At 69.0% G+C, this 55616-nt stretch carries 60 protein-coding genes and 1 pseudogene (1 of these 61 running past the window's edge); 38 read left to right on the top strand and 23 right to left on the bottom strand.

Going from position 1 to position 55616, the window contains the following annotated elements:
- Nucleotides 1-2311, bottom strand: the 5' portion of a protein-coding gene (locus tag ABZ806_RS04445) for a tetratricopeptide repeat protein (protein WP_500215289.1). Its footprint begins 170 nt before the window's first position; the window shows 2311 of its 2481 coding nt (coding positions 1-2311); it begins with the start codon at nt 2309-2311; the stop codon falls past the left edge of the window.
- Nucleotides 2312-2493: 182 nt separating this feature from the next.
- Here ABZ806_RS04445 and ABZ806_RS04440 point away from each other — a divergent pair, with 182 nt between their 5' ends.
- The 5 genes from ABZ806_RS04440 to ABZ806_RS04420 all read left to right on the top strand — a co-directional run bounded on the left by ABZ806_RS04440 (nt 2494) and on the right by ABZ806_RS04420 (nt 5414).
- Nucleotides 2494-2949, top strand: a complete 456-nt coding sequence (locus ABZ806_RS04440; protein ID WP_500215287.1) for a carboxymuconolactone decarboxylase family protein — start codon at nt 2494-2496, stop codon at nt 2947-2949.
- 176 nt (nt 2950-3125) lie between these two features.
- Entirely contained in the window at nt 3126-3512 is a 387-nt protein-coding gene (locus tag ABZ806_RS04435; RefSeq protein WP_500215500.1) for an iron chaperone, read from the top strand.
- 234 nt (nt 3513-3746) lie between these two features.
- Nucleotides 3747-4136 carry a YbaB/EbfC family nucleoid-associated protein gene (locus ABZ806_RS04430; protein WP_500215286.1) on the top strand — a complete coding sequence of 130 codons (390 nt, stop codon included), beginning with the start codon at nt 3747-3749 and terminating at the stop codon, nt 4134-4136.
- Between the two features lie 134 nt (nt 4137-4270).
- Nucleotides 4271-4870: a recombination mediator RecR gene (gene recR, locus ABZ806_RS04425; RefSeq protein ID WP_067628314.1), complete on the top strand. Its 600-nt coding sequence runs from the start codon at nt 4271-4273 to the stop codon at nt 4868-4870.
- Complete coding sequence (locus ABZ806_RS04420; RefSeq protein ID WP_500215284.1) at nt 4863-5414, top strand: DUF5063 domain-containing protein; 552 nt, start codon at nt 4863-4865, stop codon at nt 5412-5414. Before recR ends, ABZ806_RS04420 begins: the two co-directional genes overlap by 8 nt.
- A 38-nt stretch (nt 5415-5452) precedes the next feature.
- Here ABZ806_RS04420 and ABZ806_RS04415 read toward each other — a convergent pair whose 3' ends face one another.
- Both ABZ806_RS04415 and ABZ806_RS04410 read right to left on the bottom strand, forming a co-directional pair.
- Nucleotides 5453-5803, bottom strand: coding sequence for a hypothetical protein (locus ABZ806_RS04415; RefSeq protein ID WP_500215282.1), 351 nt, complete (start codon nt 5801-5803; stop codon nt 5453-5455).
- A 148-nt stretch (nt 5804-5951) separates the two neighbouring features.
- On the bottom strand, nt 5952-6314 hold the full coding sequence (locus tag ABZ806_RS04410; protein ID WP_500215280.1) for a hypothetical protein: 363 nt from the start codon (nt 6312-6314) through the stop codon (nt 5952-5954).
- A 222-nt stretch (nt 6315-6536) separates the two neighbouring features.
- On the opposite strand from ABZ806_RS04410, the gene ABZ806_RS04405 reads away from it, so the two are divergent.
- From ABZ806_RS04405 to ABZ806_RS04395, 3 genes are all read left to right on the top strand, one after another.
- On the top strand, nt 6537-7811 hold the full coding sequence (locus ABZ806_RS04405; protein WP_500215278.1) for an aspartate kinase: 1275 nt from the start codon (nt 6537-6539) through the stop codon (nt 7809-7811).
- 220 nt (nt 7812-8031) lie between these two features.
- The gene (locus ABZ806_RS04400) at nt 8032-9090 is read left to right on the top strand and encodes an aspartate-semialdehyde dehydrogenase (protein ID WP_500215498.1); all 1059 of its coding nucleotides are present in this window, start codon (nt 8032-8034) and stop codon (nt 9088-9090) included.
- Between the two features lie 61 nt (nt 9091-9151).
- Nucleotides 9152-9820, top strand: a complete 669-nt coding sequence (locus ABZ806_RS04395) for a TetR/AcrR family transcriptional regulator (RefSeq protein ID WP_500215277.1) — start codon at nt 9152-9154, stop codon at nt 9818-9820.
- A gap of 31 nt (nt 9821-9851) precedes the next feature.
- On the opposite strand, the gene ABZ806_RS04390 is transcribed toward ABZ806_RS04395, so the two are convergent.
- The 3 genes from ABZ806_RS04390 to ABZ806_RS04380 form a co-directional block, all read right to left on the bottom strand.
- Complete coding sequence (locus tag ABZ806_RS04390) at nt 9852-10664, bottom strand: hypothetical protein (protein ID WP_500215275.1); 813 nt, start codon at nt 10662-10664, stop codon at nt 9852-9854.
- Between the two features lie 138 nt (nt 10665-10802).
- A complete protein-coding gene (locus tag ABZ806_RS04385) occupies nt 10803-12572 on the bottom strand; it encodes a S9 family peptidase (RefSeq protein WP_500215273.1) in 1770 nt (589 codons plus the stop codon).
- Nucleotides 12573-12664: 92 nt separating this feature from the next.
- Nucleotides 12665-13417 carry a MerR family transcriptional regulator gene (locus ABZ806_RS04380; protein WP_500215272.1) on the bottom strand — a complete coding sequence of 251 codons (753 nt, stop codon included), beginning with the start codon at nt 13415-13417 and terminating at the stop codon, nt 12665-12667.
- A gap of 135 nt (nt 13418-13552) precedes the next feature.
- On the opposite strand from ABZ806_RS04380, the gene ABZ806_RS04375 reads away from it, so the two are divergent.
- On the top strand, nt 13553-13783 hold the full coding sequence (locus ABZ806_RS04375) for a hypothetical protein (RefSeq protein WP_500215270.1): 231 nt from the start codon (nt 13553-13555) through the stop codon (nt 13781-13783).
- Between the two features lie 56 nt (nt 13784-13839).
- Here the strand turns inward: ABZ806_RS04375 and ABZ806_RS04370 are convergent, their stop codons facing one another.
- The 3 genes from ABZ806_RS04370 to ABZ806_RS04360 form a co-directional block, all read right to left on the bottom strand.
- Nucleotides 13840-14004 (bottom strand): hypothetical protein, encoded by a 165-nt coding sequence (locus tag ABZ806_RS04370; protein ID WP_500215268.1) that lies wholly within the window; start codon nt 14002-14004, stop codon nt 13840-13842.
- Between the two features lie 37 nt (nt 14005-14041).
- Entirely contained in the window at nt 14042-14314 is a 273-nt protein-coding gene (locus tag ABZ806_RS04365; protein WP_500215267.1) for a hypothetical protein, read from the bottom strand.
- Nucleotides 14315-14406: 92 nt separating this feature from the next.
- Complete coding sequence (locus tag ABZ806_RS04360; protein ID WP_500215266.1) at nt 14407-15330, bottom strand: LysR substrate-binding domain-containing protein; 924 nt, start codon at nt 15328-15330, stop codon at nt 14407-14409.
- Between the two features lie 92 nt (nt 15331-15422).
- Here ABZ806_RS04360 and ABZ806_RS04355 point away from each other — a divergent pair, with 92 nt between their 5' ends.
- From ABZ806_RS04355 to ABZ806_RS04340, 4 genes are all read left to right on the top strand, one after another.
- Nucleotides 15423-16547 carry a diaminopropionate ammonia-lyase gene (locus ABZ806_RS04355; RefSeq protein WP_500215264.1) on the top strand — a complete coding sequence of 375 codons (1125 nt, stop codon included), beginning with the start codon at nt 15423-15425 and terminating at the stop codon, nt 16545-16547.
- A gap of 207 nt (nt 16548-16754) precedes the next feature.
- Nucleotides 16755-17498: a MerR family transcriptional regulator gene (locus ABZ806_RS04350; protein WP_500215262.1), complete on the top strand. Its 744-nt coding sequence runs from the start codon at nt 16755-16757 to the stop codon at nt 17496-17498.
- Nucleotides 17499-17611: 113 nt separating this feature from the next.
- Nucleotides 17612-18466: an SDR family oxidoreductase gene (locus ABZ806_RS04345; RefSeq protein ID WP_500215261.1), complete on the top strand. Its 855-nt coding sequence runs from the start codon at nt 17612-17614 to the stop codon at nt 18464-18466.
- Nucleotides 18463-18915 carry a PucR-like N-terminal domain-containing protein gene (locus tag ABZ806_RS04340; RefSeq protein WP_500215259.1) on the top strand — a complete coding sequence of 151 codons (453 nt, stop codon included), beginning with the start codon at nt 18463-18465 and terminating at the stop codon, nt 18913-18915. Before ABZ806_RS04345 ends, ABZ806_RS04340 begins: the two co-directional genes overlap by 4 nt.
- An 88-nt stretch (nt 18916-19003) precedes the next feature.
- Here the strand turns inward: ABZ806_RS04340 and ABZ806_RS04335 are convergent, their stop codons facing one another.
- Nucleotides 19004-20662: a catalase gene (locus tag ABZ806_RS04335; protein WP_500215258.1), complete on the bottom strand. Its 1659-nt coding sequence runs from the start codon at nt 20660-20662 to the stop codon at nt 19004-19006.
- A gap of 193 nt (nt 20663-20855) precedes the next feature.
- Here ABZ806_RS04335 and ABZ806_RS04330 point away from each other — a divergent pair, with 193 nt between their 5' ends.
- Entirely contained in the window at nt 20856-21125 is a 270-nt protein-coding gene (locus ABZ806_RS04330) for a hypothetical protein (protein WP_500215256.1), read from the top strand.
- Nucleotides 21126-21146: 21 nt separating this feature from the next.
- Here the strand turns inward: ABZ806_RS04330 and ABZ806_RS04325 are convergent, their stop codons facing one another.
- A complete protein-coding gene (locus tag ABZ806_RS04325) occupies nt 21147-23081 on the bottom strand; it encodes an AfsR/SARP family transcriptional regulator (protein WP_500215254.1) in 1935 nt (644 codons plus the stop codon).
- A 60-nt stretch (nt 23082-23141) separates the two neighbouring features.
- Here ABZ806_RS04325 and ABZ806_RS04320 point away from each other — a divergent pair, with 60 nt between their 5' ends.
- Nucleotides 23142-24005 carry an alpha/beta fold hydrolase gene (locus ABZ806_RS04320; protein ID WP_500215253.1) on the top strand — a complete coding sequence of 288 codons (864 nt, stop codon included), beginning with the start codon at nt 23142-23144 and terminating at the stop codon, nt 24003-24005.
- A gap of 108 nt (nt 24006-24113) precedes the next feature.
- Here the strand turns inward: ABZ806_RS04320 and ABZ806_RS04315 are convergent, their stop codons facing one another.
- From ABZ806_RS04315 to ABZ806_RS04305, 3 genes are all read right to left on the bottom strand, one after another.
- The gene (locus ABZ806_RS04315) at nt 24114-24317 is read right to left on the bottom strand and encodes an SAM-dependent methyltransferase (RefSeq protein WP_500215251.1); all 204 of its coding nucleotides are present in this window, start codon (nt 24315-24317) and stop codon (nt 24114-24116) included.
- A gap of 244 nt (nt 24318-24561) precedes the next feature.
- On the bottom strand, nt 24562-25368 hold the full coding sequence (locus ABZ806_RS04310) for an N-acetylmuramoyl-L-alanine amidase (protein ID WP_500215250.1): 807 nt from the start codon (nt 25366-25368) through the stop codon (nt 24562-24564).
- A 145-nt stretch (nt 25369-25513) separates the two neighbouring features.
- A complete protein-coding gene (locus ABZ806_RS04305; protein WP_500215248.1) occupies nt 25514-26188 on the bottom strand; it encodes an esterase/lipase family protein in 675 nt (224 codons plus the stop codon).
- Between the two features lie 220 nt (nt 26189-26408).
- Here ABZ806_RS04305 and ABZ806_RS04300 point away from each other — a divergent pair, with 220 nt between their 5' ends.
- From ABZ806_RS04300 to ABZ806_RS04270, 7 genes are read left to right on the top strand one after another with little or no spacing between them, the layout of a single operon-like run.
- Nucleotides 26409-26897 carry a hypothetical protein gene (locus tag ABZ806_RS04300; RefSeq protein ID WP_500215246.1) on the top strand — a complete coding sequence of 163 codons (489 nt, stop codon included), beginning with the start codon at nt 26409-26411 and terminating at the stop codon, nt 26895-26897.
- Complete coding sequence (locus ABZ806_RS04295; protein ID WP_500215245.1) at nt 26894-27151, top strand: monovalent cation/H+ antiporter complex subunit F; 258 nt, start codon at nt 26894-26896, stop codon at nt 27149-27151. Before ABZ806_RS04300 ends, ABZ806_RS04295 begins: the two co-directional genes overlap by 4 nt.
- Entirely contained in the window at nt 27148-27477 is a 330-nt protein-coding gene (locus ABZ806_RS04290; RefSeq protein WP_500215244.1) for a monovalent cation/H(+) antiporter subunit G, read from the top strand. Before ABZ806_RS04295 ends, ABZ806_RS04290 begins: the two co-directional genes overlap by 4 nt.
- A complete protein-coding gene (locus tag ABZ806_RS04285; RefSeq protein ID WP_500215242.1) occupies nt 27474-27734 on the top strand; it encodes a Na(+)/H(+) antiporter subunit B in 261 nt (86 codons plus the stop codon). The genes ABZ806_RS04290 and ABZ806_RS04285 overlap by 4 nt, the downstream gene beginning before the upstream one ends.
- Entirely contained in the window at nt 27731-28477 is a 747-nt protein-coding gene (locus tag ABZ806_RS04280; RefSeq protein WP_500215241.1) for an MnhB domain-containing protein, read from the top strand. The genes ABZ806_RS04285 and ABZ806_RS04280 overlap by 4 nt, the downstream gene beginning before the upstream one ends.
- The gene (locus ABZ806_RS04275) at nt 28474-28818 is read left to right on the top strand and encodes a sodium:proton antiporter (protein ID WP_131935996.1); all 345 of its coding nucleotides are present in this window, start codon (nt 28474-28476) and stop codon (nt 28816-28818) included. Before ABZ806_RS04280 ends, ABZ806_RS04275 begins: the two co-directional genes overlap by 4 nt.
- A gap of 16 nt (nt 28819-28834) precedes the next feature.
- Entirely contained in the window at nt 28835-30646 is a 1812-nt protein-coding gene (locus ABZ806_RS04270) for a complex I subunit 5 family protein (protein ID WP_500215239.1), read from the top strand.
- 111 nt (nt 30647-30757) lie between these two features.
- Here ABZ806_RS04270 and ABZ806_RS04265 read toward each other — a convergent pair whose 3' ends face one another.
- Both ABZ806_RS04265 and ABZ806_RS04260 read right to left on the bottom strand, forming a co-directional pair.
- Nucleotides 30758-31126: a nuclear transport factor 2 family protein gene (locus ABZ806_RS04265; RefSeq protein ID WP_500215238.1), complete on the bottom strand. Its 369-nt coding sequence runs from the start codon at nt 31124-31126 to the stop codon at nt 30758-30760.
- Nucleotides 31127-31260: 134 nt separating this feature from the next.
- The gene (locus ABZ806_RS04260; RefSeq protein WP_500215237.1) at nt 31261-31839 is read right to left on the bottom strand and encodes a CGNR zinc finger domain-containing protein; all 579 of its coding nucleotides are present in this window, start codon (nt 31837-31839) and stop codon (nt 31261-31263) included.
- A gap of 130 nt (nt 31840-31969) precedes the next feature.
- On the opposite strand from ABZ806_RS04260, the gene ABZ806_RS04255 reads away from it, so the two are divergent.
- The 3 genes from ABZ806_RS04255 to ABZ806_RS04245 all read left to right on the top strand — a co-directional run bounded on the left by ABZ806_RS04255 (nt 31970) and on the right by ABZ806_RS04245 (nt 34604).
- The gene (locus tag ABZ806_RS04255) at nt 31970-32431 is read left to right on the top strand and encodes a VOC family protein (RefSeq protein WP_500215235.1); all 462 of its coding nucleotides are present in this window, start codon (nt 31970-31972) and stop codon (nt 32429-32431) included.
- 22 nt (nt 32432-32453) lie between these two features.
- Nucleotides 32454-33371, top strand: a complete 918-nt coding sequence (locus ABZ806_RS04250) for a pyridoxamine 5'-phosphate oxidase family protein (RefSeq protein ID WP_500215234.1) — start codon at nt 32454-32456, stop codon at nt 33369-33371.
- 630 nt (nt 33372-34001) lie between these two features.
- A complete protein-coding gene (locus ABZ806_RS04245; protein WP_500215233.1) occupies nt 34002-34604 on the top strand; it encodes a hypothetical protein in 603 nt (200 codons plus the stop codon).
- On the opposite strand, the gene ABZ806_RS04240 is transcribed toward ABZ806_RS04245, so the two are convergent.
- Nucleotides 34545-35594 (bottom strand): hypothetical protein, encoded by a 1050-nt coding sequence (locus ABZ806_RS04240; RefSeq protein ID WP_500215232.1) that lies wholly within the window; start codon nt 35592-35594, stop codon nt 34545-34547. The two genes, ABZ806_RS04245 and ABZ806_RS04240, sit on opposite strands and share 60 nt — an antisense overlap.
- 493 nt (nt 35595-36087) lie before the next feature.
- On the opposite strand from ABZ806_RS04240, the gene ABZ806_RS04235 reads away from it, so the two are divergent.
- Nucleotides 36088-36765 carry a hypothetical protein gene (locus ABZ806_RS04235; RefSeq protein WP_500215231.1) on the top strand — a complete coding sequence of 226 codons (678 nt, stop codon included), beginning with the start codon at nt 36088-36090 and terminating at the stop codon, nt 36763-36765.
- 6 nt (nt 36766-36771) lie between these two features.
- On the opposite strand, the gene ABZ806_RS04230 is transcribed toward ABZ806_RS04235, so the two are convergent.
- Both ABZ806_RS04230 and ABZ806_RS04225 read right to left on the bottom strand, forming a co-directional pair.
- Entirely contained in the window at nt 36772-37296 is a 525-nt protein-coding gene (locus ABZ806_RS04230; RefSeq protein ID WP_500215230.1) for a hypothetical protein, read from the bottom strand.
- A gap of 507 nt (nt 37297-37803) precedes the next feature.
- The gene (locus ABZ806_RS04225) at nt 37804-38220 is read right to left on the bottom strand and encodes a redoxin domain-containing protein (RefSeq protein ID WP_500215228.1); all 417 of its coding nucleotides are present in this window, start codon (nt 38218-38220) and stop codon (nt 37804-37806) included.
- 612 nt (nt 38221-38832) lie between these two features.
- Between ABZ806_RS04225 and ABZ806_RS04220 the strand changes: the two genes are divergently transcribed.
- The 9 genes from ABZ806_RS04220 to ABZ806_RS04180 all read left to right on the top strand — a co-directional run bounded on the left by ABZ806_RS04220 (nt 38833) and on the right by ABZ806_RS04180 (nt 49770).
- Complete coding sequence (locus ABZ806_RS04220; RefSeq protein WP_500215226.1) at nt 38833-40176, top strand: tyrosine-type recombinase/integrase; 1344 nt, start codon at nt 38833-38835, stop codon at nt 40174-40176.
- Nucleotides 40177-40578: 402 nt separating this feature from the next.
- Nucleotides 40579-42648, top strand: a complete 2070-nt coding sequence (locus tag ABZ806_RS04215) for a hypothetical protein (RefSeq protein ID WP_500215224.1) — start codon at nt 40579-40581, stop codon at nt 42646-42648.
- Entirely contained in the window at nt 42560-43420 is an 861-nt protein-coding gene (locus ABZ806_RS04210; RefSeq protein WP_500215222.1) for a WhiB family transcriptional regulator, read from the top strand. Before ABZ806_RS04215 ends, ABZ806_RS04210 begins: the two co-directional genes overlap by 89 nt.
- A gap of 80 nt (nt 43421-43500) precedes the next feature.
- Complete coding sequence (locus ABZ806_RS04205; protein ID WP_500215221.1) at nt 43501-43830, top strand: integrase core domain-containing protein; 330 nt, start codon at nt 43501-43503, stop codon at nt 43828-43830.
- 466 nt (nt 43831-44296) lie between these two features.
- The gene (locus tag ABZ806_RS04200; RefSeq protein ID WP_500215219.1) at nt 44297-45589 is read left to right on the top strand and encodes a helix-turn-helix domain-containing protein; all 1293 of its coding nucleotides are present in this window, start codon (nt 44297-44299) and stop codon (nt 45587-45589) included.
- Between the two features lie 10 nt (nt 45590-45599).
- Complete coding sequence (locus tag ABZ806_RS04195) at nt 45600-46328, top strand: toll/interleukin-1 receptor domain-containing protein (protein ID WP_500215218.1); 729 nt, start codon at nt 45600-45602, stop codon at nt 46326-46328.
- The gene (locus ABZ806_RS04190) at nt 46325-48241 is read left to right on the top strand and encodes a hypothetical protein (RefSeq protein WP_500215216.1); all 1917 of its coding nucleotides are present in this window, start codon (nt 46325-46327) and stop codon (nt 48239-48241) included. Before ABZ806_RS04195 ends, ABZ806_RS04190 begins: the two co-directional genes overlap by 4 nt.
- 25 nt (nt 48242-48266) lie before the next feature.
- Nucleotides 48267-49322: a hypothetical protein gene (locus tag ABZ806_RS04185; protein ID WP_500215215.1), complete on the top strand. Its 1056-nt coding sequence runs from the start codon at nt 48267-48269 to the stop codon at nt 49320-49322.
- Nucleotides 49312-49770 (top strand): hypothetical protein, encoded by a 459-nt coding sequence (locus ABZ806_RS04180; protein WP_500215214.1) that lies wholly within the window; start codon nt 49312-49314, stop codon nt 49768-49770. Before ABZ806_RS04185 ends, ABZ806_RS04180 begins: the two co-directional genes overlap by 11 nt.
- Nucleotides 49771-49830: 60 nt before the next feature.
- On the opposite strand, the gene ABZ806_RS04175 is transcribed toward ABZ806_RS04180, so the two are convergent.
- A complete protein-coding gene (locus ABZ806_RS04175; RefSeq protein WP_500215213.1) occupies nt 49831-51363 on the bottom strand; it encodes a peptide deformylase in 1533 nt (510 codons plus the stop codon).
- 127 nt (nt 51364-51490) lie between these two features.
- On the opposite strand from ABZ806_RS04175, the gene ABZ806_RS04170 reads away from it, so the two are divergent.
- The 3 genes from ABZ806_RS04170 to ABZ806_RS04160 are packed head-to-tail and all read left to right on the top strand — an operon-like array spanning nt 51491 to nt 54257.
- Nucleotides 51491-52585 (top strand): Gfo/Idh/MocA family protein, encoded by a 1095-nt coding sequence (locus ABZ806_RS04170; RefSeq protein ID WP_500215211.1) that lies wholly within the window; start codon nt 51491-51493, stop codon nt 52583-52585.
- Nucleotides 52582-53799 (top strand): DegT/DnrJ/EryC1/StrS family aminotransferase, encoded by a 1218-nt coding sequence (locus tag ABZ806_RS04165; RefSeq protein ID WP_500215210.1) that lies wholly within the window; start codon nt 52582-52584, stop codon nt 53797-53799. Before ABZ806_RS04170 ends, ABZ806_RS04165 begins: the two co-directional genes overlap by 4 nt.
- Nucleotides 53796-54257 (top strand): NUDIX domain-containing protein, encoded by a 462-nt coding sequence (locus ABZ806_RS04160; RefSeq protein ID WP_500215208.1) that lies wholly within the window; start codon nt 53796-53798, stop codon nt 54255-54257. Before ABZ806_RS04165 ends, ABZ806_RS04160 begins: the two co-directional genes overlap by 4 nt.
- Before the next feature lie 315 nt (nt 54258-54572).
- On the opposite strand, the gene ABZ806_RS04155 is transcribed toward ABZ806_RS04160, so the two are convergent.
- The 3 genes and pseudogenes from ABZ806_RS04155 to ABZ806_RS04145 all read right to left on the bottom strand — a co-directional run.
- Nucleotides 54573-54707 (bottom strand): hypothetical protein, encoded by a 135-nt coding sequence (locus ABZ806_RS04155; protein ID WP_500215207.1) that lies wholly within the window; start codon nt 54705-54707, stop codon nt 54573-54575.
- A 120-nt stretch (nt 54708-54827) separates the two neighbouring features.
- Entirely contained in the window at nt 54828-55019 is a 192-nt protein-coding gene (locus ABZ806_RS04150; protein WP_500215205.1) for a DUF397 domain-containing protein, read from the bottom strand.
- Nucleotides 55020-55128: 109 nt separating this feature from the next.
- Nucleotides 55129-55347: pseudogene (locus tag ABZ806_RS04145) on the bottom strand (Scr1 family TA system antitoxin-like transcriptional regulator); the annotation flags it as partial.
- Nucleotides 55348-55616: the final 269 nt, after the last annotated feature.

The following is a 55616-nucleotide window of genomic DNA, read 5'->3' as shown; positions in this document are numbered from 1 at the left end:
CCTCTTCCGGCATTCCCGCCAGACGGCAGGTCTCCGCGTATCCGTCGAGGAAGTGGATTTTCCAGTGCTGCTCGAACAACTCCTCAAGGAGCGTGAACGCCTGGCGGTGGGAGGCCAGGGCCTCCTCGTACCGGCCCATCCGGCGGAGCGCGACGCCCAGGCAGTTGAGGCACCACGCCTCGTTGTGCTTGTGCCCGTCCTCGCGGGAGGCCGCCAGCGCCTGCTCCAGGTGCTCCATGGCCTCGCCCGGCTCGTCACCGGCGATGGCCACGCCGAGGGTGATCCGGGCCGTCAGCGCCGGCGGCCATGCGGGGTCGGTGTGCGGGGCGTCCAGCACGGTGCGGGCCAGCCGCGCCGCCTCCTCGCGGTTCCCCAGTTGCAGCATCGCCCAGGCCTCGTACGCGGTCGCGTGGGCCGCGCCCATCGGGCAGCCGGCGTCCGCGTACAGCGCGCCGGCCAGCCGGAAGAGGTCGAGCGGCTCCTCGACGTTGCCCTCGTCCCAGCCCAGGTAGCCGCGGCGCATGGTCAGCTCGGCCGCGGAGCGGGTGTCCCCCGCCTGCGACACCAGCGGAGCCGCGGCCGTGTAGGCGGCGGTCGCCTCCGCCATCCGTCCCGCGTTGTAGCGGGCGAAGCCCAGGTCGCTGTGCGCCTCGGCCAGCCGCAGCGGGTCGTCCAGGCGCTGCGCGGCGGCCAGTGAGTGCTCGAACAGGACGTTGAGGTGGGTGGTCCCGCAGCGCCGCGCGAAGTACGCCCGCATGTACCGGGGCAGCTCGCACACGTGCGTGTCGGCTCCGGTGTGGACCGCCGCCCCGAAGACGGCCATCAGGTTGGCGTACTCCGCCGTGAACCAGGAGAGCGCCTGGTGCTTGCCGGTGAACTCCGGCAGCTCGGCCGGACGCCGCCCGGCGGAGACGTCCCGGACGGGGGACAGGTACGACATCGCGGAGTCGGCGGCGGCCGCCGCGTGCACGTAGTAGTCGAGCACCCGGCCCAGCGCCCGCTCCAGTTCCGCCGGGGCGTCGTGCTCCTCGGCGGCGCGGCGCGCGTGCTGGCGGACGAGGTCGTGCAGCCGGTAGCGGCCCGCCGCCGGCTGCTGGACGAGGTGCGCGTCGAGCAGGTCCTCCAGCATCGCCCGGGCGCGGCGCAACGGCAGGTCCCCGAGCGCCGCCGCCACGTACTCGTCGAACGTCGCGCCCGGCAGCAGGCCCAGCAGGCGGAAGAAGCGCTGCTGCACCCGGTCCAGCTGCCGGACGGACATCGCGAACGCCGTGTCGAACTCGCCGGCGCCCTCCGCCAGCCGCTCGACGAGGACGCCCACCGTCCAGCCCGGACGGTGCCGCAGCCGCGCCGCCGCCAGCCGCAGCGCCAGCGGCAGGCGGCCGCACAGCCGCAGCACCTCGGCGGCCGATTCGGGATCGCGGGCCAGCCGGCCGTCCGATCCGCCCGGGTCGCCGCTGGCGCGGGCCAGCAGCTCGGCGCTCTCCCCGGGGGTCAGGACGTCCAGCGACACCGGCGGCACCTCGTCCAGGCCGAGCAGCCGGTTCCGGCTGGTGATCAGCGCGACGGACGGTCCGGCGCCCGGCAGCAGCGGCCGGACCTGGTCGGCGTCCACGGCGTTGTCGAGCACCACGACCACCCGCCGGTGCGCCAGCTCCGACCGCCAGTAGGCGGCCAGCGGCTCGATGCCGCCCTCCTGCGGGATCTTCTCCGACGGGGCGCCGAGCGCCGCGAGCAGCGTCCGCAGCGCGGGATCGGGGCCGAGCGGCTCCCGCCCGGCGGTGAACCCGTGCAGGTCGACGTAGAGCTGGGCGTCGGGGTAGTCGGTGGTGAGCCGGTGCGCGGCGCGCACCGCCAGGCAGGTCTTGCCGACGCCCGCCATGCCGTCGACGGCGACGACCCGGTCGGTGCGGACGGCGGCGAGCACGGCGGCGAGTTCGGCTTCGCGTCCGGTGAAGTCGGGCACGTCACGCGGCAGGTCGTTGCGGGGCGGGGCCGGCGCGCCGGCGGGCGGCGCCGGCGGCTGGACCTGGCGGCTCGTCTTCGGCGGCGCCGGCAGCGGGTCGGCCGCCCGTTCCCACAGCGGACGCAGCGGGCGCGGGTCGCGCTTGACCAGCCGGCAGAGCGCGATCACCGCGGGCCAGGGCGGGACCGTCCGGCCGCTGAGGTAGCGCGAGAGCGAGGACGAGCTGAGGCCCGTGTCCCGCGCGAGCGCCCGGACGCCTCGCCCGGACACCTCCTGGAGCAGGCGCAGCCGGGACGCGAGTTCGTCCTGCGGGCCGGCGCCGTTCCGTGTCGGCTGTTGCGTGACCATCGTTCCTCCGCCTCGCCGTCCCACCCCGGCGGAAGTCCTCTGGGGCGCGTTGCCGCAGTTCAGAGCCGTTTCAAGTGTCCCAGAGTGTCCCACCGCCCTCGTCATGGTACGGCCGTCCGGCTGTGATGGGGACATGCCCCGAGGGAACGGGGCACCGGCCGCAAAGAGGGAGAGAAACCGAAATGCAGTCCCGTATGCAGAACCCCGCCGTCGTCCTGTCCAGCGCGATGCAGCCCATCCAGGAGATCTTCAAGGCGGTGCACTCCGGCGGAGTGGACGGGCAGACGCTCGAACTGGTGCACCTGCGCGTCAGCCAGATCAACGGCTGCAGCGCCTGCGTCGACGCCGGCGCCAAGACGTCCCGCAAGGCGGGCGTGAGCGACGAGCGGCTGGCCACGGTCGCCGCCTGGCGGGAGGCCCCGTACTTCTCCGACGAGGAGCGGGCGGCGCTCGCGCTGGCCGAGGCCGCGACGCGCCTGGCCGACCGCCCCGACGCGGTGAGCGACGAGATCTGGGACACCGCCGCCACCTACTTCGACGAGAAGCAGCTCGCCGCGATCGTCCTGATGATCGGCGTCACGAACCTGTTCAACCGGCTCAACGCCACCACCCGCCAGATCGCCGGCGCCTGGGGCTGACCCACCCCGGCAGCCCCCACCGACCCCCGCCAGACCCGACTCGCCGACCGGCGGACGCTAGGAGATTCCCAGCCATGAACGAGACGACGAAGAGCACCGAGACCACGAAGACCGCCACGTCCGCCACGTCCGCCGGCGGGAAGTTCGACGGGTTCACCGACGACGAGCGGGCCGCGATGAAGGAGCACGCCCAGGAGCTGAAGCGGGCGGCGCGCCGCGGCAAGGCCAAGGCGGACGGCGAGCGCGACGTCCTCGCCAAGATCGCCGAGATGGCGGACGCGGACCGGGTCCTCGCCGAGCGCCTGCACGAGATAGTCAAGGCCGTCGCGCCGGGCCTCACCCCGAAGACCTGGTACGGGATGCCCGCCTACGCCAAGGACGGCAAGGTGCTCTGCTTCTTCCAGAGCGCGGCGAAGTTCAAGGCCCGGTACGCGACCCTCGGCTTCAACGACGTGGCGGCCCTCGACGACGGCGCCATGTGGCCGGCCGCCTTCGCGCTGACGGCGCTGACCGACGACACCGAGGCCCGGATCAGCGAGCTCGTGCGGCGGGCGGCGAACTGACGATCTGGACGGCGTCCGCAGGCCGGGTTCCCGGGGTGATCCCCCGGGCGCCCGGCCCGGCCGTTTCCAGGGGGTTTGACGCGCGGCCGGCGTGGGACCACTCCTGCCAAGATCGTGACGGGCGTACTTACCGCATCATGGCGCGAACCCGTAGTCTCGGGGGACGGACGTCCGGTGGCTGGCGGAGCGCCAGAGAGAAGGCCCCCGGCGGGGGGCCGGAAAAGGGAGTGCACCGTGGAACCCGGTGGTCAGTTGAACATGCAGGAGCTGCTGCAGCAGGCGCAGGCCATGCAGGAGCAGCTCTTCAACGCGCAGCGCGAGCTCGCGGAGGCCGAGGTGAAGGGCACCGCCGGCGGCGGGCTCGTCACCGCGACGGTCAACGGGCAGGGCGAGGTCACGGGACTGTCGATCGACCCGAAGGCCATCGACCCCGACGACCCGGCCGACACCGCGGAGACCATCGCCGACCTCGTCCTCGCCGCGATCCGCGACGCCGCCCGCGAGGCACAGGAGCTCCAGCAGGAGAAGATGGGACCGCTCGCGCAGGGCCTCGGCGGGCTGCCGGGCGGCGGCGACCTTCCCGGCGGCTTCCCCGGCCTCGGCGGCGGCCCGGGCGGCGCCTGAGCCCACCGGCCTCGAACCCCGGGGCCCTTGAGCGCCGGGGCCCTGACCGCGCACGGCGCGCACGGCGTCCACGACGCACGGCGTCCACGACACACCAGGCGCACAGCACGCACGACTAGGAAAGGAGGGGTCCGTTGTACGAGGGGGTGGTTCAGAACCTCATCGACGAGCTGGGCAGGCTGCCCGGCGTCGGCCCCAAGAGCGCGCAGCGGATCGCCTTCCACCTGCTCGCCGCCGACCCGGCCGACGTCGAACGGCTCGGCAAGGCGCTCAAAGAGGTCAAGGACAAGGTCCGCTTCTGCAAGACGTGCGGGAACGTCGCGGAGGAAGAGGAGTGCCGGATCTGCCGGGACGCCCGCCGCGACCCGCACATCATCTGCGTCGTGGAGGAGTCCAAGGACGTCGTCGCGATCGAGAAGACCCGCGAGTTCCGCGGCACCTACCACGTCCTCGGCGGCGCGATCAGCCCGATCGAGGGCGTCGGCCCGGACGACCTGCGCATCCGCGAGCTGATGCAGCGGCTCGCGGACGGGACGGTCACGGAGCTGATCCTCGCCACCGACCCCAACCTGGAGGGCGAGGCCACCGCGACCTACCTCGCCCGGCTCGTGAAGCCCATGGGCCTTACCGTCACCCGTCTGGCCAGCGGCCTGCCGGTGGGTGGCGACCTCGAATACGCAGACGAGGTGACGCTGGGCCGCGCATTCGAAGGACGGAGGCTGCTCGATGTCTGACACCAACAGCCCGCAGGACTGGAACGCCCTCGCCGAGCGCGTGGCGTGCCATGTCGACAACTACCTGAACGGACTGGAGGCGGTCGCCCGCGGCGACGGCGGGACGCACACGATCCCGCTGCTCCTCCTCGAAGTGTCGCAGGTCATCCTGGCCGGCGCGCAGCTCGGCGCCAGCGCCGACGTCATCCTGCCCGACAACTGGGAGCCGGAGGTCGGCGACGACCCCGACCTGGACGCGATCCGGCAGGGCCTGTCCGAGCGCCTCGTCGCGCTGGACGAGTACGTCGAGGTCTTCGACCCGTACAAGGACGCCGAGACCACGTCGTACCGCCTGTCGGACGACCTGGTCGACGTCGCCAGCGACCTCGTCCACGGGCTGCGCCACTACAACCAGGACCGGCCGCTGGAGGCCCTCTGGTGGTGGCAGTACTCCTACTTCAACCACTGGGGCAACCACGCGGGCGCCGCCCTGCGCGCCCTGCACGCCTTCGTCGCGAACGCCCGCCTGGACGTCGCCCCGGAGACCGAGGCCGCACCCGCCTGACCGTGCGCCGTTCGGCGGGCTCGGACGGACGGCCGGGGCTATCCGTCCGAGGGGGAGGTCGCGGGCGCGTCCAAGCCCCACGCGACGAGTTCGGCCGCCTTCTCGGCGTCCGGTCCGAGCTGCTCGCCGGCCTGCGAGGCGTACTGCCCGAGGTCGCCGTCCCAGACCACGGTCGCCGTCCGGCCCCGGTAGGCGACGCGCAGCGCGGACTCGTCCGGCGGCGTCACCGACACCTGCGGGGCGCGCCGCCGCAGCGCCGCGTACAGCGAGTACAGCGGCCCCCTGCGGACGCGCGGCAGTTCATCGGACGCGGCCATCGGCTCTCCCATCGGCTCGGTCACCGCCGCGCACGCCCCGCCGGGATCACGGCGGGGGACGCGACGGCTCACCCGTGGACGAGATGAACCACGGCACCCCGCCGTTACGTAGACGCGTCGCCCCCCTCCCGGGTGGTCCGGGAATACCCGGGGATACGGCGGGAGTGGCGTGCGTGCGCCGGCTCGGCCGGGGGCCGCGGCGCGGGAGGCCGTCCGGGCGTCAGGCCACGCGGCCCCGGAAGGTGCCGGCGTTCTGGAAGGCGCCGTCCAGGACGCGGCCGACCTCGTCGAGCTTCTTGCGGACCTTCGCGACGCCGATGGCGCCGCCGGAGATGCCGGTCGTGGCGAGTCCCGCGTCGACGACGACGCTGCCGTCCTGCTGGGGGCGCAGGATGATGCGGTACTTGTAGTGGGTGGCGAAGGCGCCGAGGAGCATCGCCTTGGTGCGGCTGCCCTTCTCGATGATGCACTCGCCGGGGTTCTCCCAGGTGAAGCGGAAGCCCTCGGCCCCCAGCACCTGCTCCAGCACGGGACGGACCTGGTCGGGCGTGCCGGTCACATGGATCTTGACGGAATCGGCCATGATGTTCCTTCGTCGGGGGACTACCGGGGGTCCGCTCGCGACGGCGGGACGATGGCGTGCCGGCGCCTGCGCGCGGGATGTCGAGCAGTGAATCATAAGACTCCCGCGAGCGCCGCCGCGTTCACCGGGCCACAGTGGAGTTACCTGGTCGTAATCGATCGGCGGGCGCTCGGTAGACTCATCGATCGGAACGCCCGACCCCGATCCGAGGAGCGCCCACCCGTGGCTCTAATCGTGCAGAAGTACGGTGGCTCCTCCGTCGCCGACGCCGATGGCGTCAAGCGGGTCGCCCAGCGCATCGTCGCAACGAAGAAGGCGGGGAACGACGTGGTCGTCGTCGTCTCCGCCATGGGCGACACGACGGATGATCTCATCGATATGGCCAAGCAGGTCAGCCCCCTGCCGCCGGGCCGTGAGCTGGACATGCTGCTCACCGCCGGCGAGCGGATCTCGATGGCGCTGCTGGCGATGGCCATCGCGAACCTGGGCCACGAGGCCCGCTCGTTCACCGGCTCCCAGGCCGGCGTCATCACCGACGGCTCGCATGGGAAAGCCAAGATCATCGATGTGACGCCGGGGCGGATACGGACCGCGCTGGACGAGGGCTCGATCTGCATCGTCGCCGGTTTCCAGGGCGTCTCGCAGGGCACGAAGGACATCACCACGCTCGGCCGCGGCGGCTCCGACACCACGGCGGTCGCGCTCGCCGCCGCGCTGGACGGCGACGTCTGCGAGATCTACTCCGATGTCGACGGCGTGTTCACCGCGGACCCGCGCATCGTGCCCGCCGCGCACAAGATCCCGAAGATCTCCTACGAGGAGATGCTGGAGATGGCGGCGAACGGTGCGAAGATCCTGCACCTGCGCTGCGTGGAATACGCGCGCCGCTACAACATCCCGATCCATGTGCGGTCCTCGTTCAGTCAGAAGGAGGGCACGTGGGTCGTCGACAGCAGCGAGATCGAAGGACACGACATGGAGCAGGCGATCATCTCCGGCGTCGCGCACGACCGGAGCGAAGCCAAGATCACCGTGGTGGGGGTGCCCGACAAGGTCGGTGAGGCCGCCGCGATCTTCTCGGTGCTGTCCGACGCCGAGATCAATATCGACATGATCGTGCAGAACGTGTCGGCGGCGTCCACCGGGCGGACCGACATCTCGTTCACGCTGCCGTCCACCGACGGGCAGACCGCGCTGACCGCGCTGAACAAGCTGAAGGGCCGCATCGGCTTCGAGTCGCTGCGCTACGACGACCGCATCGGCAAGGTGTCGCTGATCGGTGCCGGCATGCGCTCGCACCCGGGCGTCACCGCCAAGCTGTTCAGCGCCATCGCGGAGGCCGGCGTGAACATCGAGATGATCTCCACGTCGGAGATCCGGATCTCGGTCGTCGTCGCCCAGGACGACGTCGACACCGCGGTCGCCTCCGCGCACCACGCGTTCGACCTCGACTCCGACCAGGTCGAGGCCGTCGTCTACGGCGGCACCGGCCGCTGACCTGCCACGAGGAGCCGCGCCGTCCCGGGACGCCCCCGGAGCCGGCGCGGCTCTTCGCATGCGCGCGGTGCCCTCCGGAGCCGGCGCGGCTCCCCGTATGCGCGCGGTGCCCCCGCGATCGTCATCGGCGCGGACGTCGGTATGGGGGTGTTCGCGGGCGGTGGTGCGCTTTTGGGAACCGGTCGTGCGCGGCGGTAGTTCTGTGGGTGTGAGTGCGACGATGGGCTCCGCCTTGCCGACCCTCGCGGTCGTCGGCGCGACCGGGGCGGTCGGTGCGGTGATGCTCGACCTGCTGTCCACCCGCAGGGACGCGTACGGGGAGATCCGGCTCGCCGGGTCGGCGCGGTCCGCCGGACGCGTGCTCCGGGTGCGCGGCGAGCCCGCCGAGGCGGTGCCGCTCGCGCCGGAGGTCTTCGCGGGCGCCGACGTCGCGGTGTTCGCGGTGCCGGACGGGGTGGCCGCCGAGTGGGCGCCGGTCGCGGTCCGGCACGGCGCCGTGGCGGTGGACGGGTCGCGCGCGTTCCGGGGCGCCCCGGACGTTCCGCTCGTCGTCCCGGAGGTGAACCCCGAGCGGGTGCGCGACCGTCCGCGCGGCATCGTCGCGGGCCCCGGCTGCGCGACGCTTTCGATGATCGTGGCGATCGGCGCGCTGCACGCGCGGTACGGGCTGCGGGAGCTGGTGATCGCGTCCTACCAGGCGGCCTCCAGTGCGGGCCGGCACGGCATCGACACCCTGTACGCGCAGCTGGAGAAGGTCGGCGGCGACCGGGCGCTCGGCAACCGGGCCGGCGACGTCCGCGGCGCGGTCGGCGACCTCGGCCCGTTCCCGGCGCCGCTCGCGCTGAACGTCGTGCCCTGGTCGGGGACGCGGGAGGACGGCGGCTGGACGTCCGACGAGCGCGGCCTGCGCGACGAGACCCGCCGGATCCTCGGCCTGCCCGAACTGAAGGTGTCGGCGACCTGCGTCCGCGTGCCCGTGGTCACCGGGCATTCGATGGCCGTGCACGCCGTGTTCGGCGAGCGCACCGACCAGCGGGAGGCGCAGGGGATCCTCGCCCGCTCGCCCGGCGTGGTCCTGTGCGACAACCCGGAGACCTACGAGTTCCCGACGCCCGCCGATGTCGCCGGCACCGACCCGACGTGGGCGGGCCGCGTCCGCCGCTCGCTCGACGACCCGCGCGCCCTCGACCTGTTCCTGTCCGGCGACAACCTCCGCAAGGGCGCCGCGCTGAACACCGCGCAGATAGCCGAACTGGTCGCCGCCGAACTGACCGCCTGACCCCGGACGGCGGCCCGCCCGCGCGAGCGGGGCGTCGCACCGGGGACCTAAAGTGGCATGCGTGACCGAGACGAAGGCCGTGAAGTCCGAGCAGACGCGGGCCGCGATCGTCGAGACGGCGCTGCGCCTGTTCCGGGAGCGCGGATACGAGGCGACGACCATGCGGGCGATCGCGAAGGAGGCGGGCGTCTCGGTCGGCAACGCCTACTACTACTTCGGGTCCAAGGAAGAGCTGATCCAGGCCTACTACGACGAGCTGCAGGACGAGCACGTCGCCGCCTGCCGGGCCGTCCTCGACACCGAGCGGGAGTTCGCGCCGCGGCTGCTCGGCGTCCTGAAGGCCCGGGTCGACACGATGGTCCCCTACCACGAGTTCGCGGGGAAGTTCTTCAAGTTCGCCGCCGAGCCGACCAGCCCGCTCAACCCGTTCAGCGCCGAGTCGGGCCCGGCCCGCGACTCGGCGGTCGCGATCTACCGCGAGGTCGTCGAGGGCTCCGACCTGAAGATCGACAGGGAGTTCCGGGCGGAGCTGCCCGAGCTGCTGTGGATCTACTCGATGGGCATCGTCCTGTACTGGGTGCACGACGACTCGCCGGGCTGCCGCAAGACGTACCTCCTCGTCGAGCGGACGGTCCCGCTGGTGAACCGCATGGTGTCGATGTCGCGCCTGCCGGGCTTCAAGTCGGTGACGCGGGAACTGGTGGGGATCATCCGCGAAGTCCGCGCCTGAGCCCCGCGCGACCCCGTGCTTGTGCGCCGGGTCAGCGGAAGGTGATGTCCCAGTGGTCCTTCTCGCGGGCGAAGACGGTGCCGTCCGGTGCGCGGTAGAGGCGGGCCCCGTCGCCGCGCGTGCCGGTGGACGGGTAGCGCTTGATCGCCGCGTCCACGCAGCGGCTGGGGGAGATGTCGAGTTTGTAGCCGTTCGCATGGCTGTAGGTGCCCGGTGCGTGCCCGCGCTCGGTGCCGCCGGTGACGGTGATCTTGCAGCCGCTCGATTCCGCGAAGTCGATCAGGCCCTTGACCGTCCCCCAGCGGACGCCCTTGAACGACGTGCAGGTCCGGATCGTCCGGTCGGAGCAGCCTCCGGTCGAACGCCACCGGATTCCGCCGCCGCGCAGCGCGGACTCCGCGAACCGCTGCTCCAGCCGCAGCGACGCGGGCAGGTCCGGCAGCTCCGGTAGCTTCTTCGGTAGCGCCTCCTGGGCCGGTGTCGCGGGTTCGGCGTCCGGCGACATCGGCGGACGGGTGAGGGGCGAGGCCACCGCTGACGGGTCCTGCGCCGGCGCGAAGGGCACGTTGTCGGCGGGGCTCTCGCCGGCCGACGGGGCCGCCACTGCCGGGCGGGGAGTCTGTGCGGGCGGTGGGCTCGCGTGCGCCGAGGTGAGGCGGACGTCATGGGTGGTTGCGGAGGCCGGGAGCGGGGTGAAGGTCGTCGCCGCGACGGCCAAGGCCGTGACCACGCCGGTCACCCGGAAGGCCACGTGGTGCGGGCTCGGTATTCGGTCGCCGAAAGCGCGTTCGGCGTACGTATGGGCGTGCCGGACGAGCGCACGGGCGTGCCGAAGACGTGTCATCTGGGTCCCCCCGATCGGTGCTCTTCGATTACCGGGGGGTAGGCCGGCCGTCATGATCAACGGCCGACCCGAGGATGCCCAAGGTTCGATCTTGTAAACGCGGGGGACGGACGCCGCCGGCGCCCGTCCCCCGAAAGATCACGACATACCGAGATGCTTGCGGGCGAAGTTCATTTCCGCGGCCATCTGCGTGATCCGCTCCTCGACGACGAGGGAGCCGTGCCCCGCGTCGTACCGGTAGACCTCGTGCGGGAGGCCCAGCCCGGCCAGCCGGCCGAGGTAGTTGTCGATCTGCCGGATCGGGCAGCGCGGGTCGTTCTCCCCGGCCAGGACCAGCACCGGCGCCTTGACCGCGTCGACGTAGGTGATCGGGGACGAGGCGCGGTAGCGGTCCGGGACCTCGTCCGGCGAGCCGCCGAACAGCGAGCGGTCGAACGCCTGCAGGCCCTCCATCTCGTCCTCGTACGCGGCGACGTAGTCGGCGACGGGGACGGCGGCGACGGCGACGCTCCAGTCGTCCGGCTGCGTGCCGATGCCGAGCAGGGTGAGGAAGCCGCCCCACGATCCGCCCGTCAGCACGAGCCGGGCCGGGTCGGCGAGCCCCGACGCGACGGCCCAGTCGCGGACGGCCTTGATGTCCTCCAGTTCGGTGAGCCCGACGCGGCCCTCGATGGCGTCCCGCCATTCCGAGCCGTAACCGGTGGAGCCCCGGTAGTTGACGCGGACGACCGCGAACCCGTGGTCGACCCAGGCGGCGGCGGTCGGCACGAACGAGTCGTCGTCCTGCGCGGTCGGCCCCCCGTGGACGTCGAACACGGTCGGGTATGGGCGGTCGCCGTCCGGCTTGCTGACCAGCGCGTGGATGCGGCCGCCGGGGCCGTCCACCCACACGTCCTCGACCGGGACGGACGGCGGCGCCGCCGGGCCGGGCGGGGTGAGCACGACCGCGCCGGACGTGGAGCGGATCACCGGCGGCTCGGCGGCGGACGACCACGAGAACTCGACCGTCCCGTCCGGCCGGACACCGGCGCCGCCGATCACCCCGCGCGGGGTGTCGATCCTGGTCAGGGAGCCCGATTCCAGGTCGTACCGGTACAGCTCGTCGCGCGCCTCGTGCGAGTGGGAGATCAGCAGCGCGGTCCCGTCCGGGTACCAGTCGGCGCCGATCTCGCCGGGCAGGTCGAGGACGATCTCCCGCTCGGTCCCGGCGACCGGGTCCCAGACGAGCATCTCGTCGCGGCCGCGCCGCTCATGGTTGACGAGCAGCCGTGCATCGCCATCGACCGGGGCGAATCCGGAGCCGTAGACGCCCTTGCCCGGCCCGTCCCACAGGTCGGCGACCGTGGACCCGTCGGGGCGCAGCACGCGCAGCGCCATGTGCCGGCTGTCGCCGTGCTCACTGTGGCCTATCGCGACGAGGGTTTCGTCGCGGGAGAGGGCGGCGACGTGCGCGTCCTCCGCGTGGTGGTAGAGGACCTCTGGCTCGACCCCGGGACGGCACAGGTGAATGGTGTTGCCCTGGTCGGTCGTCCGTCCGACGACCGCGAGACCACTGCGGCCCAGGGACAGCCCGGATGGGTACGACGGCTCCAGCCCGGGCACGGCCGGTTCGCTCTCCGTCCCTTCGCCTGTGAAGGGGATGCGGTTCCATACGCCGAACTCGTCGCCGTCGGTGTCCGCGAACCACCACAGCCATTCGCCGGACGGGTCGACGGTCCCCATCCACGTCCCGTTGGGACGATCGGTCATCTGGCGTTGCGCACCGGTTTCCCGGTCCCACGCGTAGATCTCCCACGTCCCGGTCACGTTCGACCGGTAGATGCTGCGGTTGGGGGCGTCACGCGCCCATCGGGGCAGGCTCATCCGGGCGGCCCGGAAACGCGCCTTCCAGCGCTCGTCGTCGACCATGCACCCAGTATCCCGACCGCGTGCGGTGGTCAGGGCGCGCTGTGGTCAGGGCGCGCAGGAGCAGGGCGGGCCGTGGTCAGGGCGTGCGGCCGTCAGGGCGTGGTGAGGCGGCCGAGGAGCTGGTCGATCGCGGCGCGGACCTGCCGGTCCATGGCGCGCGCGAACCCCGCCTCGACCGTGACCTGCGCGCCGGGCCGCAGCCGCGCGAGGGTCTCGGTGAGTTCGCCGAGGTCGTGGTCGTCGATGCGCTGCACGACGTGCGTGGTGATCAGCCGGACGAACATGGCGGCCAGGTCGTCCATGCTGCGCTGGAGCTCCATGCCCGCCGACAGCACCGCGTCCAGCGGCACCCCGGCGCGGACGAGCGTCACGGTCGCCTCCAGCTGGCGGCGGCTCCAGTGCGTGATGAGGTCGCCGTCGACCTCGATGTGGCCGAGTTCGATGGCCCGCGCGATGGATTCGGGGCCGATCTCGCCGGGGAACAGCGCCGCCGCCTCGTCCAGCGTCATCGTGACGGGGACCTCGTTCGACCACGGCGTCGTCACCGCCTTCTCGACGCCGAGGAGGGCGCCGATGTCGCGGCCCTGCTCCCACGCCGACAGCAGTTCCCGGATGCCCTCCAGGGTGTGCCCGCGCTCCAGCAGGTTCCCGATCATGCGGAGGCGGGCGAGGTGGTCCTCGGTGTAGAGGCCGATGCGCCCCTCGCGGCGGGGCGGCGGCAGCAGCTTGCGTTCCTGGTAGTAGCGCAGCGTCCGGACGGGGACGCCCGCCGCCGAGGCGAGTTCACCGATCCGGTACTCGCGTTCCCCGCCCTCGGGACGGTCCCTCGCCGGCTCTTCGCTCACGGGCGTCAGCATAGTTCGCGGCCGGACCCGGTCACACCGTGCACCGTCCGGTAGCGGAACGGGACCGGGGCCGCGAACGTCGGACCTGCGTCGCCGTCACCGTTCACAGAGTCGGCATTCACAGGAAGGCCCCCCATGGCCAAGACCCGTCCCGTCGCACTCGCGTTGGCCGCCCTGATCGCCGCGTTCGGGCTGACCGCGTGCGGCCAGGACAGATGGTGCGAGCACGACGCCACCGACACCAAGGTCAGCGACCGCTTCTGCAAGAACGGCACGCCGGGGTACGAGTGGGAGCCGGACGGCGACCACAAGACGAAGCACAAGAAGACGAAGCACAAGACGTCCAGGACCAAGTCGCACCACTGAGGGCCAGGTCGCGCTTGGTGGCAAGGTCGTGCTTGAGGGCCAAGTCGGCTTGAGCGCTAAGGGGCCCGCCGGACGGTCCTGACCCGGCGTTGCCGGCGCTGGGGCCTGTCGTTCCCGGACCGGGCCGACTGGGCGGCCTGGGCCGCCGCCTCGGCGGCGAGGAGCTCGCGGAGCGAACGGGGAAGGATGTCCTCGCGTCGCTCGATGAACGGTGAACGCATCGGATTCTCCCTGGGTGGATGGCTTGGTACGGGAGGGTCAGGCGGCCGTATGGGCGGAGGGGTAGGCGGCGGCCACGGTGTCGAGCGCCCAGCGCATCCGGGCGCGGTAGGTCTCCGGGTGGTCGCCCGCCTCCTGCGCCACACCGGCGAGGCAGGCGGAGCTGTCGCCGCCGCAGGCGCCGATCCGGTCGTCGATCGCCGCGCGGACCTGCTCGGCGGAGGGCCGGTCGGACTCCTGCAGCCCGCTGCAGAACAGGATCTCGGCCAGGTCGGAGGCGGTCATCGAGGTGAGGGTCGGCGTGTTCGCCATCGTGTGCCTTCTTCCCGCTGAGGGGCCTCGTCCCCCTGCTGCCAGATACGACTCTGCCCGCCGGGCGAAGTAATCGCCATAGGGGAAAACCCCTAATCGCGGTGGAGCAATCCCCCGACCGACCTGTTCTGTTGCGCGAACCCCTCCGCGAGCGCCGCCTGGAAGGCGCGCACGGCGGGGTGTTCACCGCCGCCCTGGCGGGACGCGGTGGACAGCCGGCGTATCCGCTGCTCCGCCGCCAGCCGGACGACCGGGACCGTCGGCGGACGCCCCGCCCACACCAGGCCGGGCAGCAGCGCGGCGGCGTGGCCCCGCTCCACCAGCCGCAGGTGGAGCAGCAGGTCGGTGGACTCGAACCGGACGTCCGGTTCGAACCCGGCCTCGCGGCACAGCCTCGTCGCCCACTGCCGGGACGCCGTCCCCACGGGCTCCATGACCCACGGGACGCGGGCCAAACCACGCAGGCCGGTGCCGGCCGCCGCGCCGCCGGGGACCGCGAGTGCGATCTCGTCCTCGCCCAGCTCGGCGTACTCGACGCCCGCCGGGCGCGGCCCCGGCTCTCCCGGATACTCCTCGGTGATGACCAGGTCGAAGTCGCGGGCGAGCAGGGCGGGCAGCGCGCTCTCCGGTTCCCGCTGGGTGATCTCGATCCGCAGCCGCGGGTGGGCGTCGCGGAGCAGGCTGAGGGCGTCCGGGACGAGCGCGAGCGCGGCGGTCTGGAACGCGGCGACCCGCAGCACGCCCGTGATGCCCTCCAGCGACGCGGCGAGGTCGGCCTCGGCGCGCTCGAGCCGCTCCAGCACCGCCTCGGTGTGCGCGACGAGGATCTCGGCCTGCGCGGTCAGCCGCACGCGCCGTCCCACCGGCTCCAGCAGCGGGACCCCGACCTCCTTCTCCAGGACGGACAGTTGCTGCGAGATCGACGAAGGGCTGTAGGAGAGGGCCTCGGCGACGGCGGCGAGCGTCCCGCGGTGCTTCAGTTCGCGCAGCAGGCGCAGCCGGTGGAGATCGAGCATGCCTGGCCCCTCCAATCAACGGTTCTGCTGACGGTTATCGCTCGGAAACATTCGCTGGACCGACCATAGGACGCTACGGAAACGTATCGTCCATGGTCAACGCCCCCGCCGCCTGGTTCAGCCGCCCCGCCGCCCGCGCCTGGACGGGCCCTCCCGCGCCCGCCGCTGAAGTCGCCGCCTTCCACTGGACGCTCCCCGGATACGCCCCGACGCCGCTCGTAGAGGTGCCGCCGGCGGCCGTCGGACTCGGCGTCCGGCGCGTCTTCGTCAAGGACGAGTCGTCGCGGCTCGGGCTTCCCGCCTTCAAGATCCTCGGCGCCTCGTGGGGGATCTACCGGGCGCTCTGCGACAAATACGGTCTGCCGGCCGTCCCACTGTCCCGGCTGCGCGCCGAACTGGCCCGGGACCTGGGCCGGGACCTGGGCCCGGTTCGGCTGATCACGGCGACGGACGGCAACCACGGCCGCGCGGTCGCCGCGATGGCCCGCCTGCTCGGCCTGGCCGCCGACGTCTACGTCCCGTACGGCGTCCACCCCGCCGCCATGGCCGCGATCAAGGCGGAGGGCGCCGGCCTGACCGAGGTCCCCGGGCCCTACGACGAAGCGGTGCGGCGCGCGGCGGATACCGCGGCCTCCGCCCCCGGGGCACTCCTCGTCCAAGACACGGCATGGCCCGGCTATGAACGCGTTCCCCAGTGGATCGTGGAGGGCTACTCCACCCTCTTCACCGAAATCGACGAACAGTTGGCCACCCTGGGCGCCGCCCCAGCGGGCCTGGTGTCCGTTCCCGTGGGAGTGGGTTCATTGGCACAGGCAGCCGTGGCCCACTACAGGTCAGGCCCGGCCAGACCCACTGTGCTCTCCGTGGAACCCGACGCGGCTGCCTGCATCCTGGCGAGCCTCCACCAGGACGAACCGGTGACCGTCGAGACGGGCTCGACCACCATGGCGGGCCTCAACTGCACCACCCCGTCCACCCTTGCGTGGCCCGTCCTACGTGCCGGCCTGGACGCGGCCGTGACGATAACCGACGCAGAATCGGCCCAAGCCGCGCGAGACCTGTCCGCCGTCGGCATCTCCGCGGGCCCCTGCGGCGCGGCCTCCTTGGCCGGCACCCGCACCGCCCTGACGTACCGCCGCGCACTGGCCCCCGAGCACGGCGACACGATCGTCCTCCTGAACACGGAAGGCCAGGCGGCCAACCCGTCCCTCCCCTGACTGGCCCGAGCACTGTTGGCCGGATTGTCGGGCGTGGAAAGATCTGCCCACGCATCGCGAGCGTCCCGTCCCGTTCCGCCCCGGAGCAGGAGGCCGCCGCGACGTCGGCAACGCGTGCGTGGGCGTTGGAGCATTTGCGGCGCCCTCTGTCGTTGAGCGAGTTGGCAAGGCACGTGCCTTACAGCCCCGATTGTTAAGGTGAGCGCGATGGGCGACGAGGACCGCGAGTACCGGGTCGAGGAGCTGGCGGACGCGGCGGGGGTCCCGGTCCGGACGCTGCGCTACTACCAGGAGCGGCGGCTGCTGCCCGCGCCCCGGCGGCAGGGGAGGGTCGCCCTCTACAACGCGTCCCATCTCGGCCGGCTGCGCCTGATCGCCGAGCTGCTCGACCGCGGCCACCGGCTGGACGGCATCGAGGAGCTGATCGCCGCCGCCGACGAGGGGCGCGACGTCACCGAGCTGCTCGGCTACGAGTGGGCCGCCGCCACGCCCTGGGCGGAGCGGGAGTCGGCCGAGATGAGCCTGGCGGAGCTGGCCGCGGTGTTCGACGGCCGGCTCACCCCGGAGATCCTCGCGGAGGCGGCCGAGCTGGGGTACGTCGAGGTGGCCGGGGACCGGGTCGTGATCGCCAGCCCGCGGCTGTTCGACGCGGCGGTCCAGCTGGCCCGCGCCGGGATCCCGCTGCGCTCGATCCTCGCGATGAGCTGGGAGCTGGAGGCCGCCTTCGACCGGATGGCGTTCGGCTTCGTCCAGCTGGTCCGCGGGCAGCTGCCGGACCGCCCCGCCGGCGACCCGACCCCCGAGGAGCTGGACCGGCTGGCCGCGCTGGTGGGGCGGCTGCGGCCGCTCGCCAGGACGGTCGCCGACGAGCATTTCGCCCGCGCGATGGACCGCCGCCTCACCAAGGACATTTCGGAGATCAAGGAGCGAATCCGGCCTACGCACCGGTAACATACCCCTACCGCATCCCCGCGGGATTGGTTACTCTCGGCCGACAATCCCAGTCCGGACTGGGAACGAGTTCGCGAGGGGGCAACACGGTGGCAGGGACGAACGACGGCCGCGTGGCAGTGGTGACGGGCGCCGCCCGCGGGCTCGGCGCGCTGCTCGCCCGCGGCCTGGCCGGTCGCGGCATGCGGGTCGCGCTGCTCGGCCTGGAGCCGGACGAACTCGCCGAGACCGCCGCCGCCTGCGGCCCGGACGCCCGGCACTGGGAGGTCGACGTCACCGACGACGCGGCCCTCGCCCGGGTCGCGGCGGAGATCAAGAGCGTCTACGGGCGGATCGACATCGTGATCGCGAACGCGGGCATCGCCACCGGCGGCCCCGTCGAGTACTCCGACCCGCGCACGTTCAACCGGGTCATCGAGGTGAACCTGCTGGGCAGCGTCGCCACCGCCCGCGCGTTCCTGCCCGCGCTCCGCGAGAGCAAGGGCTACTTCTTCCAGGTCGCGTCGCTCGCCGCGCTGTGCCCGGCGCCGATGATGGCCGCCTACTGCGCCAGCAAGTCGGGCGTCGAGGCGTTCGCGCACAGCCTGCGCGCCGAGGTCGCCCACCACGGCGTCGGCGTGGGCATCGGCTACCTGAGCTGGACCGACACCGACATGGTCCGGGGCGCCGACCAGGACGCCGCGCTCGCGGAGATGCGGGCGAAGCTTCCGTTCCCGACCAACCGCACCTATCCGCTGGAACCGACGGTCGATCGGCTGGTGGCCGGGATCCTGCGCCGCCGCGCGCACGTGTACGGGCAGCGCTGGCTGCCGTTCCTGCAGGCCGTGCGCGGCTTCGTGCCCGCGACCGTGACCCGGCACGCGCGCCGGCACCTCGCCGGCGCCGAGTCCCAGTGGCTCGCCGGCGGCGCGGACACCCGCCTCGTCGGCGCGGGCGGTGCCGCCAACGAGACCCGGAACGTCCAGTGAAGCCGGACCTGTACCGGTTCCTCGCCGACCGCATCGACGAGATCACCGCGGAGACGGCCGGCGAGATCGCCGCCCGCGTCCCCGCGTACACCCACCTGCGGCCCGCCGAGATCGCCAACCTCGTCGCGGAGGCCATCGCCGTCTACGCGGGGGCGCGCGAGCCGCGCGCCGTCCTGCCGGTGTTCCGCGCGCTCGGCGCGAGCGAGGCGTGCGCCGGGCACGACGCCCGGCTGTTCGAGTCGGCGCTGCGCACCGGCGCCCGCGTCCTCGTCCGCCGGACGGCCGCCGCCGCGGCCCGCCTCTACCCGCCGACGGCCGAGTTCATCGCCGTGATGGAGACCGCGTTCACCGCCGAGACCGCGATCGTCGGCGCCGCCGTAGACGGCCACCGCCGCGCGACACGCCCCGCCGTGGCCCGCCGCCTCCACCCCCTACTCACCGACAACTAGCCCCGCACCCCGTTGACCTGCGGCGTGTTGTTGTTATGAGCACGTCGAAAACAACAACACGCCGCAGATCAACGACGTGGCGGCCCGGTTAGCGTTGCTGGACGGCCCTCTCGTTGGGGACGCAGTGCGTCATCTTCAGGCCGGTTACGTCCCGGGGGCCGTTCTTGCCGAGGTTCGCGCGGCGCCGCCTGTCCTCGTCGGTGAGGTCCTGATCGGGGAGCGGATCCAGGTGCTCGACGTCGTCCGGCCCGATGCCGAGGCCCTCGCCGACGCGCAGCCCGAGGTCGTCCTCGACGAGCAGGAGGTGCCACACCATCCGCTCCTGGACGGGACGCGCCGCCTGGGAGATGTTGTCGACGAAATTGCGGACGAGGTCGTCGCGCTCCCAATCCTCCATGAGGCAGTAGCGCTGACCGGCCTGCTTGTAGTCGTTCGTCCGCGCGATGCGCTTGCGCGTCAGCCGCCCGTGGATTTCGGGGCCCTGCTCGTCATGCGTCGGGTATTCGCCTTCCCGCAGCCCGCCCGTGATGGACGGCTCATAGTTCACGTGCGTGTTCGCTCCGGCGGCGTCCACCTGATAGGCCATCTGGCCGTCGCGCTGGTTCGTCCGCACATTCGCGCCCTTGGCGCGGTTGACGGGCAGCTGCAGATAGTTCGCCCCGACCCGGTAGCGCTGGGTGTCGCTGTAGGAGAACGTCCGCCCGACGAGCATCTTGTCGTCGGAGAAGTCGAGGCCGTCGACCAGGACACCGGTACCGAAAGAGATCTGCTCGTTCTCGGCGAAGTGGTCGTCGACGTTCCGGTCGAGGACGATCCGGCCGACCGGCTTCGCGGGGAACTCGTTCTCGGGCCACACCTTGGTGTCGTCGAGCGGGTCGAAGTCGAGTTCCGGATGGTCGTGGTCGTCCATCATCTGGACGAGCAGCTCCCACTCCGGGAAGTCGCCGCGGTCGATGGCGTCATGCAGGTCCCTCGTCGCGTGCCCGAGGTCGTTGGCCTGCACGTTCGCGGCGTCCGCGCCGGTCATGCTCCGCACGCCCTGCTTCGGAATCCAGTGGTATTTGACGAGCTTCGACTCACCCGACGCGTTCACCCACTTGTAGGTGTTCACGCCGAAGCCCTGCTGATGGCGGTAGTCGGCGGGGATTCCCCGGGGGCTGAACAGGTTCACGAGCATGTGCATCGACTCGGGGCTCTGCGACATGAAGTCGAAGATGCGCCCCGGCTCCTGCCGGAACGTCACCGGGTCCGGCTTGAGCGCGTGGATGACGTCGGGGAACTTGATGGCGTCGCGGATGAAGAAGATGGCCAGGTTGTTGCCGACGAGGTCCCAGTTGCCGTCCTCGGTGTAGAACTTGATGGCGAACCCGCGCGGGTCGCGCGCCGTTTCCGCGGAGTCCCGCCCGCCGATGACCGTGGAGAAGCGCAGCGCGATGGGAGTGCGCTTCCCAGCGCTCTGGAACAGCTTGGCCCGGGTGTAGTTCGCGACGGGCTCGTCGCCCCATTTCCCGTACGACTCGAAGAACCCGTAGGACGTCACGCCGCGCGCGTGGACGACCCTTTCCGGCACCCGCTCCCGGTCGAAGTGGCTGATCTTCTCCAGGTACTGGTAGTTCTCCAGCGTGGCCGGTCCGCGCGAACCGATCGTCCGCTGGTTCTGGTTGTCGTAGACCGGGTGGCCCTGCCGGTTGGTCAGCACCGGACGATCGTCCCCCGGCTCCGGTCCCCTGCTCGCAACGTCCGTCACGACGCCTGCTCCTCTCCACGGGTTCGATGCGGCCCTACCCGAAAAGAAGCAAGCAAACGGCCCGAAACAAGTAAACGCCTGTCGCCACAAACCTCCAGAGGCCGCGTGAACGTCCAGCGTCAGCGGCCCCGCGGGCGGGGCGTCATCTCCTGGCGACCGGTCGTCCTCATGCATCCAGCGTGACAGTGCCAGGATGTGGCGGGTGATCCCCGTTTACACGACCGACACGGTTCCCATTGACGGGTCGCCGCCGGTGACGCATGCGTGGCCCGTCTGGACGGTGGCGGCCGATGTCGGGCAAGGGCTCGAAACGCTCGCCGTGGCGGCGGGCACCCGCGGGGCGCACGCCATTATCGGTGTGCGTGTGACGACCTTCTCGAGCACACCTCTATTGGAGCGCTGCGTGCTGATGGGGACCGCCGTCGTCCTGGGTCATGATCCGGGCCCGGCGCCGGCTCAGTGAGGTCCTGCCGAAGGGGACGGGTCAGGCGCCGAGCGCGGCGGTGAGGTCGGTCAGGTAGCGGGAGACGGGGCCGAGGGTCAGGATGCCGCTGCCCGCACCGGCCAGTTCGGCGGCGGCCGGGGCCAGTTCGTCGCGGGCGCGTTGCATCGTCTCGTGGTCGTTCACGGCCAGGGCTGCTGTGGCGGTCAGGCACCACAGGGCCTCGAAGAGGAGGTCGCGGGGCGGGTCGGGGACGTTCCGCAGTGCCGCGGCGGCTTCGTGTCGGCTGCCCCGCGAGAGGAGCACCAGGGGGCGGGCCCACGGCTCGTAAGGTCCCCAGTCGGTCGGCTCGGTCTGCGCGGGGTGCCGGTGCTGGACGCGGAGGCAGAGGAGCGCGAGCGGGAGCAGCCCGTCCTCCAGGCCCGGCATGCCCGAGCCCCGCATGCGCGCGGCCGCATCCCGGTAGGCGGCCTCCGCGTCGGTCATCGAGGCACCGGACGAGGCGAGCCGCAGGGCGCGGTACCAGGCGGTGAACACCCCCACCAGCGGACGTTCGTGACTTTCCGCCAGCCGCTCGACGGCGTCCGCGTGCTCGTCGGCCCCGGCGAAGTCGGCGAGCGCGCCGCGCGCCTGCAGTCGGATCAGGCGGCCGAGCACCTCGTAGCTCGCCAGGTCGTGCCGGACGGACAGCTCGACCAGCTCAGCGCCGATCTCGTCCCGCCGGGGAGCCAGCCCGGCACGCTCGAAGGACTGCATGAACACGCCGTTCAGCGCGAACGCGAGCAGCGCCGGATCGTCCAGGCCGCGGGCGACCGCCTCGGCCTGCCGAGCCGCCTCGCGGGCCCGCCGTGTCCCGGTGCCGCGCGACTCCACGGCGATCGTGGCGAGCAGCCGTGCCCGCGCGGCCTCGTGGCCGGTGGGGAGCGCGGCGAGGGTGCGCTCGGCCGCCGCCACGACCTCGGCGGCCTGGCGGGGGTCGTCCGAGCGGGTCCAGATCGCCGGGACGTCGTACGCGCCGATCACGCGTGCGGTGAGTTCCGCGTCCCCGAGCTCCTCTGCGGCGGTGATCGCAGGCACGCGCTGCTCGCGGGCCGCCTCCAGTCCCCCGCCGCCGGACACGGCGAGGTTGCGCAGGATGCCGACCGTCGACTCCAGGCGGGACCGCGCTCCGGTCGACACCGTCCGGTCGTAGGCTTCGGCCGCCCGCGCCCACAGCCGCGACGTCGCGTCCAAGTGGTCGGCCTGGCGGAGGATGTCCTCCTCTAGGCGGCGCAACTCCGGCCCTGGATCGATCCCCAGTTGCTCTACGAGGAGCCCGCGCGCTCGGCGAATCACTGCCAGCGCGTCCCCCTGGCGGCCGGTGCGGTAGAGGGCGAGCGCGAGCAGCCGCCAAGCGTCCTCGCGCCACGGGTGCTCGGCGACATGCGCGTCGAGATCCGGCACCGCGTCGGCGGCGAGACCGAGTGCCAGCCTCGCCTCGGCCCGGCGTTCGATCGCCCGCAGGCGCAGCTCCGCGAGCCGGGAACGCTCCGCGCGGGCCCACGGCTCGTCGGCGAACTCGGCGTAGGCGGGGCCGCGCCACCGCCCGAGCGCCTCGTCCAGCGTCGCGAGCAGCTCGGACGGCGGGCCGGTCGCGGCGACGGCCTGCTCGAAACGCCAGGCGTCCACACCGTCCGGGCCGGGGCGCAACGCGTAACCCGGCCCTTCGGTGACCAGGAGCCGGGACGGCGTCCGGGGCGGACGATCAGGCTCCAGGACGCGCCGCAGCGCCGCCACGAACGTGCGCACCGCGCCGACGCCGTCCGACGGCGGATCCATCCACAGGTCGTCCACCAGCAGGGACACCGGGACGACGCGTCCACGCGCGATGATCAGCCGGGCGAGCACGGCGCGGTGCCGCGGCCCCTTCAGGGCGATCGCGTTCCCGGAGCCGTCCCACGCCGTCACCGGTCCCAGCACGCCGAACAGGACGTCCACGACCGCCACCGTATAGCGATGCTCATCGGATGCTCATTCGCGCGGGGCAGCCTTGGTGACATGCCGAACATCACTGGATTCGAATACAAGCGCGTCCCTGTCGCCGAGGGCGTTTCCCTCAACGTGGCCGTCGGAGGGTCGGGTCCGCCGATCGTCCTCCTGCACGGCTTCCCGCAGACCCACCTGATGTGGCGGCACGTCGCCCGGGACCTCGCCGCCGACCACACCGTCATCTGCCCCGACCTCCGTGGATACGGGGCCAGCGACAAGCCGGACGGTGACTACTCGAAGCGCGTCATGGCCGCCGACATCGTCGCCCTGGCGCGCGCGCTCGGCCACGAGCGGTTCGCCCTGGCCGGACACGACCGCGGCGCCCTCGTCGCCTTCCGCGCCGGCCTCGACCACCCCGACGTCATCACCCACCTGGCCTGCCTGGACGTCCTGCCCACCCTGGACATGTGGGACGTCATGCACGGCACCACCGCCGCCGTCGGCTTCCACCTCTACCTGATGGCCCAGCCGCCCGGCCTGCCCGAGCAGATGATCGCCGGGTCCTCGGACGCGTTCTTCGGCCACTTCCTCGACCTGTGGGGGAACGACCCGTCCGCCATCCCCGACGACGTGCGTGCCGCGTACCTGTCGGCGTGCCGCGAGGCGATCCCGTCGATCGTCGCCGACTACCGGGCGTCCGCCGGGATCGACGTCGAGCACGACACCGCCGACCGCGACGCCGGCAACCGGCTGCGGATGCCCGTCACCGTCCTGCAGCAGGACTGGGGCGCCGCCCTCGGCTACGACGCCGTCGCGCTCTGGCGCGCCTGGGCGCCCGACCTCGACCACGGCACCGTGACCTGCGGCCACTTCATGGCCGAGGAGGCGCCCGCCGAGATCGCCAAGTCCCTCCGCACCCTCCTGACCCGCTAACGCACCACCCACAAACGCCGCCCGCCCCCCGTTGATCTGCGGCGTGTTGTTGTTATGAGCGACGGGATAACAACAACACGCCGCAGATCAACGTCGTCGCCTGGTGGATTAGGGGACGCGGCCGAGGGCGCCGTAGGTCGTCATCGGCAGGGGGGCGGTCCCCGTGGGTGCGGGCCAGTCGGTTACCTGGACGAGCCCGGGGTCGTCCTCGTCGGCCACGAAATGCATGACGGCCACCGCCGGCAGTGCGACCGGACGCGTCAGGTCGATCGTCTGCGCGAGTTCCGGCGCGTCTAGGACCTCTCGCGGCATTCGTCCGGCTTTACCAGGGAGGTCCGCCCTGGGTGGCCGCCCATACCCACACGTAGAGGAGGAACGCGGTCGCCAGCAGTCCCAGAGGCAATTCCCAGTTGAGCGGAGAGCTGTGTGAACGTTTACGCGCCATGCTCATCGTCCGTTCGTCGGCTCGTCAGGCGTTCTCGTTGCCTCGTCCTCGTCCTCGTCATGTAGCCGGACGATCCGCCCTTAACCTCAGCTAACGGCAAACAGCGGCGCGCTACTGGAAGTAGTTATCGAACCCGGTCGCCAGCGAGTCGGCCATGCGCTGCCGGAACGAGGCACTGGACAGCTTCGCCGCGTCCCCGGGATTCCCCATGTTGCCGCACTCGATGAACGCGGCCGGCACCGTGGACAGGTTCAGCCCGCCGAGGTCGTCGCGCTGGTCCAGGCCGTCCTTCCCGATGTAGGTGGCGAACGGCATGCCGGTCCCTGAGTGGTAGGCGTCGCGGATCGCCAGGCCGAGGTGGCGTGACCGGTCCACGATGGCCTTGTTCTCGCCCACGGGCAGCGGCACGATGACGTGGAATCCGTGCCCGGACGCCGGGGCGCCGTCGGCGTGGATCGACAGTGCCGCGTCCGCGTGCGCCCGGTTGGCGGTCGCCGCGCGCTCCGTGATGCACGGCCCGACACCGGTGTCGTTGTCGCGGGTCAACGTGACCTCGGCGCCCTCGCTTCTCAGCACTTTCGCGAGACGGTTCGCGACGTCCCAGGTGAAGGCGTGCTCGCTGTAACCACTGGGTGTGCTGGTCCCGGTCGTGTTGCACGGCTTGTGACCGTTCCCGACGAAGACCTGCTTATTGATCTCCTCGGGATGGGACGCGTTGCCGCCGTTGTGACCGGGATCCAGCACGATCACCTTCCCCTTCACGGCGGACGCGCCCTTGGTGGCGGACTCGCTGGTCGTTGGAGTCTTACTCCCGCCGTTGCCGTTGCCGTCGCCGTTGCCCTTGCCGTTGCCTTCGTCGGACGAGCCGCCGCACGCGGCCAGCAGCCCAAGGCACAACACCGCCAACACCGCGGCCATCCCTGTTACCGGAGCACCCACGAACCCCCGCACGACACCGCCTCCCCCGAAGACATTGTCAATGTGCACCCAGAGTAAGCATGCAAACACGAACACCGGGCGGGACGCCTCTGGGGTGCGTCCCGCCCGGTGCGTCGGCGGGGGGTCAGCTCTTCGTGAACTGGGCGATCGCGCCGAGTGTCACCACGTCGGTGAGGTAGCCGATGTGGGTCTGGCAGACCACGTAGTGGTTGTTCGCGCCGCTCAGACGGGTGCTGGTGTAGGGGATGATGATGCCGTCGCAGGGCGAGTACCAGGTCGCGTACTGCGTGTTCCCGGGCGTCTCGTCGCCCGCGGAGATCTGCTGGATGAAGGACGAGCCGGGGAGCATCTGGCGGCACGTCTCGAAGATGGTGCACGCACTGGCGAACGTCGTCCCGTGGTTGGCGCCGGCGATGGACGCCAGGTGCGCCACGTTGCCGTTACCGTTCAGGACCTTCAGGTAGTACTGGCTGACCAGCCCGCCCATGGAGTGGTTGACGATGTCGACCTGGGACGCACCGGTCCGCGACTTCACCTGGTTCACGTACGAGGCGAGACCGGCGGCGTTCTGCTTGTTGTCGCCGTAGGAGTTGTACTCGTACGCGTACAACTGGTCGCTGCTGTACCCGGCGGAGCGGAACACCGACATGGCCGTGACCCAGTTGGACGCGCTGCCGGTGTAGCCGTGCACGAAGACCACGGGCCGCGGCCCGGCGGCGTTGGCCGGTGCCGCGAGGCCGAGCCCGAATGTCGCCAGCGCCGCGCACAGCGCGACGAGCGATCCGAGGATCCGTTTCATGAGGCCTCCAGGGGGTGGGGGTGAGCCATCGCCCTGAACTGTGACCCCTCGATGCCGGGTCCGCATCGGCGAAATCACCAGTCTCGCGCCGTCTCAGCCGTCCGGGCGGCTCGGACCCCCGAATCACGTTCGGCCGTGGCCGCACTCCGCTGCGACACGCGACCGTGCGATTACAGTTTGCTTGGACGGGCAAAGCTGATCGGCATGGAGAGAACGTCGCGTGGGGAGTGAGGACGCGCCGGTCAGGCCCCGCGTGCGCCGGGTGCTGCGCTGGTGGCCGCCGCTGTTCGCCCTCTGGATGCTGTTCGTGGGCGACTGGTCGTGGCAGATCGCGGTCTGGGGTGCGGCCATGGCGCTGGTCGCCGCGGTGAGCGCCGACCTCGTCGCCGCCGTGGGCCTGCTCGATGCCCGAGGACGCTGGGGCTGGGCCCGCGAGCTCGGCTCGGCCGCGGTCGCGGTGATCGTCGACTTCGGGATCGTCGTCCGCGTCCTGCTGAAGTCGATCGCGACCAGGCGGCGCGCGGCGGGCGTGTTTCTGGAGGACGCGAGCGCGTCCGGCTCGGGACCGCTCCCTGCGGGTCGGCGGGCCTGGGTGCAGCTGGTGGCCGGCTGGTCGCCGAACTGCTACGTCATTGACATCTCGCCCGATTCCGGACGGCGGATGATCCACGACCTCCAGCCGCGCCGGCAGTCGGAGCGTCCCTCATGACCCGGCCCCTGTTCCTGGCCGCGGCCGTCGTCCTGCTCACCGGCTGGCTGCCGCTGCTCGCGGTCGGCATCCGCGCCCAGGCGATCGACGGCGTGGCCGCGCTCCAGGCGGTGGGAACGCAGGCGACGCTGGTGCTGGTCTGCCTGTGCGTCGGGTTGCAGCAGTCGTCCTTCGCGTCCCTCGCCCTCATCACCGCGGTCTGCGTGGTCGTCAGCGGACTGATCTTCGCCCGGTTCCTGGACCGGCTGCCGTGACCGCCGCCGAGCTGGCCGCGCAGGTGCTGCTCTGGGCCGGAGTGGCCGCCCAGCTCGTGTGCTGCGCCGGCGTGTGGTGGATGCGGGACGTCTTCGACCGGCTGCACTACACCGCCGCGTCCACCGCCGTCGGACCGGCGCTCATCGGCACCTCGGTGGTGGTGACCGGCGGGGCCGGGGCGGTGTCCGGGACGGTCGAGGTGGTCACGGCGTGCGCAGTGCTCATGCTGCTCGGCCCCCTCGTCACCCACGCGGTCGGACGGGCGGCGCGGCGCATGCTGCACAACGACGTGGGCCCCGATCCCGAAGAGGTGGCCGACTCGTGACGGCGACGACGCTGACGACCGTCCTGCAGGCGATGGCGCTCACCCTCGCCGGCGTCCTCGCGGTGGCGACGGTGCTGGTGCGCGAGCCGCTGCGCCAAGTCGTCGTGTTCAGCCTGTTCGGGCTGTCGCTCGTCATGGCGTTCGCGACGCTGATGGCTCCGGACGTCGCGATCGCCGAGGTCGCTGTGTCGTCGATCGGCGTCCCGATGGTGCTGCTGCCCGTCATCTACCTCACCCACGGCGGAGGCAAGGGGTGAGCGTTCGCTGGAGACGGGTGCTGGTGCTGCCGCCGCTGGCGGCCATCCTCAGCGTCCTCATCTGGGGTTATACGGGACTGCCCGCCTTCGGGGCCCGGATCGGTGAGTACGGCAACCTCATCAATGAGCACGCCCAGGCCCAACGGCACATCACCAACTACGTGACCGCCGTGATGTTCGACTACCGCGGCCTGGACACGCTGGTCGAGGAGTTCATCCTCTTCACGGCCGTGATGGGGCTCGTCCTGTTGCTGCGGTCGGGGCGGGACGTCGCCGAGCAGCGCCCGCGCGACATCGTGACCAGCGACGCCGTCCGGACTGTCGGCAGCACGCTGTCGCCGGTTCTGCTGCTGTTCGGCCTCTGGGTGATCACTTTCGGGTACATCACGCCCGGCGGGGGGTTCCAGGGCGGCGTCATCGCGTCGGGCGGTGCGCTGATGCTGTGGGTGGCCGGGAGTTACCGGCATTTCCGCCGCCTGTCCGCGTCCACGCTGCTGGACGCGTCCGAGGGCCTCGGCGCCGCCGCCTACGTGGCCGTCGGGTTCATCGGCCTGACCGCGGGCGCCGCCTTCCTGACGAACACCCTTCCGCTGGGGTCGGCCGGGACGCTCGCCTCCAGCGGCACGATCGCCGCGCTGAACTGGGCTGCGGGCATCGAGGTCATGGCGGCGTTCGTCCTGATCTACCACGAGTTCCTTGAGGAGTACATCAAGACGTTCCCCAGCGTGAAGGGGGAGCGGTGACCTATTACCCGTACGTGGTGGCCGGCGTGCTGTTCGTCGCTGGGCTGTACGGGGTGGCGACCAGCCGCAGTTACGTGCATCTGGGGGTGTGCTTGAACATCATCCAGTCGTCCACGTATCTGTTGCTGCTCGCGGTCGGTTTCCGTCGGGGTTCGTCGCCGCCGGTCACTCAGGGGATGACGCCCGGTACCCCACTGACCGATCCGGTCGTTCAGGCTCTTACCCTCACCGACATCGTGGTCAGTGTTGTCGTGCTGGCCCTCGTCCTGTCACTGGCGCTGCAGGCCCACCGTCACGCGGGGACGGTGGACCCAGAGCAGATGCGCCCCACCCGCGGATGACTTGCGTGACTCGCGGATGAACCAACTCGTCCCGCTGGTAGTCGCGCTGCCGCTGATATGCGCCGCCCTGCTGGCCGCCGTTGGCACGCACTTGCCCCGGTTGGTTCCGGACGTCCTGGCCATAGCCTGCGCGGCCGCCGTTACCGGTATGACGTTGACGCTCACCCTTTATTCGGGCGACCACACGATCGTGTACTGGTTCGGTGATTGGAAGCCGGTCGCGGACGGTTTTCCGTGGGGGATCGGGTTCGTGGTCGACCCGTTCGCCGCTGCGGAGGCGACACTGGCCTCCGTCGCCGTCCTGGCGGCCCTGGTGTTCTCGTGGGGGCATTTCGAGAACATCCGGCATCTGTTCTACTCGCTGATGCTGGCCTTCCTGGCCGGGATGGTCGGGTTCGTCCTCTCCGGTGATCTCTTCAACATCTTCGTGTTCCTGGAGTTGATGAGCGTTGCCGCATACGCGCTGAGCGGCTACCACGTGACCCGGCCGGAAGTCCTGCAGGGCGCCCTCGACTTCGCGGTGCTGAACACCATCGGAACGTTGACGTTGCTGATGGGAATCGCTGTTCTTTACGGCCGTACCGGCAACTTGAACCTGGTAGGGATAGGCGCCGTCCTGGCGCAGGACCACCCCTCTGGCCTGCTGGTGCTGGCGCTCACCCTCATCACCGTGGGGTTCCTGGTAAAGGCGGGCACGGCGCCGTTCCACTTCTGGCTGACCGATGCCTACGGCGTGGCGACCGCCCCTGCGGCGGCCATCTTCACCGCTGTAATGAGCGACCTGGCGTTCGACGTCTACTCGCGTGTACACGCCACCGTCTTCGCTCCCACTCTGGGTACCGATGACGCCGTACGACATGCTCTCCTGGCCTTGGCGGTGCTGAGCGCAATCATCGGCGCCGTGATGTGCTTTCTGGAAGCCGACCTGAAACGCCAACTGGCGTTCATGACGGTCAGCAACGGCGGCGTGGTCCTGGCAGGGATAGCGACCTTGACCGCCACCGGGCTGGCCGGCTCGATCATGTACATCATCGCGGCGGGCCTGCTGCGAGGTGCCCTGATGCTGTGCCTGGGCATGCTGATCGTTCGCCTGGGCTCCGCTGACGAGATCGTCCTGCATGGCAGAGGCAGACGCGGCCACCCTCTTCTGGCGTTCCTGCTGACACTATGTGCCCTCGGCTTGGCTGCCCCGCCCGGCTTCGGTCCTTTCCTGTCCCTGACACTCGTCTACGACGGTCTAGCGGCAAGCGGCTACGCCTGGGTGGCTCCCGTCCTGGCTGTCTGCATAGGCATCAGTGCCGCCGCGCCGCTACGCGCGATAGCCCGCATCTTTCTGGGCTGGGGCCCTGCTCACGACCCGACACTGACGAGCCAGGAAACGAAGCCGCGTCATTTCCCTGATGGTCACCACCGGCTATGGCCCCTGCTTGCCCCTTTGTTTCTGGCTCTGACCGGCTATCTCCTGTCCTTGGCCCCTGATCTACCCGCGCATGCGATAAAGGCAGCAATCGCCCTACATGACCACGCGGCCTACGCTCGCCTGGTAACTCAGGGGATCGTCCCGCCCTCAACGCCCCTACCCGAAGTCACCATCCCTCTACGCGACTGGCTCTACGGCGTACTCTCCTTCGCGGGCGCCTTCCTGGCCGCCGCGATTGGCCTGTGGTGGCAGCGTCTATCGGATCGCATTCAAGCCCCGGTGCGTGCCTGCGTCCGTCCGCTGATCATCGCGGTGAAAACCATTCACAGCGGCAGCATCGGCGACTACACGACCTGGCTGATCGTGGCAACCGCCGCGCTGGCCCTGGCTTGGACGGCCACCCTCTGAGCGCTGCACGGGACGACCCGGCGGGATGCTCGCCCACCGAGCCGCCACCGAGCCGCCACCGAGCCCCCGCCGAGCCCCCGCCGAGCCGCCCCTTTGGCGTGCCGTCCTCGGTCAGCGGTAGCCGTTCTCCTTCAGTTCGACCACCCACGCACGGCGCTCGGCGATCTTCCCGTCCCGCATGACGAACAGCTCCGCCATGGACATGCGCATCTCGCCGCCGGCCGCGCGCTTCACCGTCCCGGTCATCTCCGCCATGATGACGTCGCCCTGCTCGACCATGCGCACCACCTCCAGATGCGGAGGGTTGACGAACTCGGGCGTTCCGTCGATGGCCTTGTCGTAGGCGTCCTTGCCGGTCAGGTGGAAGCCGCCGAAGACCGTCCACTCGATGTCGTCCGTCAGGCAGGACAGGATCTGCGCGTGATCGTTCTTCCGGAAACCGTCCAGGTACCTGTTGACGGTGTCGACGTTCTGAGACATGTGCGCTCCTCCGATTCAGGCGTGCTCGGCGGGCCGCCGCCCTCCAGGCCGGCAGCCCCTCCCGTATAGATCGGAGCGCCCGACACGTTCTCGACATCACTCCGGAAGGGAAACAGGCTCGTCCGGCAGGCGGCTCAACGTCCGGTCTTCGCGCGTTCGTAGTGGCGGGCGGCTTTCGCGCGGTTGCCGCAGACGGCCATCGAGCACCACCGGCGGGTGCCGCTCTTGGTCGTGTCGTAGAAGTGCAGCACGCAGTCCGGGTGCGCACACGGCTTCACGCGTCCTGGAGTGTCGGCCATGAGCCGCAGGTAGTCGGCGGCGGCCAGCCAGGACGGCAGCCACGCGGGATCATCGGCCCGCGGATGCTCCTCCGGCCCATCGACGCCGAGCCGGTAGTGCAGGGCCCCGCGTTCGAGAACCCGGTTGAGCGCGTCGACCGTCTCAGCGGACCGGGGACGGCCCTGCTCCAGGAGCGCCAACAGAACCTCGCGCGTCTCCACCGTGGCGTCGAGCGTCGCTCGATCGGCCACAGCCCGATCGTCCAACCCTGCCGAGCGCAGCCAAACGGCCAGGCCGTCGACGGAGTCGAGGAGGTCGTGACGGACGCGATCGTCGATCCACCGCGTGTTGAGCAAGTCCAGGCACAGCGGCTCCCCGACCAGGGGACGTGGGTCCGCTGCGTCCGGCTGCCGAGGTCGGTGTTCCTGCTGCACACCGCGATTCTATCCGTCTATCGCGACTTAGCCGGTTGACGATCACCGCCCTAACTGTCTATCTTCAGATAGCCAGTTAGATCAAGCGTCAAGCTCGGGCGGGACAGCCCGGGGGTTAGCGAGGTGCGTCATGGAGACGGTCGCCATCAAGGCCCTGCAGACAGGGCACGTCGGGTTGAACGTGACCGACCTGGACCGGTCGCTGCCCTTCTACCAGCGCGTCTTCGGGCTCGAAGTGCAGGCCGAAGGCAAGGAGTCCGACCGCCGCTGGGCCTTCCTCGGACGAGACGGCAAGCTGGTGCTGACCCTGTGGCAGCAGAGCGACACCGCGTTCGCGACCCGCTCCGCCGGCCTGCACCACCTGTCGTTCCAGGTGGAGACGATCGACGAGGTGAAGTCCGCCGAACGGGTACTGCGCGAACTGGGCGCCGAGTTCGCCCACGACGGCGTCGTCCCGCACGGCGAGGGCGTCTCGTCCGGCGGGATCTTCTTCACCGACCCCGACGGGACGCGCCTGGAGATCTACGCGCCGACCGGCGCCGACACCGCCCCCGCGCCCAGCGGAGCCGCTCCGACCTGTGGTTTCTTCTAACCTCACCCGGAAGGAGGCCGCTGTGGCGGTCGACGTCTACCACGAAGGCGAACGAGCCGCCCAGCGGCGTGCCGGCCTGCTGGACCAGAGCGGATTCTCCGGACGCGCCATCCGCGCGGAGATCCCGGAGGTGGCGCAGAAGTTCCTGGTGCAGCAGCCGATGGTGGTCCTCGGAGCCGCCGACGACGCCGGACGCATGTGGGCCACACTGCTCACCGGCCAACCCGGCTTCCTACACGCCGAGGACACCCGCACCGTCACCATCGAGGCCATTACCGGGCCGGACGACCCCTTGCACAACCGGCTCACCACACCCGCCCCGGTAGGGATGCTCGCCATCGAACCGTCCCGGCACCGCCGGATGCGGATGAATGGACGAGCCGTCCCGACCGACAACGGACTCCACGTCAAGCTCGACCAGGTGTACTCGAACTGCCCCAAGTACATCCAGAAGCGCGAGTACGAGTGGGAACCGACCACCACTCCTGGCCGCCCTCAACACTCCCGTGCTCTCACCAGCGACCAACACCGATGGATCACCGAAGCCGACACGTTCTTCATCGCGACGTCCGACCGCGAGGGCAACGCCGATGCCTCGCACCGAGGCGGCAACCCAGGATTCATCCAGGTGCTGTCGCCAACCGTCCTCCGCTGGCCCGACTACGTCGGCAACGCCATGTTCAACACCCTGGGCAACCTGGAGGTCAACCCCCGGGCCGGCCTCCTACTCCCCGACTGGCGGACGGGCGCCCTCCTACACCTGACCGGCACCGCCCACACCGACTGGACCCCCGCGAACGCCGCCACAATCCCCGGCGCCGAACGCCTCGTCGAGTTCACCATCACCGACATCACCGAAATCCCCACCGCCGTCCCCCTCCGCTGGAGCACATCCACCCCCTCCCGCTTCAACCCACCCGTCCAGGACGACCATGCCTGATCCGGTCGGGCGGGGTCGCCGGTCGCCTCTGCTCCGTTCGGCGGTCTTGCGCAGCGCCACGTAGTCGATGTGCATCGTCTGGTGTCCACCGGTCCGCGTCGCCGTCCTGCCCGGCCGCCCGCAACACGTTCACAATCTCGGTGTAGCGATACGTAGCGCGCAGGTCCTCGGCCAGCACCGCGACATGCGCGTCCACATCGCCAGATACCGCGGCCGGTTGCTCACGCAGGTCCCGGACGCCCACGGTGCCCGTCCGCGAGTCGGAATCATCGGCGGCGCGGCGCTTCTCCGCGAGCCGTCAGCCGGACGTCCGGCCAGCCGGGCCCGTCCAGCCGCGTCTTCGCCAGCCATGCCGCGAGCCGTCCTGCATCCGGAGGCGCAGCCGTGCGTGCCTCCGCGTAGAGGAGCATCAAATCGCGCAGACGATCGCCGACGATCCCGGACGAGTCGTCCAGGTACTGGCGCGCGCCGCATACTCCTGGCGTCCTCGATACAGATCGCGGCGGCGATCCCGCCGCAGCCCGTCGATCAACAGCTCCACCCCGCTGACCCGCCAAGTGGATCGAACAACTGCCGGTTAGAGAGGGGAGGGCCCTCCTCCTCCGAGTCGCACAAGGTCAGGGACCCCAGGTGCAGATGGAGCTGCTCCGCCGTTTCCGCGGCGGACCCGACGCCGCAGCGGACGGCCGTCCCCGGCGCACGGTCGCCGACTTGCTGGACGCCGCCGCCGAAGTCCGCCACGAGCGTGAACGGCAGGCCGAGGCGGCACGGGCGGCGCAGGAGGCCCACCGCGAGCAACAGCGCGCGGCGGCCCGCGAAAAGAGGCTCGACGCCATCGCCCGCGATCCGGAGATCACCTGGACACGCATCGACGAACTGATCGACACCCGCAAACCGTCCGATTACGACACAGCCGTCGAACTCCTCAAAGACCTACAGGCGATCGCCGACCGCGCCGGCGCCCGCCGGAGTTCACCGACCGGTTCACGCTCCTACACCGAAAGCACCACCGCAAACCCAGCCTCATCGCCCGCTTCACCCACGCCGCCCTACCCATACCGCGACCCGTGGCGTGAGCCGTGGCGTGAGCCGCGCCTCTCCACGGGAGGAACGAATCGGGGCTGCTCAAGGCTGCCGCGTGCCTCGCCTCGTCCCCTGGCAGAACGGTGTCCGTCAACGGCGGGCGGGGCGGGCACAGCGCACGCGTCCGGACGTGATCGCACCTCGGGGTAGGGACAGACCGAAGGCCCGTTCCAGCCCGGCGAAGAACGTCGGGATGCCGTCCGCCCAGTCGGTTTCTTCTTCGGCGCGGCGGATGTACGGGTTGAGAAAGGCCAGCGGCGCATTCAAGGGGAACGGTGCCTCGCCCGGGGTGTACCAGATGAGTTCGTACATGTCTCGCTGCCCGTCAGCGCCGTCCTCGACCGGAAAGGGGTTCTGGTACACCCCGTCCTTGGTGTAGCTGAAGTCGTATATGGCCTTGCCCATGGTCGCGGTCAGCGTGATCCGCTGCGCGGGAGCCGGATCGAGGGCGCGGGAGAAGGCGTCGTCGAAGTCGTGGTAGCCGAGCCACGTCCAGCCGGACGCCTCCCCGAAAACGAGCACGTCAAGAAGGTCGTCAGTGCCTTCGCGTTCTTCTCGTTCCCGCACCTGGTGCAGCATCAGACCGCCGGTGACGTCCTGAGGATCGGCCCCGTAAGCAAGGGCGACCTCTTCCGGGGACCGGCCCTGGATGAATTCGAGCACCGTGAAGGGCTCTTGGGCTTTCCAGCCGTCGGCGATCCACGCGATGCCGTCGCCTTCCGGGCCCTGACGGGCGAGAAATTGCTCGAACGCGGCCGCCTGCTTCGGATCCAGGTAGCCCTGGCGGCCGGTGCGCGCGCTGTCCTCCAGCCAGTCGAGCTCCGCCACGGAGCGCAGCTCGGCCACGATCACGCGGTCCCGGGTGAACGTCATCCGCACCTTGTCGGCATGCACATACCGGACGTATGGCCCCTGCCGTTCCGGGCCGACGGGATGCTCCCGCACGACCCTCGTCCGAGGACGCGGGCCGCCATGGACACGTTGCGCGAAATGCTCCAGCTCGGCCAGTTCAGCCGCCGGAAGCAGAATTCCCACCGCCTCGCCGCCGTCGACGACCAACACCCGCTCGCCGGCCTCCTCGACACGCCCGATCACGCGCCCGAAGCCCGCCAACACCTCAGACAGTCCAACGCTGATCACGCATCCGAACGCTACCGGCAATTCTTGCCGTCGGGCTCGGAGAATGGATCCAGCCGCCCGACTCCTCCGCTCGCAGGAGGTGTTCCAGGCAGGCGACCCCGCGGTGGAGCAGGTCAAACCTCCGGATCGCGCCCTGCTCATGCTCTCTCATGTGGTCTGTCGCGACGAGCTCCCGTCCACGTGGGTCCATCCCTCCGACGCACGGGAATCACCTCCGCAAAGAAAGGCATTCCGGACGAATTATCGGCGCATCCTGCTGGCATCGAGCACGAGCGCGCTGGCCCGTGCTCGATAAAGCGTGGGAGGTAGTGGCGTCGTTTCGGGAGGAGCCGTGCGCGCGTCGCATACTGTGCTAGGACGAGTACGGAGAGTTCCTTGATCGGAGGTCCGGGTGATGCCTCGGCGTTCACGGCTTTCCCCGTGCGGCGATGTCGGGCCGGCCGATTGGGTGGTCGCGGGTGTCGGGCCGTTCGGGTCCGGGGTGGGCGGTCTGGTGCCCCACGGCTTCGAGGCGTACGCCCGGATCCTGCACCCCGCCTACGCGTCCGACGGGAGCCCGGTGACGTGGGCGCGGGTGGCCGCATGGTCGGGCGGGGTGGTGCATCCGCGGGTGCAGTTCCAGGCACTGGCCGGGCCGGTACCGCGTTCGGACGCCGTACGGCCGTGGGTGGAGGAGCCCGACCCCGGGGCGCTCGCTCCAACCCTCCTGGCGGCACTGTGCGACGTCCTCGCCGGGCACACCAGATCGGCTGGTCGCTGCTGGTTCTGCGTCTCGGACGTGTACGTACCGGCGCAGGCGGGGGCGTCCGCCATGTTCACGGCGGACACGGACGGGGCTGAGGAGTCGGAGCCCGACGTGCTTCCGCCGACAATCCCGCCAGAGATCGCCGAAGGCCCCCGAGTGGAGTTGCCGGAACGCGCATATCTCCTACTCGAGGGCCCTCTTGACGCTGCCGGGGAACTCGCGATGCCGCTCTTCCCGCAGTCACCCAACCTGTTCTGGCCCGATGACCGGGCCTGGTGCGTCACGACGGAAACGGATCTGGACTCCACCTACCTCGGCGGAACCGCGGCACTCATCGCCGAGATATTGGCGGACGAGCGCCTGGAGGCGGTTCCGGTGCATGTGACCGACCCGGTGTGGGCGGACAGCGACGAGGTCAACCGGTGATCCGGCTCAGCAGCGGATGGAGACCTTCGGGGTCTTCTTCCCGACGGTGACGACCCTCGGGGAGTATCCGGGCGGCGCGTAGAGGGTCGCGACCGCTTCGCCGTGGTACCTGCCGGTCTTGCAGACGAGCGCTGCGTTGCCCTTGGCCGTCCGGGCTCCGGTGCTGCCGAACGCCTTGATCTTGCTTCCGTGGTTGCTGAAGAGGCCGACCTTCCCGCGGATCATCCGGATGGGCTGGCTGCAGGTCACACCGGTACGGACGTTGACGGTGCCATGCACATGACCGGACTTGTGCGGAAGGCCGCCATGGGCACCGATGAACCTGATCTCGCAGTGGATGACCCTGGCGCTGAGCGCCTTGGAGTGGGGCGAGAAGTCGACGTTGGACTTACCCGGTACCGGCGGGCGGACGGGCGCCGTCGCCGCCTCCGCCATCGCCGCGTTGCCGCCGACACCCATGACGGCCACGACCCCCACGAGGGCCAGCTTCCGCCTCAGACCTGAGGCGGACCCCCGATGTTGCTGTCCCATGCGCTTCCTCCTTGCAATTGCCGAGCCAAGACCCCCGCCAAGAACCGCCATGCTTGCAGTGAAAGCGAATTGCTGTCAATAAATTTCGTTCGATCGAATATGGCCGCGATTCGCCATTTTTCTACATATGACGAATATCTACTTCAGTTGAAACGGATATGTAACCTGTGCGTATCGCTCAACGAGGCGCCGGCCGCCCGGCCACATCCGCACCGTGACCGCCGGCGCGACGACGCCTATGCACACCTTCGGTCTGTAAGGGCCTCGGGCAACCCCCCGCCGACGACCGCGCTCAGGGCCTGGCCGTGACCACCGAGACCACGTAGCAACCTGCAACAATGCCCCGGCCTTACGTTGCCGACGGCCGGTCGTGTGCTGGAGTCCGTTCTGGATGGGGAGATCTCGGAGAACGCATCAGGAAAGAGCCTGCAAGAACTCGCGAAGAAGCAGCGGGAGAAGTTCGCCGCACTCCTCCTCGAGACCTGGTCAGCCCTGGTCAAAGCACGCCTAATCCCTGAGTGCCTGGACGGCCGCAATAATCCCCGTCTTGTCGTATCCACTCGTGGGCATAGTGGCGACATTGGAGTGGCGAATGACGCCCTGGCGATCGAAGAGGAGGCTGCCCGACTGGTGTATCGAACCGAAAACCTTCCTGCTCAGCCCGAGCATCTCGTGCGGGGTGCCCTCACGTCCCACCAGGACGGGGAACGGGAGCCGGCGCTTGATCTTCCACGCGACGGCTTCCTCTCGAGCGGCCGGAAGCGCGACGAGCACCTGCACAACGGCACCCGCGACCTCATCCCGAGATCGAACCAGGTCTTGGACGTGCCTGTTGCAGACGGGCGTGACACCGACCGCATGAAATAGATCAGTACGGAAGGTGTCGCCGTAATAGAACTCGATGGTGGCTCGACGACCTGGCAACGCGTGCTCGGCAGCCTCGCAGCCGACCGGATCCAGCGAGTCGTAGTTCAGGGGAGCATGCCGAGCCTCGTGCTCATGGTGGCTCCCGTGATCAAAGAAACGAGCTCGGGAGGGTTATGCCCGTCGAGGGGCTCGTCCGCAGCCACGGTAAGGAGGCCATGTTCGGTCGGTTACATCCGCCCGGTTGTCCCAGGTGGCGTCCGTCGAGTGGCTTCCGCGTTGCGAGCGTGGGCAGCGGCGGTGAAGGGCTGCTTGCATTTGGGACGCCGGGCAGACGGGCGCCTGGCTCCTGGCGCGGCTGAGGATGGGTCGTGCCCATGGCAGAGCACACAGGCTGGCCGAAACACAAACAAAAACCTAAGGCCGGTCTCCATGATGGAGATCCGGCCTCTGATCTGGAAGTTTCTGTCGGGGTGGCGGAATTTGAACCCACGACCTCTTCATCCTGAACCCCAAATCATGGCCATTTGGGGGTCGTGCAGGTAAAGACGATTCGCGTTAAAATCCCAGGTGGACGGCCTGTTCCGGTGTCAGCAGCTCACGGACAAGGATGGCCGGTTCGCCACCGTCCACGGACAAATCACGGACGGATGATCATGGGGAGATCGCACCGTGGGATACGCGAAGAAGCGCAAAGGCAACAACGGAAAGTACCGCTACACGGCCTGCTACGTCGACATCAAGGGCCGCCTGCGGTCAGCCGGGACATACTCCAACAAAAGGGACGCCGACAAAGCATGGCAACGAGCAGAGGTCGAGGTCTCCAGGGGGCGAACGGGAGATCCGGGTCGCGGAAAGCAGCGGTTCAAGGATTACGTCGAGCAGGTCTGGCTTCCGAACCACCAGGTCGAGGCCACCACCCGTGAGGGCTACACGTACGCGATCTATAAGCACATCATGCCGACGTTCGGCCCGATGCGGATGATCGACGTTCTCCCCGAGCACGTCCGCGCGTGGATCACGGCCCTCAAGAACCAGGGCATGAAGCCGGTGACCATCCGTTACCAAAAGATCATCCTCAGCGCCATCTTCACCACCGCGATGGACGACCAAGTCACCTTCATCCACCCCTGCCGCGGAGTCCGGACGCCCCCGGTCGTCCGCAAGCCCCTCGAGATCATCACGCCCGAGCAGTTCGACGACGTCTACCACGCCCTCCCCGAGGGAACCTTCCGCCTCCTCGCCGAAACCGAGATCGAGAGCGGCCTCCGCTGGGGCGAGCTCAGCGAGCTGCGCGTGAAGGACGTCAACCTCAGAACCCGCATCCTCACGGTCAGCCGCACGGTCGTCGAGCTGAACCCGAAGTTCCACCCGGAAGGCCGCCACTTCCTGGTCAAGGACTACCCGAAGGACAAGGAGTACCGCCGCTTCAAGCTAAGCACCCAGATCATCGAGAAACTCGAAGCCCACATCCGAGCCGCCAACCTGATCCAGGACGACCTCCTCTTCCAGATGCCGCCCCAGGACAAGCCCCGAGCCCGCATCACCGAGATCCCAGACCCGGAGACACTCGGCCGCACCGAACCCAACGAGAAGGGCCGCACCTACAACCACGGCACGCTCAGCGGCTATACCGCCGGCCGCTGCCGCTGCGACTACTGCCGAGGCGCCTTCACCCTCTACCGAGCCGCCCGCCGTGCGAAAGGCAAGGACAACCCTCGCCCTCGCCGCGTCCGCGAAACCGACGGCCACATCCCCAACGACTGGTTCCGCCGCAAGATCTGGTACCCCGCCCTGGCCGCCGCCGGCCTCAACTTCAAACCCACCATGCGCGACCTACGCCACGCCCACGCCTCCTGGCTCCTCAACGGCGGCGCCGACCTCCAGGTAGTCAAAGAACGCCTCGGCCACGCCTCCATCTCAACAACTGAGCGCTACCTACACACCCTCCCCGACGCCGACGAAACCGCCCTCGAAGCCCTAGCCAGAACCCGCAACCGCTCCACCAGCCGATAGCCGACGGAGGCGAGCAAGAAGGGCCTGACGTATCCGGCCCTTCTTGCGCGTCAGGTTGCTCTGCCTATCGCCGTGCAAAGAAGCACAGCTCGTCCTTCTTCGCTCTGACACCCAAGTCGTGCCCGGCTCGGCTGCTACGGCCCCCACATTCTCACCGCCCAAGAAGTGGCTGCTAAGGATCGGCGAAACTTCTTGAGAACGTCCTCGCTGTCACCCCCAGTGCTAACTTGTGGTTCGCGACAACAGCAAGGTCGGATCGCCTCACCTCCGTCGCTGGCGACGGAGGGCGGCAACGCCGGTGCATGCAAGTGCCGGTACGTCTCGGAGTCGGTAAGGCTGGCTGATGCTGCCTCGGACACATCGGGCCTCGCCTGGGCAAGCCGAGGGGGAGAGCGGATTGCATTGGGGCCGATCTCCCTGGACGACACGACACATCGTCCGGGTCTGTATCCGGGCGACTGGATCTTAGAGATCGGAGAAAACCTGATGAATGCTGTCACGGTGGAGACCGTGCTGCCCAGGCCGGCGCAACCCCTGCCGTCGCCAGCGCTGGCTCCCGCGACGCGGAAGCTGGCCGACAAACTCATCGATCTGTTCAACATGAGTGATGAGGCTGCCCAGGCACTTGCGCTCGCCACCGTCGATCCCTCCGCTGCGCGCAGGGTCGCGGAGAATCCCGAGCGCCTCTCGGTTCCTGGTGGTGTGATCCTCGCTGTACGGGCCGAGGTGTGGTCCCGTTACATCATTCCCGACCCGCGGAATCCTCGGATCGGGCCGGCTCGTCGGCACCCTGTCTCAAACCTCGTCGGTCGCGGAGAGAGCACCCGGTTGCGTCCTCTGGCGGAGCCGAAGGCCGCGCCCGATGGCCGCCCGGAACTGGTCCAGCAGATTCAGGGTCAGGAGCATCTGGCGTGGGCGGCGCAGCAGGCCCGCGACTTTGTGATCAGTAACAACGACTGGCGGAACTCCATCCGACACCAGGGTGTGATGACCGAGGTCTGGGTCGCGGCAACGACGTTCGAACATCTGGATGGCAGCCCCAGCGTCACCATCCCGGTGACGGCCGAAGGGTCCAGTCGGGTGACCTGTGTCCACGACCTGCTCGACCTTAGGTCGGCTGACGTCCCATATGACCGGGACGAACGCAAGATGCGCGCGCATATCCGCAGGCTCAACGAAGAGATAGCCGCAGCCAGCTCACCTGACCAGGTTGAGCCGAATGTAGCGATCAAGGCGCGGTGCGAAAAGGTGCCCGCGCTGTTGCTGGTTGGCTTCGAACCCCACGGAGGTGGTGCCGCCGACTTCGGTGTAGCGGTCAAGTCACTCGTCGCGCTGCGGCATGTCGACTATCCCAAGCCCTGGGGAGAGGCCACCGAGAACGAGGCGCTCGCCGATGCGATTATCGACGAGCTGGAACGCCGAGATCTGATCACGACTGGCAAGGCGGACTGGTTGGCAGGCGCGCTCACGCCTGAGGAGGCCGAGGCCGCTGGGTTCAATGCCGATCCGGCGGTACGGGCAGCGGCAATCGTCCGGCTCTTCACCGACCGTGACCGGCGTACACACGAGGCCGTACGTGTCGCGATCACCAGCCAGAGTACGCGCAAGAACACTAGCCCCAAGCTGCTGTTCGAGCTGGCAGTATCTCTGGTGCTGCGGTCCGTGCCAGAGGAAGACTCTCGTCGGCGGGAACGGACCCGCAAATACCTCAAGGAGGCGTTCAGCAGCGAGCTGGCCAAGGAGGAGTGGGAGGCCACCTTCCGCAGCGCAGACGAACTCGCAGCTGCGGCCTTGGCCGAGACCGAATCCGGTAGCCCGGGGCCAGCGACCCGTGAGCTCGCTGCCCGCAGCGCTTACCCGCTCGTCGTCGACGGTCGACTCACCGCAGACCGTGGCAGCAAGAACAACGATCAACCCGACCGGCGCAATCCGGGAGAAGTGATTGATCGCATGCGCACTGTGCCCCACGGTGTTCATCAGCTTCGGCAGGCGCTCGCGGACTTCGGTACTCGCAGGATCCGGATGGTGGATGACACCGGGCTGGTCGAGCGCAACGCCGACGGTCGCGACATCGTCGCCACTGATGCCGACCTGCGGCGCCGTTTTCGCCCGGCTGGCGAAGGACCCGAACATGTCCCTGCCCCTGAGAACCCTGCCGAGATTCTTGGGAATGCACTGAACGCTTTGGGCAGCTCGATCCGGGAAGTCGAGGCGGCGGTCAAGAAGGTCGAAGCGGTTCAGTCCGACGACGGTACGTCTGCCATCGAGTCGCTGGGTGCCAGCAAGGCGGACTGCGTCGTCTGGCAGAGCATTCTCTTCGGGGTCCTGCAGAAGCTCCCCATCTGGAGTGACCGGAGTGCCCAGCGGCACGGCCTACTCCCTGATGAGGACCTTGATCTCGATGACGACGACCTCGACGAGGACGCTCTCGACCTCGACGAGGAGGAAGCCGACGAGAGCGAGGTCGCATAGATCCTCGCCGATGCCCTGTCCGGGAGCGATTTCGGGCGAGGCAGTGTCACCCTCCCCGCTACTGTCGGGGAACGCGACACGGACCACGTGTGACGCCCACCTCGCTGCCTCGACGGCGACGGGCGGCAACGCTGGCGCCACGAGTGTTCGACTATGCGAACACTCGTGGGCCGGTACGCCTCGGGGCCAGCTCTATGTCCGCTGCCGCTTGAAGCCACACCGGGCCCCGCCCGGAAGGCACCAAGCGGGTGCGCGGGGAACCGCCCCAGCTCACCCGAGTCCGATCGGTGGCCAGAACATAGGCCGAGAGCTGGAGCACAACAGCATGGGTTCCCCCTACTTCTTCGCCGGCAGCGAGCACGAACTTCGCGAACTAGTTCGTCATCTTGATGGCAAGCCCCTTAACCGTCAGCTCCGTCGCGCCGCGTGCCACGGGTTAAACCCCGACGCGTTCCACCCCGAAGGGGGCCGACCGGACGACCTCGTGCTCGCGCGCTGCACCAGCTGCGAGGTTCGCGTTGCGTGCTTGGCGCTCGCTCTGCGAGCTGAAGACCCCGATGCGCGCAGTGGCTGGTATGGGGGGCTCGGACCTCGTGATCGCGACGGTGTCGCCGCACTTCTCGATCTCCCGACTCCGCAACCACAGGCGCCCGACAGGGTTGTTCAGGCAACCCGGCTCCGGGCCGCTGCCTGGACAGTCGATGACATCGCCGCCGAACTGGGCTGCTCCCGCAGGACCGTACAGCGATACCTGCGGGCGGCCGCCGCCTGACGGCCGCCGCCTGACGGCTGGCGCCGGTGGGACAAAGGGACGCCAGGGCATTACCACAGGCTTACCGGCCCGCAAGCGCCTTGCTGAAGGCAGGACAACCCTCGTTCTCGCCGCACCCGCGAAACCGACGGCCACATTCCCAACGACTGTGGTTCCGCCGCAACATCTGGCACCTCGCCCTGGCCGCCGCCGAGGCGTTCAACTCCACGCTCAAGGTCGAGTTCGTCCACCGGCACCGTTTCGCCACCCGGGCTGAGGCGCGCATCAAGGTCGCGACCTGGATCGCCGACTTCTACAACACCAGCAGAAGACACAGCGCCAACGACGGGCTCGCCCCCATCACGTTCGAGCGTCAGATGGCAGAAGCACGGAGGGACTCAACGGCCCAGCTCAGGGCCGAAGTGGCATAACACCGTCTCCACACTTTGAGGGGATTGACAGCGGCGCCGACCTCCAGGTAGTCAAGGAACGCCTCGGCCACGCCTCCATCTCAACAACCGAGCGCTACCTACACACCCTCCCCGACGCCGACGAAACAGCCCTTGAGGCCCTCGCTAAACTCGGAGCAGGTCAGCCTCGATAGCCGCGACAACTGCACCCCAGCGAACTCGCGCATTTCAAAGCCACGGGGGTATCTCTCGCTCCAAGAGAGATACCCCTCGCGCATCTTGATGGCCGCCCGGCCCGGCCGTGCGGCACGGACGGAGCCAACACCAGCGTCGATCAGGTCTCCACATATCGACAAAGGCGGGTCCGTCCTATTACCTCGAAGAGGAAACGGGAAACGCCCGTATCGCCTTGCCTCCCGGCCCGAGGGCCCGCAGTCTTACTGACGGTGACTCCCGGCTGTTCGGACAGGCAGTGACGGAGGTTGATGTGGTCCAGCAGCCCACTGACTTCGGAGCAGAACTTCGACGACGGCGCCTGGAAGCCGACATGACGCTGACGGGCCTGGCCCAGCGGGTCCATTACAGCAAGGCTCAGCTGAGCAAGGTCGAGCGAGGCATCAAGAAGCCCAGCCGTGAGTTGGCCCGCCTCTGCGATGCCGCGCTTGCCGCCGATGGAGCGCTCGCCGCCCTGGTCCCGGAAAACCCTTCCGGGATTGGAGTCACCGTAGATGCAGATGGTGAGGAGGAGGTGTGGCTGATGCAGTTGTCCTCACAAGGCCAAAGCCGGTTCCAGCCCATGAGCCGACGACAGGCGGTCGCGGCCGGCGCCGCGTCGATCGCGGGTGTGAGCATTGGCCTGCCTGCTATTTCCACCAACGTCGAGGACACGACGCTTGTCGGGACATTCCGATCTTTGTTCGATCAATATCGGCAGCTCGGTCAGACCACCAGCCCCGGGCTGCTGCTACCCGTTCTCATCGCACAGACCCACGCCCTCCAAGAACTGTCCAAGACCGCGGGTGCACGTACGCGCCAGGCGTTGCTACGGCTCGGGTCCCGTTACGCCGAGTACATCGGCTGGCTGGTGCAGGAGACCGGCGACGAGCATGGCGCGCTGTGGTGGACCCAGCGCGCCGTCGACCTCGCCGACGCCGGTGGTGATCACCATCTCGCGGCCTACTCGCTGGTCCGGCGCGCGCTCGTCACGCTCTACCACGGCGACCCCGGGCGAACGATCGGGCTGGCCCGGCAAGCGCAGAGCAGCGATGTGACGCCGCGGATCCGTGGCCTGGCTGCACAACGGGAAGCACAAGGACACGCTCTCGCCGGCGATAACCACGCTTGCATGCGGAGCCTGGAGCAGGCCCGCGTCCTGCTCGCTCGCTCAGGGGAGGGCTCGGGCGCCCCGGTCATCGGAACCACGAACCTGACCGATCCCGCCGAGATGGTCAGGGGCTGGTGCCTGTACGACCTGGGGCGGCCACGGGCCGCCGCGCAGATCATCGAAACACAGCTAGCACGGGTGCCCGAACAGGCAGTGCGTACGCAAGTCCGCTTCGGCCTACGGCGGGCGCTCGCCCACGCAGCGGACGGCGAGATCGACCATGCCTGCCGGCTCACCCAGGAACTGCTGCCAAGGGCCACCATGATCGGCTCGGCGACCGTCGCCACCGATCTGCGTGCTCTGGCGCGCACGCTGTCTCGCCACCCCAAGAACCGATCGGTGCGCGCGCTGGCACCCGAACTCGGTACCGCATTAGGGACCACCACCCGCAAATGAGGAGACCACGATGCAGGGAGTGTTCATCAACTACCGCACTGGCGACGGCGACGAGGCGGCAGCAATACTGGAACAGGGACTGTCCCACCGGTTCGGCAAGGAGCGGATCTTCCGCGCCACCACGTCCATCCAGCCCGGCCAGGCTTACCCGGAAAGACTCCTCAACGCCGTATATAACTGCGCGGTCCTCCTGGCCATCATAGGTCCCGACTGGGTCCGCGACCCCCGGCTGCGCGACGAGAGCGATTGGGTCCGCCGGGAGATCCTGGAGGCCTTCGCCTCGAAGACTACCGTCATCCCGGTCCTCAAGGGCCGTGGAACCGCACGCCTGAAAGCCGCTGAGCTACCGGCCGAACTGGAACGCCTGGCCGATGTCCAATCCCTCAGGCTGGACCCGCGCGACAACGAGATGGACATCAGGCGTATCGGTGATTTCCTAGCCGAACTTGTCCCGGTGCTCAGGAAGGCAGATCGGCAGGCCGCGCCGTCTCCCGACAGCGGACCCGTATGCAACACGGTTCGCGACACCCACGGGACGGTTACCCAAAGCCGCCACATCCAGGGCGACGTCGGCACCGTCATCAAGGGTAATCAGGGCCCCGTCCATACCGGGAAAGGCGACATCAACCAGAATACCCAGCATTTTTCGGGTGACGGAGCGACGTACATCCACGGTGATAACCACGGCCGGGTCGGTCACCGCTTCGGCCAGGCGCGCGGAAACGAGGAGGAGCGTTGAGCGACTCTTTCGAGGCGCATGCCTCCGGCTTTGACGGAGGCATGCACGCAGGAGCGGGAGACATCAACAACTTCAACTACCTGCTGCGGACCGAGTCTTTCGGAGCCTCTCCCCGCAGGCAGCCCAAGGACGAGTTGCGGTGGTTGAGGCGGCGCTTCGTTGAGCCGGCGGGACTGGGCAAGGCACGAGACGTCCTGGAGACCTTCCGCACCGTGTTCCTTGACGGACTTCCCGGCAGTGGCAGGATCGCCGCTGCGAAGATGCTTCTGTGGGAACTCGGGGACAATGATAGAAAGCAGATCCACGAACTGGTCCTCCAGGAGAACGAGAATGCATCGCGCATCGATCGCAGCCATGTCGGTGACGGCGACCTGGTGTGGCTGGATCTATCCCAGATTACAGGGAGACAGTGGGATGAGGTCCAGAACGAACTGTCACCGCTACGCGCAACGGTGCACGACCACGACGCGCATCTCGTCATCGTCCTACCGGACAAGACCGGTTCTCTCGGTTCAGCTCTGGACCAATACCGCATCGGGATACAGCGCCCGGCCGTCGATGAGGTGCTGTCCCGCTACCTGCTGGCGGAGGACATTCCTCGGCCGGTTCCACTTCCTCCATTACCTTTTCTGGCCGTGGACCGCCGCATGGACGAGGTCGGCAAGTATGTCGGGCTGATCCGCAGGGCTCGCGATGAGCGCCGTGAGGGCAACTTCATGGCCTGGTGCGAGGAGGCCTTTCGGGCGCTGTCCCGCCAGGCGCGAGACGTGGCCGAGCGGGTGGCAGAACTCACTGCGGGCCCGCAGCGCGCGCTGCTGCTCGCCGTCGCCATGCTGCACGGAGCACATGCCGACGTGATTCACCGGGCCGACGCCAGCCTTCTCGCGGCTGTCGCACATCCGTGTGAGGACAGCCCGCTGCTGGAGCGTGCCCCACTCGACCAGCGGCTCAAGGAGATCGGCGCAGAGGTCGATTCTTCCGGCAGCGTCCAATTCGAGGAGCTCGATTATGATGCGGCGCTCCGTTCATATTTTTGGGCTCATATGCCGGAACTCCGCGACGCGCTACAGGACTGGGTGAAGCAGATCGCCGACTCACCCGACCTCTCGGTTGGCGAACGGAGGAGTCTGGTCGAACGGTTCACCGAGCAGTGCTTGAACGAGCGCTACCGGCCGACGCTGGTATCTCTGGTTGAACAGTGGACCGCAGATCCCACGACGACCCGCAAGATGGAAGCGGCAGCCGTGGCGGTGCAGCGCGGACTTCGGGACGAGCAGCAGGCCCGGTCCTTCCGCCGGCAGATATACGACTGGGCGCGTACGGACAGCCTCTCTCAACGGCTCGCCGAAGTGATCATCGTGGCGTGCCGTGACGAGATGATGGCGAGGCATCCCGACGAGGCTCTGGTCCGCCTGCACCACGTTGCAAGGCGAGAGCGCGGAACTCGGGCTCGCGAGACTTTGATCGAGTTGGTCAGCGGCGCGCCTCGGCTCCGTCGGCAGATGCTGACCCGTCTCACCGATCCGAAGTTCATGCCAGGCAGATGGCACCGCGATATTGACCTGTTCTTGCAACTCGCCGACCCCGATGCGCTTACCGACCCTGGACGACGCGATCATGCTCCCATCACCGAAAGCACAGTGCGCCAACAGTTGACCACCGGCTGGTCCCTGGTCTTCTCGCGGCGTCCGCACGATGTGTGGACCTCGACCATCCGGCGATGGCTGCATGTCGCCGCCGAAGACGAACGAAATCGGCACGCGCTCCTCGACGTCCTCGTAGGCGGAGGCGAGGCAGAGGCCAGCGTTCTTGCTCGGCTCTACGCGATGACGCGCGAGCGGGAAGCGTGGGCACCGCTTGGTGATTTGGTCATCCAGGACATCAATGCCGCCTGGGGAGCCCGGACAGCATGACTCACGTGGACGAACGGAGAGCCCCATGAACACCGGCCGGAACATCGTGACACCGTATTTGGCGGTCACCGGCGGAGCGATCCTCATCGGCCTAATCCTCTTCGCCCCCTGGCCGCTATTGATCTCGCTCGGAACGGCGGGCGCGCTCGGCGTCGGCCTGCTGCTCCTGACATGGCCAACCGGGCGACGAGCCGCCAGAACCTCGCGCTTTGAACCCATGTCCGGAAACGCAGCCAGCCCGGCGGCGAACGTCAGGAGGTCGCGCGTCACTGACATCCCCTTGCCGACCGAACTGCCCGATTACCACTTCCTATTCTCGGCTACGGTGATCTGGTCACCCACTCCGGCCGTGATGGACGAGTCTGCGATCAATCCCGCCGCTCTCGCGGTCGACGCCGTGGTGAAGCGCGCCCGAGAGATCACCGAGTTACGAGATCCGAGTCACGCCTCACTCGTGCGGCACGAACTGGCCGGCGCGCTTGGAGAGATGCGAACAGAAACCACAGGACGGCTCCGGACGATGGCCGAGTCGGTCCAACTCGTCCTTCCCCAACACGATCAGGAGCGGCTGGACAAACTCGCCACGGTTCGCAAGGAAGAAGCCGTCTGGGAGCACGAGCGCAAATATGAGCTGAGCAAACGCGACTACCTCGGCGGAGACGTTCTGAAGAACCCCGGCAGCGCCGTGGTCTGGTGGCTCGCCAGGAACGGCGATCAGGTGGAGAAGACGGTCAACGACATCGGTCTTCTCGCGCAACTCTCGTCCGCCGCGAACAACAGCGATGTGCCGGAGATGTTCCACTCGTTCATCTCAGGATTCGCCGCGCCGAACGGCCAATCCGGCCGCAATGGATCAGCGGCTTGGTCGCCAGAGCACAAGGAGTCTGCAGGTGACCTTTTCGATGCTCTCCTTCAGGCAATCCGGTTGGACGAGCACGACCCCCAACGCCGCCTGTTCGCCCGACAGGTGGCCGACTGGGCCACTGCGCACGGATGGCAGGAACTGGCCGAGGAACTGATTCACCGATACGACACGCTGGCCGACACCGAGCCCGCAGGGGAGGCAGCCGATGGAAGCTGAACTGGCCGCACTGGCAAGCAGCGGAGCAACCGCACTAGTCGGATTGATGGTCTCCGATTCCTGGGCCCGGGTGAAGGGCGGATTGGCACGAATGCTCGCCAGATCCGCTCCCGCCGAAGTACCGCTGGAGGAACTGGAGATATCACGGGTGGAACTTGTGACCGCTTACCTCGAGCATGACGACAAAAAAGTGGCAGCCATCGAGAGTCATTGGCGCTCCCGCCTGGAATTTCTTCTACGCTCAGACGAAACGGCCGTAGATCCGCTACGACGCCTTCTCTCTGCGCCCACACCGTCTCCCGTGGAAACCATCTCTAACTTCAACAGCGGAGACACGCAATTTGGTTCCATCATCCAAGCTGGCCATATTTCAGGAGCGACTTTCCATGCGGCGCCGACGTCCGGCGAGCGCATCGACAAACATGATGGGCCCCGACCTGCTAATTGATTAAATGGCGGGTGCTGTCACCGCGCGAGCGCGGGCGGAAGGTCGCTGACGGGTCATCGGTCATGGGAGTTCAGCGTGGCCGCCGCCCGCGCGGTAAGACCAGGCTTGGCCGGTTCCTCGGTAGTCCTCTACAGGGATCGGGTGGACGCCCTCGCGCATCCGGTCGGTGTAGAGATGCCCGTACAGGTGGTCAATTTCGTGCCCGGCCAGGCGGGCGAGTGCGGCGTTCAGGACGACGATCACCGACTGCCCGTCCAGACGGGTATGAGCGACTTCCAGCCGGAGTGGACGGGGCACCAGGCCACGCACATCGAAGAAGCTGAGGCAGCCCTCGTACTGCTCGTCGGTCTCGGAAGATGCGTTGATCACACGAGGGTTGAGCAACACGAGCGGCTCAGCGTCGGGATCGGGTGGGGCGATGACGGCGGCGGCGCGGTCGATGCCGATCTGTGGGGCGGCCAGCCCCATGCCCTTGCCGAACACGTGGTGCTCACGGACTCGCTGCATCGCGGCGAACAACCGGTCGATGACATCCCTGGCCTCAGCGCCTTCGGCGGGCAGATCGAACGGGCGAGCCGTCGCGGCCAAAATCGGTTCGCCACGCTGGACGATGCCGGCGGCTTTCATGCGATCGCTGGCGGTGCGTAGTTCGGGGCGGGGCTGGTCGGCATCGTCGTCGCGGGCACGGAACCGCCATTCCAACCGGTAGCGGGCGCCCATCGGCGGGTCCTGGGTGGCCCACGAGAACATCAGCCGATCCCCGTCCACGATGCGGGTGATGGAGGTGCGCAGGGGGACGGCTTCGGCGGTGGTAGAGGTTTCTGTGCCCCACACCACAGGGTCCAGCTCGGCGGGGAACACCAGCTCGACCGACAGGCGACGTGTGGGTAGGCGGACGGCGCGCTGGAACCATGGGCCCCACCGCCCGTCGTCGACCTTGTAGCCGTACTCGATGGTCGAGTGCTGACCGGGGTAGAGGGGGAAGCGTCCGCGGTCGTTGTCGAGGCACAGCCAGGCCTCTTTGAACGAGTCGCGATCTTGCTTTGGGCGCCAATTCATGGGTTCGCCATCGCAGGCAGCGGTCAGTGCGAGTTCGTCCCAGGTGAGCGGGCGGGCCCGATACAAGGCGTTGGACTGGTCGGGACGGCCGGGATAGCGGTCGACACTGATGCGGATCAGGTAGCGAGTGACCGGTTCAGCGCCGCCGTTGAACAGCCGACGCCGCTGCATCGGCCGGTACGTCGTCCCGTCGTATTCCAACCGGGCATGATCCTCCTCCACAACCAGGCCCTCGACGTTGCTCGCACCGGTGCTGGCGCCGGCGGTTCGGGACGGTCCGTCGGCTCGCCACGTCTGCCACAACGAGCCATCCGCGCTGAGCACGCCGTCGGCCTTACGGGCGAAGTCCTCGCTGGCTGGATGGCGTCCAGCCTCCACGTGGCTGACGTAGGACGGGTCGAACCCCATCGCCGCCGCCAGCTTCTTCTTCGACATCGCGCGGTGTTCGCGCCACCAGGTCAAGGCTTCACCGAACGGAGGCGTCCCCTCCGCGGAGGCGGTCACTGGATCATCGGCGGAATGCTGGGCGCCCATGGCCCAATCATCTCGTCAATCTGGGCTGAGCGAATGAATGAACCGTGAATGAGGTGCCGTCAGCGTGGCCTCACAGACCGTATCGACAGTTACCTCGCTGGTGACGACAACCTCAAGGAGGCTCTCGATGACTCGCCTGGCTCCCCCCGACTCGCCGGTCGGCGATCAGGACTTGCGGTTCCTGATCGTCGGCGCCGGGCAGCGCACCGTCGACGTGCTGCTGCCGGCGCTGCACCGGGCCATGCCGACCGCGCGGGTCGCAGCTGTCTGCGACCCCCATCCCGCCGTCGCCGTCCGCATCGCCGGGCTGACACAAGCCGGGCGGCTGGTGGATGACGTCTCGGTGTTCGCCGATCTGGACCGGGCTCTGGCCGCGGGCCCGTTCCAGGTCGCGATCCTGGCCTGTCCGCACGACCTGCACCAAGAGGCGACGCTACGGCTGACCGACGCGCACATCGCGGTATGGAAGGAGAAGCCGTACGCCCTCACTCTCCAGCAGGCTGTCCAGTTGGCAACCCGCAACGTGCGAGTGCTGGCGCATCGTCCGCACGGTCAGCTGCTGCAGATCGCTACCGACCGGGTGGCGGCGTGGGGACGGCTGCTGTCGTACCGAATCCGGATCACCCGTCCTACCGGCGACTACACCGGCACTTGGCGCGCCTCGGCCGTACGCGCGGGCGGTGGCGCCATCTGTGACCTGGGCTACCACGCGTTCGACCTGATCAGCCGTCTTGCCGGAGGGCCCTCCGCGCGACCGGCGACGGTATACGCGGTCACCACCCGCTCCCCGGTGCACCGGCCCACCGTTGAGGTTGAGGAAAGCGCCCACCTGACCATCACCCACGTCGACGGATGCGCAGGCACCGTGCACCTGTCGCGCTGCGAAGAGCGTGCCGACGAGATCGACCTGGTCGCCGAGCAAGGACGCATCACGATCTCGGGCGACCGGTCCGTGCTTTGCATCACCACTCCGGCCGGACGAACCCACCACACCGAACTGACCGCCGCCGACGACGATCCGTGGGCGGCGATGCTGCGCCACCACGCCCAGACCCTCGGCGACACTACCGTCACCGCCGCTGAGGCCCGCATCGGGATCGCCGCGACCGCGCTGATGGAGGCGGCCTACACCGCGGTGCGGCTGGGCCGTCCCGCCCAGGTGGCCTCCAGCACCGTCGCTGCTCCGGCGACCGTCCCCACCCTGGAAGGGCGCGCATCATGACCTTCGCGTGGCCGCCCATCGACGCCGAGGTCTCCGCCGCGGTCACCCGGCAATTGCACACGACAGTCTCCATCTACGACCGGTCGGGGATCATCGCCCGGTTCGAAGATGCCTTCGCAGCCCGCCACAACGCCTCGCATGCGTTGCTGACCTCATCGGGCACTGCCGCGCTGCATTCGGCCTACTACGCGCTCGGTCTCGGCCCGGGCGACGAGGTGATCGTGCAGGACTACACCTTCTTCGCCACCGCAACCCCGCTGCTCCAACTGGGTGCCGTCCCAGTCCTGGCCGACGTCGACATCCACGGCGAACTCGACCTCGGACGCGCGGCCGGACTGCTCACCGACCGCACCAAAGCCGTGGCAATCACACACATGTGGGGCAACCCGCAGAACACCCGGCGGCTGCGGGACTGGTGCGATGCGCGCGGGCTGGCGCTGGTAGAGGACTGTTCCCACGCCCACGGCGCCGTCCGCGACGGCGTCAGCGTCGGTGAACTCGCTGACGCCGCCTGCTGGAGCCTCCAGGGCCGCAAGACCATCACCGCGGGCGAGGGCGGCATCCTGACCACCCCACACCGCGAGGTCTACGAAAAGGCGACACTCCTCGGGCACTTCAACAAGCGTGCCCTGGCCGAGGTGAGGACCGAGTCGCCGCTTTACCGGTTCGCCGAGACCGGCCTCGGACTCAAATACCGGGCACACCCGCTCGGGCTGGCGATGGCCGAGGTGTACCTGCGGCGCCTGGATGACTGGCTACTCGCTCGCCAGCACCACGCCGCCCGACTGGAGAATCTGCTGGCCGGACGAGCCGGCATCGACGTGCTCACCCCGACCGGCTCCGACTGGACCGCCACCTTCTACGCCTTCGTGTTCACGATCGACCCGCAGGCCGCCGGGTTCTCCCGCGACGATCTTCTCCACACCCTCCGGCAGTGCGGATACGGCGAAATCACTACCTGCGACGCGATGCGGCCGCTGCACACCTACCCCGTCTTCGCCGCACCCAGATCTCCAGTTACCACCTTCGATACGTCCTGTATTCGCTGCGAACCGCACGTCGCCGAACACCTGGCCGCCACCTCACTACGGATCAACGTTCCCGCCGATGACGGACCGCACGGATGCGCCTACATCGACACTGCAATCAACATGCTCGACCGGGCCCTAAATACCCTCGCCTCGCCGCCCGGCCGGACTACCCTGCCAGCGTGACCACCGCATCGGGCCTCGACATCCAGCAGTTGCACGCTGACGCCGACCGCGACGGCATCACCAACCTCGTGGTCGGCGCCATCGTCCATGCCGATGGCCAAGTGCTCATCTTGCGCCGCTCGGCCGAGGAAGCGTTCATGGCCGGCATTGAGGAACTCCCCTCCGGCGGCGTGGAGCCAGGTGAGAACCTCCTCACCGCACTGGAACGCGAACTCGCCGAAGAAATCGGCTGGACCGGACCACTCACTCTCGATCCGGGATTTGTCACCCATTTCGACTACATCTCCGGATCTGGTCGTAAAGCTCGCCAATACACCTTCGGCCTCGCCCACCACGGTCGGCCCATCGTCCTGAGCACCGAACACACCGCCCACCGATGGCTCCACCCCGCCGCCCTGAGCCACTCCGGCGTCACTGAGGAGACCGCTCGAGCAGTCCGAACCTGGGCCGCCTCATGACCTCGGCAGCGCAGTGAGGTAGCCGTCGATATGATCGGAGAGTTTTGGTCCCCTGGTTTGCTCGGCGTCCGGATGCGGGCCGGGTTCTCTGACTCACCTACCGCGATGAGCCGTCGCGTTGATCAGGAGCTCCCATGGCGTCACAACAGTTCGAGCCGCCCTCGGGTAGGGTGTGTCCAGTTAACGGCTCTGTCGCATATTGAACCGTACAGTCCCCTCGGGCACCCGGGACTTTCTCGCCGGTGCGCTGCGCGCCCGTGAGCATGTCTTCGCGCAGATTCGCGGGGTGTTCGAGCGGTACGGGTTCGAGCCGTTTCAGACGCCGGCGTTCGAGCGGCTGGAGAACTGACCGGCAAGTACGGCGACGAGGGCGACAAGCTGATCTTCAAAATCCCCTACCGCAGCGAACACGAAGCGACCGGCGTTCCGGCCGACGAGCTTGTCAAGCATCTCGCCGAGAGATGCCCACGGTGGAGGTAACTGTAGGGCGGCTGCCCGCTCGGCGCCTGCACAGACCAGGAGCCTCCCCGGCCCTCCAGCTCCCGGTCGTCTGGCAGGGAGCTTGTTTGCTCAGGGGGCGAGTCCGCCGTCTTTGATGCGAGCGGCGAGTTCTCGCCAGGCGGACGACGTGAACGCAAGCTTGGGTCCGTCCGGATCGACGGAGTCATGGACGGCAATGAGCTCGGCCATGGCGGTGAGTTCGACGTACTCGTTGCCTGTCGCAGTGCTCTTGGAACTCTTCCGCCAGACCGCAGTGGACAAGTCTGGGAGGGATGCATAGCGCCAGGGTATCTACAGGTCTGCGGCTATTGCGGCGATAAGGGCCGCGCTCTGCTCCTCGCCAAGCGCAGCGTCCCAGTGGGCTGCCGATGAGTTGCCAGAGCGCTGATTTGGCGAGGACGGCCCTGAGCGTGGGTGCATCCGGGCGGCTGAGCAGTGTCTTGCGAGCCATGCGGGCGTGGAGCCGTTTGTTGACCTCGTTTGGGCCATCGGGGACGCCGGCGGAGATGATGGCCCGTGCGTAGTCCTCGGTCTGGAGGAGCCCAGGGACGAGTTGTACGTGGTAGGTGCGGATCTCTGAGGAACTCACAGCCCTCCCACCACAACCACCATCGAACCGCCCGCCCGCGCCCTCGGCCTCGGCCGAACCCGTGCCGACCAACTCGTCCGCGAGGGGCACTTCCCCCGCAGGGCCATCCGAATCGGCACCAGCTACCGAGTCGTCACCGCCGACCTGCAGAGGCTCGTCTCCAGCAACGGAAGCTCTTGATCTGGACAAGCCTCCTCACTCAGCCTGATCGAGAAGCAGGTGTCGACGCGGCGGCAAGCGGCCACCGAATCGGCGTCATAGAACTGCGA

The organism is Spirillospora sp. NPDC047418 (assembly GCF_040643275.1).
Taxonomy (GTDB): domain Bacteria; phylum Actinomycetota; class Actinomycetes; order Streptosporangiales; family Streptosporangiaceae; genus Spirillospora.
The sequence above is the reverse complement of the archived record's forward strand: the minus strand, read 5'-3'. Positions and strand labels throughout refer to the sequence as shown.

What these genes read in the sequence shown, in the direction of transcription:
- ABZ806_RS04440 (WP_500215287.1), top strand. Translation starts at nt 2,494, where the DNA reads ATGCAGTCCCGTATGCAGAACCCCGCCGTCGTCCTGTCCAGCGCGATG.
- ABZ806_RS04435 (WP_500215500.1), top strand. Translation starts at nt 3,126, where the DNA reads ATGAAGGAGCACGCCCAGGAGCTGAAGCGGGCGGCGCGCCGCGGCAAG.
- ABZ806_RS04420 (WP_500215284.1), top strand. Translation starts at nt 4,863, where the DNA reads ATGTCTGACACCAACAGCCCGCAGGACTGGAACGCCCTCGCCGAGCGC.
- ABZ806_RS04410 (WP_500215280.1), bottom strand. Translation starts at nt 6,314, where the DNA reads ATGGCCGATTCCGTCAAGATCCATGTGACCGGCACGCCCGACCAGGTC.
- ABZ806_RS04400 (WP_500215498.1), top strand. Translation starts at nt 8,032, where the DNA reads ATGGGCTCCGCCTTGCCGACCCTCGCGGTCGTCGGCGCGACCGGGGCG.
- ABZ806_RS04390 (WP_500215275.1), bottom strand. Translation starts at nt 10,664, where the DNA reads ATGACACGTCTTCGGCACGCCCGTGCGCTCGTCCGGCACGCCCATACG.
- ABZ806_RS04385 (WP_500215273.1), bottom strand. Translation starts at nt 12,572, where the DNA reads ATGGTCGACGACGAGCGCTGGAAGGCGCGTTTCCGGGCCGCCCGGATG.
- ABZ806_RS04375 (WP_500215270.1), top strand. Translation starts at nt 13,553, where the DNA reads ATGGCCAAGACCCGTCCCGTCGCACTCGCGTTGGCCGCCCTGATCGCC.
- ABZ806_RS04370 (WP_500215268.1), bottom strand. Translation starts at nt 14,004, where the DNA reads ATGCGTTCACCGTTCATCGAGCGACGCGAGGACATCCTTCCCCGTTCG.
- ABZ806_RS04365 (WP_500215267.1), bottom strand. Translation starts at nt 14,314, where the DNA reads ATGGCGAACACGCCGACCCTCACCTCGATGACCGCCTCCGACCTGGCC.
- ABZ806_RS04360 (WP_500215266.1), bottom strand. Translation starts at nt 15,330, where the DNA reads ATGCTCGATCTCCACCGGCTGCGCCTGCTGCGCGAACTGAAGCACCGC.
- ABZ806_RS04355 (WP_500215264.1), top strand. Translation starts at nt 15,423, where the DNA reads ATGGTCAACGCCCCCGCCGCCTGGTTCAGCCGCCCCGCCGCCCGCGCC.
- ABZ806_RS04350 (WP_500215262.1), top strand. Translation starts at nt 16,755, where the DNA reads ATGGGCGACGAGGACCGCGAGTACCGGGTCGAGGAGCTGGCGGACGCG.
- ABZ806_RS04330 (WP_500215256.1), top strand. Translation starts at nt 20,856, where the DNA reads ATGTGGCGGGTGATCCCCGTTTACACGACCGACACGGTTCCCATTGAC.
- ABZ806_RS04320 (WP_500215253.1), top strand. Translation starts at nt 23,142, where the DNA reads ATGCCGAACATCACTGGATTCGAATACAAGCGCGTCCCTGTCGCCGAG.
- ABZ806_RS04315 (WP_500215251.1), bottom strand. Translation starts at nt 24,317, where the DNA reads ATGCCGCGAGAGGTCCTAGACGCGCCGGAACTCGCGCAGACGATCGAC.
- ABZ806_RS04310 (WP_500215250.1), bottom strand. Translation starts at nt 25,368, where the DNA reads ATGGCCGCGGTGTTGGCGGTGTTGTGCCTTGGGCTGCTGGCCGCGTGC.
- ABZ806_RS04305 (WP_500215248.1), bottom strand. Translation starts at nt 26,188, where the DNA reads ATGAAACGGATCCTCGGATCGCTCGTCGCGCTGTGCGCGGCGCTGGCG.
- ABZ806_RS04295 (WP_500215245.1), top strand. Translation starts at nt 26,894, where the DNA reads ATGACCCGGCCCCTGTTCCTGGCCGCGGCCGTCGTCCTGCTCACCGGC.
- ABZ806_RS04270 (WP_500215239.1), top strand. Translation starts at nt 28,835, where the DNA reads ATGAACCAACTCGTCCCGCTGGTAGTCGCGCTGCCGCTGATATGCGCC.
- ABZ806_RS04265 (WP_500215238.1), bottom strand. Translation starts at nt 31,126, where the DNA reads ATGTCTCAGAACGTCGACACCGTCAACAGGTACCTGGACGGTTTCCGG.
- ABZ806_RS04255 (WP_500215235.1), top strand. Translation starts at nt 31,970, where the DNA reads ATGGAGACGGTCGCCATCAAGGCCCTGCAGACAGGGCACGTCGGGTTG.
- ABZ806_RS04230 (WP_500215230.1), bottom strand. Translation starts at nt 37,296, where the DNA reads ATGGGACAGCAACATCGGGGGTCCGCCTCAGGTCTGAGGCGGAAGCTG.
- ABZ806_RS04210 (WP_500215222.1), top strand. Translation starts at nt 42,560, where the DNA reads ATGAGGACCTTGATCTCGATGACGACGACCTCGACGAGGACGCTCTCG.
- ABZ806_RS04195 (WP_500215218.1), top strand. Translation starts at nt 45,600, where the DNA reads ATGCAGGGAGTGTTCATCAACTACCGCACTGGCGACGGCGACGAGGCG.
- ABZ806_RS04185 (WP_500215215.1), top strand. Translation starts at nt 48,267, where the DNA reads ATGAACACCGGCCGGAACATCGTGACACCGTATTTGGCGGTCACCGGC.
- ABZ806_RS04180 (WP_500215214.1), top strand. Translation starts at nt 49,312, where the DNA reads ATGGAAGCTGAACTGGCCGCACTGGCAAGCAGCGGAGCAACCGCACTA.
- ABZ806_RS04175 (WP_500215213.1), bottom strand. Translation starts at nt 51,363, where the DNA reads ATGGGCGCCCAGCATTCCGCCGATGATCCAGTGACCGCCTCCGCGGAG.
- ABZ806_RS04170 (WP_500215211.1), top strand. Translation starts at nt 51,491, where the DNA reads ATGACTCGCCTGGCTCCCCCCGACTCGCCGGTCGGCGATCAGGACTTG.
- ABZ806_RS04165 (WP_500215210.1), top strand. Translation starts at nt 52,582, where the DNA reads ATGACCTTCGCGTGGCCGCCCATCGACGCCGAGGTCTCCGCCGCGGTC.
- ABZ806_RS04155 (WP_500215207.1), bottom strand. Translation starts at nt 54,707, where the DNA reads ATGCTTGACAAGCTCGTCGGCCGGAACGCCGGTCGCTTCGTGTTCGCT.